Below are 57671 nucleotides of genomic sequence, written 5' to 3' on the forward strand. Positions count from 1 at the left end.
TCCGCCACCTTTACGGCGCCAATCTCTATAATTTCATCCTTCTCCGGCGAAAGCCCGGTCGTCTCCAGATCAAAACATACATAAGAGTTTACCATAATTTCACCTCAACCGTCCGGCTTTTATAGGTCAACGGATCTCTGTTCAGATAATCGAACCAGATAAATACGCCGTTTTCACCGCCAGCTCCTTTCCGGATATCCCGGGTAAAATGCTCGATATGGGTCATCCGCTGAATCTGCTTTGTCGTATATTCCTCATAACCTGAAAAATAACGTTCCCTGTTCTCTTCTCTTTTGAAAAATTCCACATATCGGGCCTTATACGCATCCTGGCCGGATGCCCAGGCCGGCCGGTTTTTTACATTTTCTCTTAAATATAAATCATAAGTCAATATCTGGACAAAAATATCTGTTTCTTCTATTTTAAGATTTTCTTTTACAAAATCCAGTAAAATTTCGTATCTGGCCATCCGTGAATGGCTGACGCCATTGAGCCCCTGCTCCTCATAATATTGAGCCATTTGCTCATACATGGAAAAAGCCGATGGAAAATGCCCTTCCAGCCAGTCTAAGCTGTTCTCAAACTGACGACTGTTGTAATAAACCTCCACCATTTCCTCCACGCCCTTTAAAACAAGGATATCGTCATAGGAAAGCCATCGGGTCGCCATCACCTCATAAGGCGGCTCCGGCTGATAAACCAGCCCGTAATCTTCCGCCTTTTCCCGCATATAGGAGCCCTTCAGCACCTTCAGAAATCCAAGCTGAAACTGCTCCGGCTTTAAAGCATAGACATCGTTAAAAGACTGCTTGAACCGCTCCAGATTTTCATAAGGAAGCCCCGCGATCAGATCCAGATGCTGATGGATATTTTTCCCCGCATGAATCCGCTGAACGATTCCTTTTAACTTCTCAAAAGAGACATTTCGCCGGATTTCCTGAATTGTCTGAGGGTTTGTGGACTGTACGCCAATCTCCAGCTGAATCAAGCCCGGCCGCAATCCGGCCATAAATTCCAGTTCTTCCTCCGTCAGCAGATCCGCCGTGATTTCAAAATGGAAATTTGTTTTGCCCTTATCATGGGCTTTGATAAATTTTAAAATCTCCATGGAATGTTCCCGCCGGCAGTTAAATGTCCTGTCCACAAATTTAACCTGGGGTATTTCCCAGTCAATAAACTGCTGCAGCTCCCGTTTCACTAAATCCAGATTCCGGAAACGTACTTTTTTCTCCACCGAGGAAAGGCAATAACTGCACTGAAACGGACAGCCCCGGCTTGTCTCATAATAGATGATTTTATTTTTAAAGTCTTCGGGGCGGGTATACACAAAGTTTAATCGGCTCATATCGACAAAATCCCTCGGACCGTGCACATGAATCCGGCTGCCGGCCGCGCCCCCGATGCCGCTGTCATCTCTATGGCGGTGCCCGATGCCAAGCACCTTTTCCACATCCATATCTCCGTTCCAGCAGGCCATCATTTCCCGAAATGTGTCCTCCCCCTCGCCGTACATCACGCCGTCAATAAAAGGCCATTTCTCCAGCCGCTCCGCTACGTCAAAGGAAACCTCCGGGCCGCCGAGCCATATTTCTGTCCGGGGTGCCACCTGTTTCAGCCATCCGGCGACCTGTTCCACAAAGCCGATATTCCATATATAACATGAAAAGCAGACAACTTCCGCCTTTTCCCGATACAGGCTTTGAAAAATCTCTTCCGGATATTGATTGATCGAATATTCCATCAGCTTTACCTGGGGCTCATAAGGGCCGCAGTTGGCCTTCAGGCTGTAAACCGCCAGATTGGAATGTATATATTTTGCATTGATTGCCGTTAAAAGTACCTTCATATCTTCACCTTAAAAATCCTTTATTAACTACCTTACTATATTCTTTTAAATAGTCAATAGCCAAATCGGAGAAAGTATGGTATACTAATACGCAAAAAAATGATTTGCATGCAAAATATTTATTGGAAATAGTTTGGAAAGGAGTTTTTATTATGAGATATGAGGGAATTGTTTATCGTCCCCCAAGCGAGGCCCGCAGCCTGATTCTCCAGTTGACGATTGGATGCGCCCGAAACGAATGTACCTTCTGCAATATGTATAAAGATAAGAAATTCCGCATCCGTGATCTGGATGAAGTGGTTGAGGATATGATCACGGCCAAAAGATACTATATGTTTGATATCGAACGGGTATTTCTTGCCGACGGCGATGCTCTGATTGTAAAAACAAAGGATTTACTTTATATTATTGATAAGATTCACGAAATTCTTCCGACAGTCAACCGCATTACCGCCTACGGCGCGCCGAAGGATGTGCTTGTGAAAACGCCGGAAGAATTAAAAACATTGCATGAAGCCGGTTTGGACATGGTTTATATGGGCGCCGAATCCGGCTCCGACAAGGTGCTGCAGGCTGTGAAGAAAAATGCGACTCAAGCCGAGATCATTGAGGCGGGACAGAAATTAAAGACCGCCGGACTGAAATCCTCAATTACTTTGATCTCCGGCCTCGGCGGTATCGAAAATCTGGAAGAACACGCGGTGGAATCCGCCAAAGTCATTTCCGCCATCAAACCGGAATATGCCAGCCTTTTGACCCTCCTCATCGAGCCGGGCACGCCCCTTCATCATGAATGGAAGTCCGGCAAATTTCATCCGCTGGAAGGGCCGGACGCCATTTTTAAGGAAATGACTCTCTTCCTTCAAAATATCGACAGCGAAGGCACCGTATTCCGTGCGAATCATGCCTCCAACTATATTCCTCTCGGCGGCACATTTAACCGGGATATACCGGCTTTGCTGGCCCAGATTGATGCGGCCGTAAAAAACCGGGCTTTCCGCCCCGATACCTTCCGGCAATTGTAAGAACAAAAAACGTTTCCCTCCTGTACCTTGAAACGGTTCCGGAGGGAAACGTTTTTTTATTTATACCCCTCTTATTGAACTCGAATGGCCACATCCTCTGTGAGTGCATCCGTAAGCTCATCGGCAAAAATCTGGATTGCCTGAGGAATATTTGTCTGTTTCCGCAGAGAGACCCAACAAAAACACTGCGGCGGCGGAACAAGAGGAATGATCCGCATAGTCTTTAAATGGGGCCGAACCACCAGATTATCATAAATCATGCAGCGGTTAAAAATGCAGACGCCTTTATTTAAAACCGTATATTCCAGGAGCAGACCGATCTGAGAACTCTGATAGGCCACTTCCGGCTCATATCCGGCCTTTCGGCAATTGCTTATGATCTGATTATAATTATTATGTCCGCTGGTAACGATATTAAAAATCGAATTTCTCAAATCCTCAAATGTCAGCTGTTTTGCATCATAAAATTCATTGCCTTCTCCGACAGCCACCGCCACCTCGTCCTCAAATCCCGAATAAGTGATAATATAGGGTGAAACCAGCATATTTTCTGTCATCCCCACATCCAGTTCCCCAGTGATCAGAAGCTGCTTGATTGTTTCTTCGGGAAGTTCGTGGATATTAATCTTAATGTGAGGATATTTCCTGCGAAAATTATAGATAAAATTTGAGGTAAAAGGTGTCTGATACAATGGAATCACGCCGTAATTCACCGTCGCCCGCTCAAAGGAACCGATACTTTTTAAATTTTCCTCAAAGTAATCATAGGCATTGAGTACCGGCCGGGACAGATTAATGACATCTTTACCCGCCAACGTCAATACATTCCGCCGCCCTACCCTTTCAAACAGTTTAAACCCCAGTTCGGACTCCATTTTTTTCACCGTTTTTGTTAATGACGGCTGAGTAATAAAAAGCCGATTCGCCGCCTGCTCCATCGAACCGCACTGGGAAATCTCATATAAGTATTTTAATTCCCGAATATCCATTATTCACCTTCTATTCATAGCTTTTGGCTATATTATATATGAAATCTCTTCATTTGTAAATTCCTGTAAAATGCTTTAAACTAAAAGCATAAAGGATGAAACGTACGTTAATCGTTTAGTTGCACGAAGTTATTATTTATAGATAGGGGGAATAAATTTATGCCTTATTTTGCAACAAGTGATCATTGCAATATATATTATGAAGAGCGTGGAGAAGGAAAACCGCTCGTACTCATTCATGGTTGGAGCTGCAACCACCATTATTTCAAAAAGCAGGTTCCGGCTTTTGCAGAAAAATATAAAGTAGTTACTCTTGATCTGAGAGGTCACGGAAATTCGGACCGCACGGAATTCGGCCTGACATTGCCGCGTTTTGCTAAGGATGTTAAAGAATTGATTGATTACCTCGGACTGAAAGATGTGACTTTACTCGGCTGGTCCATGGGCGCTCAGATTATTTTTGAATATGTAAAACAGTTTGGCTGTGAAAATCTTGCAAATGTCGTAATCGTGGATATGTCTGCCAAGATTATGGCCGAAGCCGATGAAAACTGGCCGCATGCCGTATTCGGCAAATACACCCGCGCCGATACTTTAGCTCAATTAGATGCCATTGCAACGGACTGGGGAGCTGTTGCCGAAGCTTTTGTACCTGTTATGTTCAGTGACGGCCCATGCCGGGACGAAATTCCTTGGGTTATGAATGAAACACTTCAGAATACGCCGCATGTTATGATTTCCATGTGGGTTGCAATCATGATGAACGACTACAGAAAGGTTGTTGAAACGATTACAGTTCCTACATTAATCACCTATGGAACCCGCCCATCGCTGTACAGCCCAGAAAACAGCCAGTGGTTGGTAGAACATATTAAGAACAGCAAAGCAGTTGGATTTGACGGCGGTCACGCACATCACTTCCAGGATGCAGACAACTTCAACAAAGCTGTTATGGAATTTATTGGATAAACTTTAAAAAATGTTGCCTCGCATTGATCATATTCTCAATGCGAGGTGCTTTTTTTGAATAAAAAACTTTTGACAACCATTTTGAAGGCCAGGGAACCTAGTAAGCTCAACTGCTAAATTCCATAAATACAATTGCCCAGACTGATGATTCAACCTGGGCAATAAAATTGGCAAATACATTATACTTTTTTATCTGATCAAGCTTCTTTGTTTAACGCACCTGCAACACGCATCATGATCGGTAAGCAGATGAAAATAGTGATGGTACCTACACCCAACAGGATTGGAAACTTCTGTGGCCAAAATTGAATGACATTTGCATTTGCCATACACCAAACACTGTTGAGAAAGATTTCAAAGAATGAAAAGATTGCAACCCTTACAACGTATTCAACAGTTTTGTTTGAAATATTTTTAGTAATTGCCGCTGCCCAGTCCATACAAGGGAACAAATAGTTAATAGCCACTGCAATAGCGAAAGCACCGACCCATCCTTGAAGGATCGTAAATGGTGTTAAAGGCGCGCCAAGAAGAAACATCGCAGATGAATTTAAAACAAAGGACATAACTGTGCCCATACCTGTTTCAAGAGTTCTGCCAAAATCGAATGGAACAAAAATTTTCATAATTTCAACTCCTTGTTTGCATCTATGTATCTGTGTAACCTGATTTTTCTTATGTATGTGTAACTTATTTAAGATTTTCTTTCATTTCATTAAGGATGAAATCGCTGACAACATCAAAAATTTTGCGTCCGACTTCTGCTGTAGCAACTGCAGGACTGCCAAAATATGTGTTTGGTGCACCGGCTTCTGCAAAACTCTGGGCACCGGCTTCTAATTTAGCAAAGAAAAATTCAGCAGCATGGTTTGCAGGAAGTGTTTTTGCCACATCCGCATCAACCCATTCAGGGCAGACATACATAAGCTGGGCTGTCTCAATTTCACCTGCATGAATATCAAATTCAGGATGTTCCCCTTTGCAGATGTCCTTATATGTGAGTGGAAGCGCTTTAGCAAACCAGTCTGAGAACATGAATTCAAACTCCGGAATAACTTTCTTAACATTGTTGGCTCCTTCTTTGATTGCATCCATGCTGGACGGTTCTGCATGGCCACTAAGAAGTACAACTTTTGTGAAGCCTGTCTTAGCCAGGCCTAAACAAACATCTTCGACAATGTTGACCATTGTTTCGTAACGAATGGTAATGGTACCAGGAAACTTACATAAATCAGCGATACAATATGTAATTGGTGTTGCAATGAGAGATTCAACACCCTGATCTTCTAATTTTCTCGCACAGTCCTTGGCCATTGTGAAGGCTGTGATGACATCAGCGCTTACTGGAAGGTGCGGACCATGAGCTTCGCAAGGACTCACTGGGAGAAAGGCCAGATTTGTTCTCTCGGAAAGCGCCTTAACCTGATCTCTATTCATCTGATATAAAATGTTTAACATAATTTAACCCCCTTGTTTCTTTGAACTCAATCAACTTTAACAAATATTTTTCTTAAACTGATATACCGGTATGTAAGTATTATATAACCGGTATACCGGTATGTCAATAGAAAATGTACATTTTTTTACAATGTTCTTGTGTTCTGTCCGGATACGAGTTAGAATAGATAGCAGCGTAGTTTCTCAAGTATTTTACTATTTGATGATAAACTACGCTATTAAACAGAAAGGAATGTAGATGTTTTTATTTCTATGAACATCATATAAGATGAACGATGGCAGACTTATTAAAAGATATCGCTTATGATAAATTGCGCAAAATGATTGCCCAGGGCAAATTCGAATATGGAAAAATATACTCCTTAAATGCATTGGCTGCAGAAATGGAAATGTCCAGAACACCGGTCAGAGATGCGATCCAGAAACTCGGGGAGCAAAGGCGCATTGATATAATGGCCAGCCGGGGATTTCGCCTTCATGTTATGACGCAGGAAGAGATGGAATTTCATCGCCACTTCAGTAATGCTATTGAATGTTATTGTATTCAGGAATTGACGCAGGATTACATGAAAGATCCCGGTAATGTTCATGTGGCACGTATGCAGCACCTTCTGTCCGATATGGAGAAGGCTCTCACCGAAGATACACCATTTGCTGAATATTTCATACTGGATCAGGAATTTCATGCAGCTATTATCGATTCCCTGGATAATGCATATTTTTCGGATCTAAAAAAATCCCCGAATGGTTTCTTTGATCATCCGGAATTGCAGCTGACAGATAAAAAGATTGCAAGAAAGGTCATTTATGATCTACATAAAAAGATTCTTGATGCCGTATGTTCCGGCGATGTTCATGGTGCGGTTCAAGCTATGATTGAACATTCTGATGTAATGATGAGCGCGTTCTAAAAACACTGTACTATAATCCAAACTAATTAAAAAACGTTTCCATCCGAAACCGTTTCAAGGTTCCTGATGGAAACGTTTTTTATATATTTAGTGGCAGCCATGATTTCCGCATCCATGGTCCCCGCCGTGGTGACCGCCGCAGTGATGTCCTTCCCCGTGGCCTTCGCCATGATGACTGCACATCACATCCGGGTCATAATTCAGATTTCCGCTTAAGAACGAAGCGACCTGGGCATCCGCATCACCGCAGGCGCCGCCGAATAACTGAATTCCTGCCGCCGCCAGCGCATTTCTCGCACCGCCGCCGATGCCGCCGCAAATGAGCACATCAACTCCCTGCTCTGCGAGGAAACCGCCGAGAGCGCCATGCCCCTGTCCATTAGTATCAACAACAGCGGAGGCAACCACTCTGCCCTCTTCGACTTCATAAATTTTAAACTGTTCCGTATGGCCAAAATGCTGGAACACCTGGCCATTTTCATAGGTTACCGCAATTTTCATTTTCTTTTCTCCCTTTCCTCCGGCTTTCTGTTCGCACAATATATAATTCCCGCCTTCGATTCTGAGAGATGCGCCTTCCACCAGGAAACGGGCCAGCTTCTTCCGTGCCTCCGTATATAAAGCCTGTATCGTTGCCCGGGAGCCATCCATCTGACGGGCACATTCCTCCTGAGAAAGTCCCATATAATCGATCAAACGAATGGTTTCATATTCTTCCACGGTAAGCATGATGCCCGAACCGCTCCCCCCATTTCCGTAAAAATTCCAACACACCGGGAGCCGGCAGACTTTCCGGGATTTGACTGGTCTGGCCACAGCTGCATCTCCTCTCTTCTTCAGAATACTCCTATTATTGACATATGTCAATAATAATGTCTAACGGGTAATATTTTTCAGCCATTTTTTTGAGCGATACCGCGCATAGGAAAAAGGCAATTTTAACATTTCATCACAGGTCAGGCACAAATATACAACCCACACCGGCTGTTTCAGAAGAAATGCCGCAATGGCCCCCGCCGGAAGGCAGACACCCCAAAGGGAAACAGCGTCCAGCGCCAGGCCGATCCGCGTATCCCCGCCGGCCCGGAACGCTCCGACGATCAACGTCACATCCACTGCCTGGCACAGCACATAGAGAGCCATAATGACCATCATTTGCCCCAGATAACCGTCGGCCTGCGGTGTAAGCGTCATAAACCGCCGGGCAATCGGGCTGACACAAAGCATCACGATACTTCCGCCGACGCCAAGCAGCGCGCTCAGCTTCACAAGCCTCGAAGCATAAATAAGCGCCAGCTCTTCTTTCCGCTCCCCGATGGTCCGCCCCAGAATAATGGCCGTCGCATTGGCCACCCCCATGGTCACGACCATGGCAAGCTGCCGGGTGACCTGAGTAATGGAATTGGCCGCCACAGCAGCGCTCCCCATATGGCCGATGATCGCCGCAATGGCCGAAGTCCCGGTTCCCCAGGCCAGTTCATTCAAAATGACCGGAAGCGCATAGATTCTGAAATCCTTCATCAATTCCTTTTCGCGGACAAATAAAAGTGAGGGACGGAAATGCACCTCCGGATGTACCTTTAAAATGTAAATTAAAACGATCCCGCACTCTGCCACATGGGCGATCACTGTGGCGCAGGCCGCACCGGAAACACCCATTGCCGGCGCCGGGCCGAGTCCGAAAATAAATATCGCATTAAAAATCACGTTGACAACCAGCGACGCTGAATATACCAGCGTCGATATAATAACCCGTTCCACGCTGCGCATAATATTCAAATACACAACAGCCGCAGCCGCTAACGGATAGGACCAGGAAACGATCCGAAGATATTTGACACCCTCTTCAATGATCGCCTGCTCTGATGTGAAAATCCTCATCAACGCCGTCGGCATAAGCTGTGCCGCCGCAAAAAAAAGAATCCCCACACTCAATCCGACACGCATCGATATGCCAAGGACCTTTTCTATTGTCTCTATATCCTTTTTGCCCCAATATTGAGCCGTAATGACCGCCGCCCCGGAAGTCAGGCCAAAAAGAATTAAAGACATGATGAAATAAATCTGCCCTGCCAAAGAACTGGATGACAGGGCAATTTCTCCAACCTTTCCAAGCATGATCACATCCGCCGATGTAATCCCCACGTTGATGAGATTCTGCAGCGCCATAGGCAGCACCAAAGCAAAGACATTCCTGTAAAACAGGGCTTTGTCATCGCAAAATCTCTGTTCTCTCATCGAAATTTTAACCTCCCGCGAGTAAAACTACTCCCACACATTTCCCGAATCCGACTGTCCCTTGAAGGTCAGCTCCGGACTCTTCACAATAACTTTTGTCCTCGGCGGCACGGAACTCGTGATAAAGGAGCCGCCGGCAATGACCGATTCCTCGCCGATGACCGTCTCCCCGCCAAGAATCGTTGCGCCGGAGTATATAGTCACATTATCCTTAATCGTTGGATGACGCTTTACCCCGGCCAGCTGCTGACCGCTTCGCGTGGAAAGCGCGCCAAGAGTAACGCCCTGATACAACTTCACATGGTCGCCAATACTGGTCGTCTCACCAATAACAACACCTGTACCGTGGTCGATAAAGAAATATTCGCCGATTGTCGCGCCGGAATTGATATCTATTCCTGTCCGACTGTGAGCATGCTCCGTCATAATTCTCGGTATAAAAGGAACATTCTTTATATAAAGTTCATGGGCAATACGATAAATGAAAATTGCATAAAGCCCCGGATACGAGAAAATAATTTCTTCTTTACTTTTCGCCGCCGGGTCGCCATCATAACCGGCCTGCACATCCTTTAAAAGCAATTTTTGAATATGCGGCAGGCGCGCAAAGAAATAGCTGCAGATATCTTCTGCCTCAGCCGCAATCTCTTCCTCACTTTTATTTTCTTCATTCTGATAATTCAATGCAATCTCGATCTGCTGCTTTAAAACTACATAAACCTCCGTCAATGTATTTCCGATAAAATATTCCGGAGCCGTGTCCGTAATATTCTCGGATCCAAAATATCCCGGGAACATCACGCGCCGCAGATCCTTGATCATTCCGATGATCGCGCCCCTGTTAGGCAGATGTTTTCCGGTTTTTATAGCAAATGACTCTTCCGACATATAATATTGAGCGATCTCACGGACAGCCCGGCCGATCGTCATTTTAAATTCTCCGCTCATAAATCTCTCCTCCCCATTCCGGATTATTGTTTATTTTATATATTATACAAGAAAAAAGGGTTGTTTCCAACCCTTTAAATATCTACGCCGGCTAATAATCTTAAATGTGATTTCAATGTCTCAGCTTCTTCTTCAGAAAATATCGACATGACTTCATCATTAACTTTCTCAATCGCATTTAAAACGTCTTCTTCAAGGCTCGCACCCTTTTTTGTCAAGAGCACCTGAATAAAACGCCGGTCCTCTTTACTGATGCTTCTCTCAATAAGACCTTTCTTCTCCATCCGCTCCAGAATACCGGATATTGTGGAATTTTCCAATTTGAGACGCTCGGCAATCTCTTTTGGACTCCTTCTGTCATTTTCCCATAAACAATATAAAACCGAATACTGAACCGGAGTAATATCAAATGCTGAAAGTTTTTCTGTCGTTTTCAAGAAGACCGAATGCTGTGCTGTTGTCAACAGGTAATTCACGCAATCCTCCAGCTGCACCCTTTTCACTCCCTTTCCCTTACTAAATAAAATAAAGGTTTTTCGGCGCATTGTCAATCTTTTTTACTTTTTTTAACATTTATTTTGCCCGTTGAATTCCTTTGAATTCAAGAAAGTTGTAAAAATGTCCAAAAATTTCCTGTTTTTTTCTATATGTGAAAATTGAATTTTGCCATTTTTTTAACGAGAAAATCATTGACATTAGTATACAACAGAGTTATAATTTTTGTATAGTAATTAGCATGCAAATCTTTTTATGGCAAGCGTTTTGCATGAAACTATTAACTAAATATTTTTAGGAGGCGACATTATGAACAATTTATTAATGGAAGTCGAAAACGAAATCGCAGTGGTAACTATCAATCGTCCAAAGGCATTAAATGCTTTGAACACAGAAACAATCGTTGAACTCAACGAATGCCTGAAAGAAATCGAAGCAAGAGATGACATCAAAGTTGTTATTTTAACAGGTGCTGGACAGAAATCCTTCGTAGCAGGTGCTGATATCTCCGAAATGGTTAATCAGAATCCGGTTGAAGGCCGTGCTTTTGGTCTTAAAGCTAAAGAAGCTTTCGGAAGACTTGAAAACATGCGTCAGGTTACGATCGCTGCTGTTAACGGATTCGCTTTAGGCGGCGGATGCGAAATCTCCATGTCCTGTGATTTCCGTGTAGCTGCTGAAAACGCTAAATTCGCTCAGCCTGAAACAGGCCTTGGTATCATCCCAGGTTTCGGCGGAACACAGAGACTTCCTCGTTTAGTAAACAAGGGTATTGCTAAAGAAATGATCTACACATGTGATATGATCAACGCTCAGAGAGCATATGAGATCGGCCTTGTTAACCATGTTGTAGCTCAGGAAGAACTGATCGACTTCTGTAAGAAGATCGCAGCTAAGATCATCGACAAAGGCAGCTACGCTGTTTCTATCGCTAAACAGGCTATCAATATGGGCCTTGATATGGACCTTAACAACGGTTTATCCCTTGAAGCTAACTTATTCGGTCTTACAATGTCCACAAATGATAAGAAAGAGGGCATGACAGCTTTCCTTGAAAAACGTGGCAGAACATTAACAGATTTCTAATATTTTCACTGATTTTACTGACATCTAAAGAAAACGTTAATTTATACATAATTTAGGGAGGCTTATCTAAAATGGCAAAAGTAAAAATTATCACAGCGGCTGAGGCTGCTGCTCAGGTTCCAGACGGTGCAGTAATTAATACTGAAGGTTTCGTTCAGGCGGGACTTTCCGAAACCTTAAACCGGGCTTTGGAACAGAGATTCCTTGAAACAGGGCATCCAAAGGATTTGACAATTTTCACCGTTGCCGGACAGGGCGCAGGTGTCGGCACAGGTTCCGACCATTTCGCCCATGAAGGCATGGTTAAACGTTTGATCGCCGGTCATTACAATTTGGCTCCAACACTCCGCACGATGGCTATCGAGGGCAAGATCGAAGCATACAATCTGCCACAGGGTACTATGGCTCAGATGATTCGTGATGCTGCGGGCAAACGTGTTGGTACGATTACACATGTCGGTTTGAACACATATGTTGATCCGCGTATCGAAGGTGCTAAGGTTAACTCCAAAACCACCGAAGATATCGTTAAACTGATTGAGATCGAAGGAGAAGAAAAACTTCTCTTCAAATCTCAGCCATTGGATGTAACCTTTATCCGTGGCACATACGCTGATGAATCCGGTAACATTTCTCTTGAAAAAGAGGCTTGTACGCTTGACGCCACTTCTCTTGCACAGTGTGCAAAAAACAATGGCGGCAAAGTATTTGTCCAGGTTGAAAAAATCGTTGCTGACGGCAGCCTTGACCCGAGAGTTGTCAAAATTCCTGGTATCTATGTAGACGCTGTAATTATCGCCGAGGGCGACGATAATGCTCAGATCTACAAACAGGAATATGACGGTTCTATGACAGGCGATTTTCGTGTTCCTCTTGGTTCTCTTGAAGCTCCAAAGCTGGATGCCAAGAAGATCATTGCACGCCGTGCAGCTATGGAATTACAGAAGGGCGCTGTTGTCAACCTCGGTATTGGTGTTCCGGAATTCGTATCTGCTGTTGCAAACGAAGAAGGCATCGGCGATTGGATGACATTAACTGTAGAGGCAGGTCCTGTGGGTGGTGTTCCGCAGGGTGGCTCTCGGTTTGCGGGCTCTGTTAACGTTGACTGTATCCTTGATCAGCCATACCAGTTCGACTTCTATGATGGCGGCGGTATTGACCAGGCATTCCTTGGTCTTGCACAGGTTGATGAAAAGGGTAACCTCAATGTAAGTAAATTTGGCGGCCGTATCGCCGGCTGCGGCGGATTTATCAATATTTCCCAGAATGCCAAGAAAGTTTACTATCTTGGTACATTCACCACCGGCGGTCTTAAGATTGCCACAGGTGATGGAAAACTTGAGATCACCCAGGAAGGCAAGGCCAAAAAATTCGTTAAAGAAGTCGAACAGATTACATTCTCCGGTACATACGCTGCCAAAATCGGACAGCCGGTTATCTACATTACTGAGAGAGCTGTATTCGAACTTCGTCCGGATGGCGTTTACTTAACAGAAATCGCACCTGGTATCGATCTTCAGACTCAGGTCCTCGACCTTATGGATTTCGTACCAAAAATGGATGGCGAACCAAAATTAATGGACGCTCGTCTCTTTAAAGACGAGATAATGGGGCTCGCTGAATAATCAAACAATAGACACATAAGTGCCATCAAAGGGGATGGGTTTTTTATCCATTCCCTTTTTTTGGCCAAAAAACACGTAAAAATAAGATAATATAACCTTAAGGGGGCCAATTTTGTTATGAATTTAGGTATTTTAGTATTGGTTGCCGCTTTAATCTTATTCGGTTTATTAGCATTTAAACAGATTAATGCATTAATCCTGGCACCGTTGGTAACCATTTTTGTAATCGTTTGCTCAGGTCTGCCGATTCTCGAAAGCTTAAAAACAGCTTTCATGCCGGCCGCTTCCGATTACGTAACAAGCTACTTTTTAACTTTCTTTGTTGGTGCATTGTTCGGAGCTGTTTACCAGCATACCGGCGCTGCTGAGTCTATTTCCCGTACTCTGGCCGGCCTGTGTAAAGGTAAATTTGTTGCACCAATCGTTATGACTATTACAGGTATTCTTACCTACGGTGGTGTCAGTGGTTTCGTAGTATTCTTCGTAATCTACCCAATCGCTTTGAACCTGTTCAAAGAAGCAAACCTTACTCGCCGTCTGATTCCGGCCGCTATTTCCGCCGGTTGCTGGACATGGTCGATGTATGGACCGGGTTCCCCATCCATTCAGAACGTTATCGGTATGAACAGCCTGGGAACTCCTTCCACGGCAGCTCTTGTTCCATCCGTTATCGCTACTATTGCTTCTTATGTTATGATTTTCCTGTGGCTGGAAATGAGAGGCCGCAGCTTTACAAAGAAGGGCCTTGTATTTGATGACCCAACTTTGAAATTCCAGTTGTCACCGGAAGAAATGTCTATGGATGAGGATAAAGACCTTCCAAACTTCTGGATTTCCATGATTCCGATCGCAGCTATCCTGATTGCCTTCAACGGATTCAGACTTCCGGTTGAAACCGCCGTATTTATCGGTGTCGCTTTAGCCACAATCCTTATGTGGAACCGTGTTAAAGGTCTTAACGCCTGGATCGCAGTATTCAACGAGGGCGCTGCAAACTCCGGTGTATCCATCCTGAATACCGCTATCGTAGTTGGTTTCGGCGGCGTTGTTAAAAACACTCAGGGATTTGCTGATCTGGTTGAACTGCTCAAGACATTCAACATGCCTGCACTTGTATTCGTTATGATCACCGTTGCGATCTGTGCCGGCGCTTGCGGTTCTGCTTCCGGCGGTATGGGTGTTGCGTTCAATGCTTTGACAGATACATATCTGGAATTAGGTGCAAGCCTTGAACATGTTCACCGTATCGCAACGATCGCTGCAGGTACTCTGGACAGCTTGCCGCACCAGGGTGCTCAGATCACATTGCTTGGCATCTGCAAGATGACACATAAAGAAGCTTACTTTGATATCTTTATTACACAGATTGCTATTCCGTTTATCGCTTGCTTTATCTTCATTATCTTTGCAACGATGGGATTATAGGATCAGACAATCAAATACATGTATGCAAAAAGGCCATCCCCTAACGGGATGGCCTCATTTATGTCTAACTGAACAGTTTCTTTTTATAGTAGGATTCGGCATTATAAATAGCCGCCACCGGATTATGCCCGGTTACCCGGTCCTTTACGACCATTGTGGTTGTCAGCCCTTCCGCATATTTATAGAACAGGCTGTCATGGCCCACGCAAAGGCCCATAACAATGTTCAAGTCCGTTTTCGCCGCATTTAACAGCTTGGCCTGAAGAATCGGATTGCACATGTTTGCTCCGACCGCGCAACATTCCTCCCGGATACCCACCGATGTCTTCGGCTGGGCTCCAACCTTACAGCCAATGCCGTAAACCTCAAAGCCATGATGCCGCAGAATTTTTGTCAGCATCCGCGTCTCGCGGATCAGGCCGACACAGGTGGCTATACCAATCTTCTTAAATCCCATTCGCTTTGCAAACTCAATGGTTTCCTCAACCCTTGTCAGACGCCCGTAGCCCTCGTATTCCACATCGGCCGCCTGAACCATGATATTATGGTTTTCCGGCTCATTATAGGCCGCCATGGCCTCTTCCTTTACCTTTTCATCCATATGGGTTGTCGGGCAAAAACCCGGATAGGTTTTATCTCCCGCATCACAATTTGTCACGCCGCAGTCGCCGCAGCTGAATTTCACATCACTCATCTTTCGTCCTCCCAATTGACTTCCTGCATTTTCTTTTATCCATATTGTACTATTTTCCCCCTGCCCTGTCTATTTCCTGAAATTCCAAAAATCTTTTCTGAAATTCAACCATTTCAACTGTTAAAGTGATATAATGATTCACGTAAGAAAGCGGCCTGCATTATATGTCCGTCTAGCGTCCGACAGCCTTATACCGCTGCTGTCTTGCCCGGCGGCGCCGCCGCCGTTCTGCGGCCCTGGACGGCGCCAGCAATGTCCAGCAGACAATCCGGACAAGCATGATCCCAAAGAAAGCGCCCACGCTGTCGATACACACATCCCGCATGGACGGTCCCCGGCCGGCAACGAAGGATTGATGGTACTCATCGGTGCAGGCAAAGCCCACACAGATCACCCCGGCCACCAACAGAAGCGGAAATCCCCGAAGTCCATAAACATAAAACGGGAGAGCTACCGTGATGGCAAGAACAAAATATTCGGTCATATGCGCCGCCTTGCGCACCAGATGTTCAATCTTATCCGCATAGGCTTCGATCTGCCAGTCTTCCAGCGGCTTATCGAGTATCCGGCCGCCGACTTCAACAATCTTACAGCTCACCTTATGGCTGAGCTGTCCCGAATCCACGCCGGATTGGGATGAAAAAGAAAAAATAAGCACCATCATGGCCAGCATAGGCACAAATGACAGTGGCTTTAATATACATAAAATCAAACGTTTCAGCATAAATCATCAGTCCTTTACCAAGTAGTATAAAATATTTTCTTCTTATCATACGCTCATAAGAATAAAAAATCAACAAAAGAAGGGGAAAACTTGAAAACAGATTCAACATCAAACAACACACTGATCAAAAAATTCTGCCTCGGATCAGGGCTTTTTCTGCTGGCCGCCTCGGTGGCTTCCGCTCCATTCAGCGGCGGTCTCACAGGTCTGATCGAGGGATGGAAAACCATACTTATTACTCCCTGCCCTCTGATCACCGATTATTTCGGCGTCGGCGGCGTTGCCGGTACTTTTTTCAATGCCGCCGTCTGCAGCCTGAGCTGTCTGCTGTTCACTCACCTATGCCATGGGCGGACAAACGCATCCTTTCTGGCCGCCTATATGCTTCTGATCGCCCATTGCTTTTATGGAATGAATTTCATAAATATCTGGCCCTGTTATATCGGCGTTATCATTTATTACTGCTATAAGAAAAAAGATTTTCGGGAACACCTGCACATTGCCATGTTTTCTATGGCTTTCGGGCCGCTGGTGAGCGAAATGCTGTTTCGATACACCTTAGGCAGCGCCTATGTTCAGGGCGAAGTCCATATTACTCCGGCAGGAATTTTGCTGACTCTCGCTGTCGGCCTGGCAGCGGGCCTCGCTCTTCCCGGAATGCTGGAAGGCGCTTTATGGATGCACAAAGGTTATAACCTTTATAACGGAGGTCTTGCATTTGGCCTCGTAGGCGGGCTTTTATATGCTTTCCTGTATAAATCCCTTGGCCGCCAATCTGAAGGCCCTACAGCGCCAAATTTTCCGTTTTACGATGGAATCGGCGAATCCAACTGGCTTTTTGCCAACGTTTTTTTCATATTATTATTCGGGGGCACCCTGCTATGCGGCTGGGTATTAAACGGGAAGAGTTTTAAAGGCTATAAAAAGTTGACGGAAGAAACCGGACACTGGTCAAACTTTTCAGAGAAATACGGCATGCCCCTATGCCTGATCAATTTTGGCGTCTATGGATTTATGGTTCTTGCCTATATGAACCTCATCATGCTTTTGAGTGACGGCGTCGCTTTCACCGGGCCGACCGTCGGTGCAATATTCGCAGCCATGACCTTTGCCGCTATCGGCCAGCATCCGAAAAATACCTGGTCGATTTTTGCCGGATACGGTGCATTATCGTTGTTTGTCACCATTTTCTGCAGCCTGAGAGGCGAAGCCGTCCCGTGGACTCTGTCTACCCAGGGATATATCAACGGCGTCGCTTTCGCCACCGGATTGGCTCCGATGGCCGGCCGCTACAGTTGGAAAGTCGGAATCGCCGCAGGCATTATCAGCGCTTCTCTATGCACCTCGACCGCAGCCGTCCACGGCGGCTTTATGCTGTTTAACGGCGGTTTCACAGCCGGGATCACCGCGCTCATCCTTGTGCCGATCCTGGAGCATCATTTTCCTCATATGAAGGTAAAAGGCGAATAAATGCCGCATACACAAAGAAAAAAGACGGACCTTTCGGATACCGTCTTTTTTCCTGTAATTATATTGCATTATAAGTTTAAGCTTAAGGGTATTTTTGATATTAAAAGATATTTCAGGGGATGGGTGCAGTCCCCTGAAATACTCAAAACATTTAATTAGTCAACTTTCTTTAAAGCTTCTGTCAGCTTCGGAACGATCTTATTCAGATCGCCAACGATACCTAAATCACAAATGCTGAAGATCGGCGCGGTTTCTTCTTTGTTGATAGCAACAATAAATTCGGATTCTTCCATACCGGCTGCATGCTGAATAGCACCGGAAATACCGCAGGCAACATAGAGGTCAGGACGAACGGTTTTACCTGTCTGGCCAACCTGACGGTCTTTCTCGATCCATCCGTTATCAACCGCTGCTCTGGAAGCTGCCACTTCACCGCCAAGAACATCCGCAAGGTCTTTCAGCTGAGCAAATCCGTCTGCGGAACCAAGTCCACGTCCGCCGGATACAAGAATCTTAGCTTCCGTGATATCAACCGCTTTCTTATCTGTTTTAACAACTTCACAGATTTCAACATTCATATCCGCTGCCGTAAATTCTACAGCAAATTTTTCAACTGTGCCGACTTTGTCGCAGGATTCCAGCGCCTGCATAACGCCCGGACGTACGGTTGCCATCTGAGGTCTATGATCCGCGCAGAGAATGGTAGCCATGATGTTTCCGCCGAAAGCAGGACGTGTCATGTTTAATAATTTTGTTTCAGGGTCAATTTCAAGTTTTGTACAGTCTGCTGTCAAACCTGTATGGATTCTTGCGGAAACACGCGGAGCTAAATCTCTTCCGATGGAAGAAGCGCCAAATAATACGATTTCAGGGTCATTTGCTTTGATCACTGCTGTAACTGCTTTCGCATACGGCTCAGTTACATATTCTGCAAGCATAGGGTCGTCAACAACGATCACTTTATCCGCACCGGCTTTCGCTAAATCACCGGCAACAGCTTCAATTCCGGAACCCATAAGAACCGCGACAACATCCTGTCCCAAGTCATTGGCGAGTTCTCTGGCTTTTCCGATCAATTCATAACTTACTTTCATAATTTTGCCGTCTCTCTGTTCGGCAATAACAAATACGTTCTTACTCATTTCATTGAACCTCCTGACTTAGATTAGATGATATATTTCTCTTTCAGTTTAGCTACGATCGCGTCAACAGCTTCGTCCGGCGTTAAGTCTTTTAATACGGTGCCGGCAGCCTTCGGCTGTTTTGTGAAGGACTGTTTAACCCTTGTAGGAGATCCTTTAAGACCGATGTTTGCTTCATCAATTGTATCTTTAAGGTCCTCAAGACCCCAAACCTTAACTTCTTTAACATCGTAAGCATCAACGATACCTGCAACGGTCATATATCTAGGCTGAGCAAGTTCCGACAAAGCTGTGATAACGCAAGGCATTTTAACCTTGATGATATGATAACGGTCTTCAAACTGACGCTGTACTTTGAGGCAGTCTCCATCGATTTCAATATTCTCAGCGTAGCTTACCTGCGGAAGTCCAAGATGCTCTGCGATCTGCGGCCCAACCTGAGCTGTATCACCATCGATCGCCTGACGGCCTGTGAGGATCACATCATACTCAAGTTTCTTTAACGCAGCGGCAATTGTGGAAGATGTAGCCCATGTATCGGCTCCGCCAAATGCTCTGTCTGTAACAAGGATTGCTTCGTCGCATCCCATAGCCAACGCTTCTCTTAAAGCAGTATCTGCCTGAGGCGGTCCCATGGAAACAACAGTCACTGTGCTTCCCGGGCATTTTTCTTTCAACTGTAAAGCAGCTTCGATACCCGCTTTATCATCTGGGTTAATAATACTTGGCACACCATCACGGATCAATGTACCAGTCTTTGGATCTAATTTAACTTCGGTTGTATCCGGTACCTGTTTTGCACAAACAACAATCTTCATGATTTCTTCCTCCTATTTCTTATTTCACTGCGTTCATTACTGCGCCGCCGGCAACCATCTTCATAGCTTCGGATGTACCTTCGTAGATTTCAGTAATCTTAGCATCTCTATACATACGTTCTACTGGATATTCTCTGGAGTATCCATATCCGCCCATCAATTGAACCGCAAAACGTGTAACGTCAACAGCAACCTGGGAAGCATATAATTTTGCCATAGCGGATAATGGTGTATAATTTTCATGGTCATCCTTAGCCTTCGCCGCACGCCATGTTAAGAGGCGAGCCGCGTCAATTCTTGTCTGCATTTCAACACACTGGAACTGTGTATGCTGGAAAGAAGAAAGCGGTTTTCCAAACTGTTTTCTTTCTTTGGAGTATTTGATCGCTTCATTTAAAGCTCCCTGAGCAATACCTGTAGCCTGAGCAGCGATACCGATACGTCCTCCGGCCAGAGCTCCCATAGCGATTCCATAACCTTTGCCCTCTTTGCCTAACAGGTTTTCTGCAGGAATCTTGCAGTCTACAAATGCAAGCTCAACATTGGAAGCCGCACGGATACCCATACGCTGAATGTTCTCGCCAACAATCACGCCCGGTGTTCCTTTTTCTACGATAAATGCGGACATTCCTTTTGGTCCTTTAGTTTTATCTGTCAAAGCAAATACCACATAAACATCAGCGAATCCGCCGTTTGTAGCGAATACCTTCTGGCCGTTTAAGATGTAGTATTTGCCGTCCTCTGTTTTTTCGGCGATCGTCTTAGCGCCGGAAGCATCTGTACCGGCACCCGGCTCTGTTAAGCTGAAGCAGCCGGACCATGTTCCGTTAACCAATGGTCTCAAATATTTTTCTTTCTGCTCTTCGGTACCGAAATCAGCAATACACGGGCAGCAAAGAGAGTTATGTACAGACATTGTGATACCACAGCTGGCATCTACTTTGGAGATTTCTTCCATAGCGATGGCATACGTCATGATATCAGCGCCGCCGCCGCCGTATTTTTTGTCATACGGGATACCCATTAAACCGATTTTTTTCATTTTTTCAAGTAATTCAAGGTTGAATACTTCTGTCTCGTCCATTTCCTTAGAGAGTGGCTTAATTTCTTTTTCTGCAAACTCTGCAAAAAGTTTCTTTGCCAATAACTGTTTGTTGGTCAGCTTAAAATCCACCATAATTATACCTCCTGTTTAAGCTCTCAATTTAATAGTTTGTTCAGACATTTTTGCCTGTACGAATACTTTGTATACCAATTATATAGCGCGCGAATAGCTTTGTCAAGTATTTATCAATCATATTTTACGTATATTTGATATTTTTTTGTCTAAAAAAGCCTTATGCAGGCAGATTTATCATCTGACTTTACATAAGACTTTTTTATTGGATATTACTGGAAATATTTTTATTTCTGTTTTTCTCTGAAGATCACACCGGTTACCGTAGGTCCGGCGTTGATCGCAATGGCTGCTCCTATCTGGTAAAAATCCACCGGCGGATAACCGAGCTGACGCGTCATCTCATCGGCCATCTGATCTCTTACTTCTGTATTATCGCCGTAAACAATCATGTATGGGGTCCCTTTTTCGATATCTCCGATGGTCTTCTCTGCGATTTTTTTCACAACCCTCTTTTCACCGCGAACAGTAAGGGCTGTAGAAATTACATGGTCATAAATCCGCATGATCGGTTTAATTCCAAGTTTATCGCCGACGAAAGCCGCCGCACTCGGAATCCGTCCGCTCTTGCTGGCATATTTTAATGTATAGGGCACAAAATAGATGACGCAGCGGTTGACCCAGTCTCTGGCAAAGGCAACGATTTCTTCCGCCGTCTTCCCCTCTCCGATCATCTTTGCCGCTTCGATCACCGCATAACCATAAGCCCCCGTGTAGCTTCGGGAATCAATACTGTAAACCTTAAACTTCCCTTCGGCTTCCGGATGATCCTCCATAAAAAGCTTATAGGCCATAAGCGAGTTTTCATAAGTCGCCGAGCCTTCGCTGTTAATTAAAATGCCGATCAGATCCGTATATCCTTCTTTATATAATTTTTCATACATTTCCTGAAAATCAAAAGCTGTCACCTGAGATGTCGTCGGAATACCGTCATACCCCGCCATCAGTTTATAAAATTCTTCATTATTAAAATCCACCCTGCTGACATATGATTTATCGCCCATTGCAATATTAAAATTAAGCATTTCTATGTCCAGCTTCTGTTCATTCTCATAAGTAATATCACTGGCGGAATCCGTAAATATCTTTATTTTTTCCATTTGTTATTGTCCTCCTGTCTGCAAGTTCACTCAATCCACATAGAGTATAACATACTTTTTTATTAAAATACAGAATATTAAAATTTACTTTATCACCTTTTTTATTTTTATGATAATATAATCTCAGACAATGAATAAATCAAAGGAAGTCAGATCACGATGAATCAGGAAGAAATAATTATACAGGAAAAAAAATATTTTGAACTGGTGACGCGCCTCGGCAGTGAAATGCTGGAAAACGGCGGCGAGATTTTCCGAACCGGCGATGTCATGACTTATGCGGCCCACGCCCTTGGTCTTAAGGATTTTAATACCTTTGTCATCGCCAATGGGATTTTTGCTTCCATGCTGACCGGCGGTCAGACCTACTCCTGCCGTGTCCGCTATATTTCACTCTCGCCAATAAATATCTGTCGTTTAGAGGCCCTGAACCGTTTATCCCGCCAAATCGTCGCCGGTTTGAATGATCCTTCGGAAATCGAAGCTGAGCTGGACAGAATCCAGTCCCTCGAGTCCTCCGGGCGCCTGATGAAAATTATTGCTTCCGGGTTTGGCAGCGGCGGTTTCTGCTATCTTTTCGGCGGCAGCTTTTTTGATGCTCTGACCGCATTCCTGGCCGGATGTATTCTCTATATTTTTGTATTATATCTGCTCCCGAAGCTGTCTCTGCCGAAAATCATGTACAACATCGCGGCAAGCATTATCGCCGTCTGCGCCTGTATCCTTTTACACTCACTGGGATTCGGCAGTCAGCTGGACCGGATTACGATCGGCGCCCTTTTTCCTCTCGTCCCCGGAATCGCGCTGACAAATTCTTTCCGCAATTTTCTGGAAAACGACTATCTGGCCGGAATCGTCCGGCTTGTTGATGCACTGGTAACCGCCGGAGGAATTGCCATCGGCGTCGGAATCGCCACAGTTTTGTTTTTATAAGGAGGTCCCTATGCTGAATATTTTATTTCAATTAATCGCAGCTTTTATAGGAACAATTTCATTTTCCGTACTTTTCAGCACGCCGAATAAATATCTGCCCCAGTGCGGGCTGATCGGGGCTATGGGGTGGGGCGTCTACCTTTTGACACTTCATCTTGCCGGTTCCTCTGTGGCCGCCATTTTCGCCGCAAGCACTATTTTGACGATCTGCTCCAGATATCTGGCCCGCTTTTACAAGGTCACCACCACCCTTTTTCTGATTTCCGGAATTTTCACCCTTGTTCCGGGCGCAGGTATCTATTATACGGCTTATTACACCATCATCGGTCCGGCTCAGACAGCTCTTTATTACGGCATGCTCAGCTTAAAAACAGCCCTTGCCATCGGTCTCGGAATCGGTGTTGCCTATTCTCTGCCGCCGAAGCTTTTTGGCTGGAAAAGCCGAAATTAAAATATCTGAAAAAATAAAGGCTACCCCGCATTTCCCCTACGCTTCCAACAATCTTCGGATATCCGGAAACGGTTCCAGACTTCGTCTTAAAATCCCCTGGGTCTGAGCAATAAGGATTCCATAATTAGTCATCGGGATTCCCTGCTCTCCCGCATATTTCTGCCGGTATTTCATTTCCCGCTCATTCAGCATACAGCCGCCGCAATGAACAATCAGTCCATAGTCCTTTAAATTCTCCGGGAACTCCGTCCCTGAACTCCATTCATATTGAAAATCTTTCCCTGTGTATTCCTTGATCCAGCGCGGTATTTTTACCGTCCCTATATCATCGCACTGACGATGATGGGTACAGCCCTCAGATATAAGTATTTTATTTCCCGCCTCTAATTGGTTCAAAGCGCTGACGCCCCGTACCGCCGATTCAAGATTCCCTTTATAACGGGCAAAAAGAATGGAAAAGGAAGTTAATAAAATATCCTCCGGAGTATCCTCCGCCACCCGCTTAAATGCCTGACTGTCCGTAATGACCATTTTCGGCTTCTTTCCCAGCATCTTCAGCGTCTGCTTCAATTCCGTATCTTTAACGACAATGGAAACGGCATCTGCTTCCAGTATATCGCGGATGGTCTGCTGCTGAGGCAGAATAAGCCGTCCCTTCGGCGCCGCCGAATCGATCGGCACAACCAAAACAACAAAGTCATCCGGCTTGAGCAAATCCGCTGCAATCCGTTGTTCTGGCACCTCTTTCACAGCCAGATGAGCAATTTTTTCCTTCAGGTTATATACCCCTGCCCCATCTTTTGCGCTGACCCAAATACGCGGGTCATCCGCTCCAAAAGAACATACTGCGCACAGATCACTTTTATTCAGAGCGATCACATAGGGAATCTCTTTTTCTTCAAACAAATGAATCATCTCTTCATCCACATCGCTCATACCCGCCTGCGCATCAACGACAAGCACGGCTACATCTGTTTTATTTAAGACCTGCCGCGTCTTTTTTACCCGTTCCCGGCCCAATTGACCTTCATCATCAATCCCCGGCGTATCAATGATCATTACCGGGCCGATCGGCAGCAATTCCATTGTTTTATATACCGGATCCGTTGTCGTCCCTTTTACCGGCGAAACAATGGCCAGCGACTGGCCTGTTACCGCATTGACAAGGCTGGATTTTCCAGCGTTTCTCTTTCCAAAAAAACCTATATGCACCCGGTTTGCCGCCGGAGTCTGATTCAATCCCATAGTTTTCCTCCCTTTCATACCATTACAGGTTTTATATATATAATAAATAAAAGGCGCCTTCTCCGAAAGAACCGCGACGGAGGTCTATGCCCGATTCTTCTTTGAAAACACCTTTTTATTCTACCTTTATTTTGGATTTTCTTCAAGCTCATTCATCGAAAGAAGCATATAACGGTCCACATCAAAATGACGCTTCCCGACTTTCTTGACAGCTTTCACATCCCGGCGTTTAATCGCCTCAATAATCCCTAAATGATCCCGATGAATCGATTTCATGGATTCAGGGAACAGATCTTCCATCAACATGATCCTCTGGCCGCTGGATTCATACAGCGTGTGTACGAGAATCGGAAAAATTTCATTATGCGTTGCCTTTGCAATCTGCATATGAAGTTTCAAATCCAGGTTTCCATACCCGGTCTTTTCATTGAGATTTTTCTCCATCTGCTCATAGATTTTCTCCATGGCTTCAATATCGTCCTCATCCGCATTCAGCGCAGCCTTTTCAAACATCGCCAGTTCCAGAATCTCCCGAACCTCAAGTACCTGCATCTGACTGTGACGGTCCTCATCCAGGATACTCTCAAAATGCTTTGCAAAGCGGGCCTTCTGTTTATCCGTTACATAGGAACCCTTGCCCGGTCGAATCTCGATCAGCCCTCTGTCTCCCAGCAGTACCAGGGCTTCTCTCAGAACATTTCGGCTGACGCCATATTCCTGAACCATCGTCCGCTCCGACGGAAGCTTTTCTCCCACCGACATGCCCTTAATTCTCTCTTCCAGCTTTTTATATATATCTGTATACAGGTAATCCACCCGGTTTCCCCTCCTTCCTCAAGATTTATACCTTACCCCGCGCAGCATCTGGCATACGGGATATAAACTAAGCCCATTTTTTATTTCTATTTGAAATGGCACCAGTATGTACCACACACTGATGCCATTTCTAACATGTATGCTTTATATGCTCTTAATAGCTTTTTTATTTAAAGAACAACACCAACATAGCAGCATACGCAAAGGATAAGCAGATACAGAACACACCATTTAAGTGTTGCGCTCATGATCTTACCATCGGAACCGGCCACACTGATAGCGGCAGCGGCCATTGCGATACTCTGTGGGGAAATCATCTTACCTGCGGTTGCACCTGCGGAGTTTGCAGCTACCAGCCATGCAGGGTCAATGTTCAACTGTCCGGCAATCTCTGTCTGCAGTTTTGCGAACATAACACAAGCAGATGTTGCACTACCTGTAACGAAGCATCCGATACCACCGATGATCGGAGCGATGAATGGATAGAAGCCGCCTGTCAGAGCTACCAAACCATTAGCAAGTTTTGTAACCATGCCGGCATAACCCATCAATTTAGCGATTGCTACGATAAATACTACCGTTGCTACAGCTTTCCAGTATTTCTTAATTGTTGCAACAAATTCAGCGCCAATGTCGCCAATGCTTGCGCCCTGAATCAAACCACCGATAATACCGGCGATGAACATCCACACACCCGGTGTATTGATCCATGCGAAGGATAATGCTCCAGGATTCTCACCTGAATAAATAGTAACTGTTGATTTAATTCCGCCTAAAGCCTGGTTGATCGGAGGAACCAGCTTGGAAGAACCAAGGATGAAGATAACGATCAAAACATAAGGAATCCATGCTTTTGCTACGCTCATCTGAGGCTTGTCAGAAGCTCCGCTTGTCATATCTTCCTTCTTCTCCAGCAGATACTCTTCCGGAATATCACCATTGGACTTACGTCCCATAATAACAACGGCTACTAAGGAAATGATAGCGCCGATCGTAACGGAAAGTTCAGGACCGACAAATGCGGAAATCGCATAAAATGGTACATAGAAGGATACTACGGATACGATCGTAATAGGCATAACACCCTTCAATGCTTTTGGTGATCCGCCAACCAACCATACAATGATGAATGGAGACAGAATACACAAACCTGCAAGCAACAGAGAAGTGTTCGCAGATAAAGGAATCATATCAATTCCCATAGCCTCAAAACCTGCTGTGTTGTAAGCACTGATTGTCGGTGTACCGATAGCACCGAATGCAGGAGATGCTGCATTACCGATCAAACAGATAACAGCGGAAGCGATCGGATCAAATCCAAGACCTACCATCATGGCTGCCGGAATAGCAACGGCTGTACCAAAACCTGCAATACCTTCCATGAAGTTACCGAAACACCATCCAAGGATCAACGCTGCAACACGTTTATCATTGGAAACAGATGCCAGCATGTTCTTGATAACATCCATACCGCCTGTACGTATACTCAGATTGTATACGAACATAGCACCAAACATAATGATACCGATTGGCCAGATAGCAGCCAAAGCGCCTTCTAATGCGCCTGTGCCAACCTCACCGATTGACATACCATATACAGCCAGACATTCAACTGCTGTAATGATGAGACCTATACCACAGGCATTGAAACCTGACATTTTAAAAGCTGTCATAGAGATGATCAGCCATGCAATAGGTATAAGTGCGAGAATAACTTGTAATAACATAACCCTCTCCCTTTCTTTGGTTAAATTTGGTTTTCCCCGGTTCTACCGGTTCTACCAGCGTTATGCTGATATTATAGCACCCTTTATTCAAATTGTCTATAAATTTTTCTTGTTAATTAAATAACTTTTGACAACTTGTACAATAGCGTAAAAAAACAATGGAGACAATGGAAATTATTCCTTTGTCTCCAAAAAATATCTGCTATTCTGTTATCTTTCTCATCTCTTCTTCTGTAAGCTTCGTGATACGCATAATCATTTCATCTGAAAGACCTTCTTTCCGCATATTCAGGGCATCTTCCAGTTTTCCTTCCAGCTTTCCCTCGCTGCGCCCCTTTTCCCTGTCATAATACCTCTCTTCCCATGCCTGCATGTAACGCACACCTACTTCCTCACTGGCTTTCACCTTACACACTCGCTGATGAAGCCGCCGGACTCTTTCACTTTGAGATTTTGCCGCCACTTCATCTGTTGAATTCTTTACATAATGCAGGAACTCTACTAACTCTTCGGATACCTCATCCCCATTCTTCCCCTCCGTACTCAGAAAAATTCGGGTTGCACCGTCTTCCAACTGTAATCCCGGCACTTCCTGGCACTGAGGTAAAAATGTATATTGATATTTTCCATAGCCAAACAGATCAAATGACAGGATGACAATAATGTAAGAGTTATTTAATACGTTGTAATTTGGAATTCCCGGTTCCAATAACGATGTATCCAAAAGAGCCTGATAATATCGGCTGCGCCTCGCCAAATCACTCCTCTGCTCATCCTGCATTTCCGTATTATAAACAGTCTGCTCATCATCCAGGGCAAATACATCCATACGTATAGAACGAATCAAAGGTGACAATCGTGCCTCTTTCTCAGTTTCATTTTGAATAATAGTAGAAATTTTCCGCCCAAAAATGATACTCAGAACATCTTGATGAATTTCTTTGTCCTCCATAACAGCATCAAATAGAAAGCGACTTGTAAGGTTCAATTCTTTTAATGATTTTCTTTTAAATTCGTGTTCCATTCACACCTCTCCTCTATTATAGCGAGTATTTCTCAAAAAAACAATGGGATTTCTAATTAGAAAGATTAAGTGATATATCACAGAAATGTTCTTAAGATAAAATGATTGTAACGCAAAAAATCCCCGGATACAAATACAATGTATCGGGGAACTTCGACATTATCCGACTATTTTTTAACAATATACACCTTTTGCAATAAAAAAAGCGCGAGACGGGATTCGAACCCGCGACCCTCGCCTTGGCAAGGCGATACTCCACCACTGAGCCACTCGCGCATAATATAATATTTGGTTGTACAGCGGGTGATGGGAATCGAACCCACGTATCCAGCTTGGAAGGCTGGTGTTCTACCATTGAACTACACCCGCGTGCCCAGAACCGGAATCGAACCAGTGACACGAGGATTTTCAGTCCTCTGCTCTACCGACTGAGCTATCTGGGCAAATGAAGCTGCAACCAAAGGTTATCCTTTAACAGCAACGAAGATATATTACCATTTTGAAGTATTTTTGTCAAGCATTCTGCTTTATTTTTCCGAATTTTATTTTTCTTTGTTTGTCTTTCATCCATATATACAGAGGGCATCCCTTTTGGGACACCCTCAATACAAATTTTATCTATTTTTCAATCTGAACCTGGAATAAGTCTTCTCCGGCTTTAATCGGGCCGCTGTGAAGCAGCCGCACCTGACTGTTTTCATCAAGCTCAGTGCAAACGATCGGAGAAGCCAGCGACGGCGCGTGCTGTCGGATATAATTCAGATCAACCCGCATCAGTGGTTCGCCCTTTTTAACCAGATCTCCTTCTTTAACCCGCACCTCAAAACCTTCACCGTTCAGAGATACCGTATCAATCCCCACATGGATCAGCAGGGCAATGCCGCTCAAAGTTTTAAATCCCAAAGCATGACGGGTATCAAAAACAAACGATACCGTTCCATCGGCCGGGGCCACAATATCCGGGCCTGTCAATTCAACAAAGGCTCCATCCCCAACCGCACCGCTGGCAAAGCCTTCATCCGGGACTTTGTGAATATCCTCCGCAATTCCCGTATATGGGCTGGCAATAACAATTGTTTCCGATTCTGATTTGGCCGACGGAGATGGCTGTGGGTTTCCCGGCTCCGACATTTTCTCCAGATAATCTTCCAGATGGGATTTAATAACGGTAACTCTCGGCCCATAAATCACCTGCACCCCGTTGCCTTTCTGAATAACGCCGGAAGCCCCTGTTGATTTCAGCACATCTGTTTTAACTTTTGAGGACTGATAGACCGTGCACCTAAGGCGGGTGGCGCAGCAATCCACATCGGAAATATTATCCCGCCCGCCAAGGCCGTCACAGATTCTGGCCGAGATTTCATCATTTTCTGACATACCGCCGGACGCGCTTCCTCCGGATGTATTACCGCTGTTCAGGGCTCCGCCGTCTCTTATACCTTCCCTTTTTCCGCCCCGGCGTTTCTTATCCACATCACTTCGATGGTATAGTTTCACTTCATCGGATATTTCACGCCCCGGCGTTTTCAGATCAAACTTCCGAATCAGGAAAGTAAACAAAAAATAATAAACAATAAAATATACGATGCCGACAATAACAACCCATATCCAATTTGTTTTTGCATTTCCCTGCAGAATTCCAAACAGGAAAAGGTCTATAAAACCGCCGGAAAAGGTCATACCCACGCCGACATTAAAAATGTGCATGAGCATATAGGCTGCACCGGCAAGAACACAGTGAATCGCATACAGGGCCGGAGCCACAAATAAAAAGGTAAACTCGAGAGGCTCTGTGATTCCTGTCAGCATGGAAGTCAAAGCCGCCGACAGTAAAAGTCCTTCAACCGCTTTTCGTTTTTCCGGTCGGGCCGTTTTATACATCGCCAGAGCCGCTCCCGGAAGTCCAAAGATCATCAGCGGGAATTTTCCCGACATAAACCGGGTGGCTGACACGGCAAACTTTTCCACAGAAGGGTCCGCCAACTGGGCAAAGAAAATGTTCTGAGCGCCTTCAACCAGCCGTCCGCCAACTTCCATCGTGCCTCCGACGGCTGTCTGCCAGAATGGCAGATAAAAAACATGATGCAGACCAAAAGGAATCAGGGCCCGTTCCATAATTCCGTAAATCCAGGTGCCGACATAGCCTGAATTGAGTACCACATTGCCCACACTGTAAATGACTCCCTGTATCGGCGGCCAGATATAGTACATCAAAATCCCCACGAGCGTATAGACCAGCGCAGAAATAATCGGTACAAAACGGGTGCCTCCAAAGAAGGATAATACCTGCGGCAGTTCAATCTGATAAAAACGATTATGCAGCGCCGCCACACCCAGGCCGACAATAATTCCGCCAAAAACGCCCATTTGGAGCGACGTAATGCCGACTACCGAAGCAGATGCGCCGGCCAGAAGATTTTCCGTGCCGCCGTTAATCGTAATCATTGCGCTGATCGACGCGTGCATAATAAAAAAAGCAACAGCGGCGGCCAAAGCGGCAACCTCTTTTTCACGCCGGGCCATACCAATTGCCACGCCCATGGCAAATAAAATCGGAAGATTTGCAAAAACAATGTCCCCCGCCTGTTTCATTACTGTAAATACAGCATACAATAAAGTCCCCGGACCCATAATTCCCATAAGGCCGTAGGCATTTAACATAGTTTCATTTGTAAAAGAACCGCCGATACCCAGCAATAAACCGGCGACCGGAAGCAGCGCGATCGGAAGCATGAAGGAACGCCCGACGCGCTGCAAAACACCAAATACTTTATCTTTCATAATATGCCTCCTTGTTACAAGGTATTTTTAACCACAAAGAGACTTTTCATTCATATAAAAGAAAAATGCCGCTTTTTAACGCAGCAACGGCATACTTCCTGTTAATTTATTCACTTTCTTCTTGGCGCCGCAGAGAGCAATTCCCAGATAACTCAGCGACTTCTCCGACGTTTCCGACATCTTCTCTGTAAATTCATCATAGGTTTTACATTTCTGCGCCAAATCCGAAAAATCGACAACCGTTAAATCTTTATATTCGGATTCGTATAACTTTTCCCGGATTTCTTTTATCTTTCCAGATGATGCCCTGAGAATCGGCACCGGAAATTCTATGATCCCCAAATGTTCATACAAACTATCGTCTAATACGTTTTCGCCAACAACCTCCGGCAGAAACTTTCCCAGAGTTATTCCCATTATGGCCGCCGTATTCGCAATCAAGCCTACAGGAAGATTTTCGTCAATCACCATAACACATTTTTCATTTTGAATATCCATTTTCCGCCACTACCTCCAACAAACTTTTTAAAAAGATATTCTTATTGTATTTTCGTTTTTTTCAAAAAGCTTGTAAGATATCTTCATTATATATACCTTATCGTGCGCAGCCTGACGGAGCACGCCCATGCGAAGCATTTGACATACGGGATGCCCGAATGGGTATATCGGCACTTCAGTGACTCAATGATGACTCAACCTTTTTTGTACAAAATTGTACAAAAAAAGAGAAACGCTGTAAATTCAACGTTTCTCTCACTTTTGCAGAGTGCCGGCGACCGGAATCGAACCGGTACGATCGGTTAGGATCGCAGGATTTTAAGTCCTGTGCGTCTGCCAGTTCCGCCACGCCGGCTGAGTGGATGGAGAAGGATTCGAACCTTCGAAGTCGTCGACAACAGATTTACAGTCTGCCCCCTTTGGCCACTCGGGAATCCATCCACAGTTGTCCTGACAGTATATTAATTTAACATATGTCTCTTCAAAATGCAAGTATTTTTTTAGCGTCTTCCCCTGTTTTTTGCCCTGAGAAGCAATCCGCTGTACCTCTCCATGGAAACGCAAAGATAACCCCGCTGAACCGGATACATCATTTCATTTGTATAATAACCGGCTTCATTCGTCCGCATCAAAGTCACCATCTGGGCATCGCTCCGCACGCCCAAAATCCATACCGGAATCCGAATCTCTTTATCCTGTTCATCATTATTTAAAATGGTCACAAACTGCTCATCCCGGCTGAACCGTCCAAACGCCAGCCATTGATAACCGCCGGCAAGGAAACGGTAAGACCCCGTCTTTAACACCTGATTTTCCTTATGAATCCGGATCAGATCCCGATGAAAAGCGATCAGACCTTTATTTTCCGCGCCCCACGGATAAGTCCGGCGGTTATCCGGATCCGTCCATCCGCACAAGCCGGCTTCATCGCCATAATAAATCGTCGGCGCTCCCGGCCATGTCATTTGCAGAAGTACAGCCTCCCGGAAAATACCGTAATTGATATTCTCGCCGGCAGCCGCAGTTCCCACAGTGCCGATCCGCCCTACCCGGTGATTGGTGCGGGTCAAAAATCTCGAATGATCGTGATTTGAAAGTTCATTCATCGCCACATACAGAGATTCGCTGTGAAATGCACTCATATGATAATTCATGGCACTCCGAAAGGCATCCGAATTGCCGTACAGATCCGGGCGATAATCATCACTGTGCTTCTCAACGCCGGTCAGCATCCAAGTCACCGGCTCCATAAAGGCATCATAGTTCATCACCGTATCCCATTCATCCCCCTGAAGCCAGGAGGACGGGTCGCCATAATGCTCCGCCAGAATAAGGGCATCCGGATTGACTTCCTTTACAGCTTTCCGGAAATCTTTCCAGAATCGATGATTAAATTCCTGGCTCAATCCCAAATCCGCAGCCACATCCAAACGCCAGCCGTCAATATTAAATGGCGGCAGCAGCCATTTCCGGGCCACGCCGAGAATATATTCATAAAGCTCCTTTGAACCTTCATAATTTAATTTCGGCAGCGTCTCATGCCCCCACCAGCCGTCATAATCCGCATTATTCGGCCAGTTTTCGCTGTGGAAGGAAAAGAAATTCCGATACGGACTGTCCCCGCTGACATAAGCCCCTTTATCATAATCCGGGTTTTTATCGTAGATGCGTTCCCTGTCCATCCATTTATTAAACGAACCGCAATGATTGAAGACCCCATCCAGAATGATCCGCATACCCCGGCTGTGAATCTCCTGGATCAGCCGCACAAGCAGAGCGTTGCTCGCCTCCAGATTGGCCTTATCTGTTACCCTGGAAATATACCTTGTCGCCTGATCATTATTCATCTCTCCCTCATTCAGACAATCGCCGACGTCATAAACGATTTTTCCATAATGAGGGTCCACATAATCATAATCCTGTATATCATATTTATGATTGGACGGGGAGACAAAAATCGGATTCAAATAGATGACATCAACGCCCAGGCCCTGCAAATAATCCAGCTTATCCATAACGCCCTGCAGATCACCACCGTAAAACCGGCAGACATCATAGGCCTCCGGCAGACTGTTCCAATCCCGGACCTTCCTTGTATATTTCTGAATATAAATATATTCCCTGTCCTCCACATCATTTGTCAGATCGCCATTATAAAAACGGTCCACAAAAATCTGATAAAAAACCGCGCCCTTTGCCCAGTCCGGCGTTTGAAAACCCGGAATAAACTTAAAATCATAATAATCCTGATGCTCACTCTGCACACCATTTTTATTGTAATATAAGACCATCTTGCCCGAAACTATCTCAAAGCAATACGACATACTCTCCTCCGGACAGGGAATTTCAATCTGATAAAAATCAAAGAGCCCCGCCGTCTCCACTTTCCGCATCGGCAGTCTGGCCATACCCATCCGCAAAAAAACCGTGCCTGCATTGTTTTTTCCTGTCCTGAAACGCAAGCGCACCTTGTCATTCAATATCTGTACATAATCCGCAGTCCCATCGGCAAATAAGGCGTCTTTTAAAATTACCGGCTTCACATGTTTTAAATATAAATATCTTTTTTCCGCCTGACTGCATTCCACTTCATTCATCCCAAAAATCATGGCGCCTTCTCCATTCATCACATATTACATATATATAATAAACTCAAGTTAAAATCTCGTCAAGCTTCATACAAAAAGGCATGAAAAAAGGACAGCCTTTCGTTCTGCTGTCCTTTTTCGGAGAAGGTATTTTTTGTTTCTTATGGGGTGTAACAAAAAACTATATAATGTATTGGGGGGGTTTACGTTCTTTATTATAGCGTCACATGTGAAATAAATGTTAACAAACATGATTTTTTTTCAAATGTGTTTTTATGCAATTTGCAAGTATTTTCTATACCTTATCGTCATTTTATTCACTTTAAAGGCAAAAAAGCCTGCTATTTTGTATAATTCGCCTCGCCCGTTTCAAAAAGCGCCTCAAACTCTTCTCTTCCGATCTTTTCTTTTTCAAGAAGCAGCCGGGCACATTTTTCAAGAACATCCCTGTGCTCATTAATAATCTTTCTGGCCTGCTCATGACATTCATCCACAATGCGCTTAACCTCCTGGTCAATCACCGTGGCAATGCCCTCGCCGTAGGCTTTTGTATGGGCCAGATCCCGTCCAATAAATACTTCGTCGTCATCCCCGCCATAATTGATCAAACCAACCTCATCCGACATTCCATACTGGGTAACCATCGCCCGCGCTGTCCGGGTCGCCGACTTAATATCCTGAGCAGCCCCGGTCGTAATATCATCGAAAATCAGTTCCTCGGCCACGCGTCCGCCAAGGGCAACTGTAATATCCTGAATCATGCGGCCTTTTGTATAGAACATTTCATCCTTTTCCGGCAGCGGCATCGTATAACCGGCAGCGCCGACCCCTGTCGGGATAATGGATACGGAATATACCGGTCCCACATCCGGAAGCAGGTGAAATAAAATGGCATGCCCCGCCTCATGATAGGCGGTGATCCGTTTTTCCTTATCGGAAATAATACGGCTCTTTTTCTCAGCCCCGATGCCAACCTTAACAAAAGCCCTCTGAATATCCGATTGAATAATATAAGCACGCCGCTCCTTTGCGGCCATAATGGCTGCTTCATTCATAAGATTTTCCAGATCAGCGCCGGTAAATCCGGCCGTTGTCTGAGCAATCTGATCCAAATCCACGTCATCGCCCAAAGGCTTTCCTTTTGTATGAACCTCCAGAATCTCCCGGCGGCCGCCCACATCCGGCCGGCCAATGCCGACTTTTCTGTCGAATCGTCCCGGACGCAAAATCGCCGGATCCAGAATATCTACACGGTTTGTCGCCGCCATAACGATAATTCCCTGGTTGACACCAAAACCATCCATCTCCACGAGAAGCTGATTCAATGTCTGCTCTCTCTCATCATGGCCGCCGCCCATGCCCGTACCCCGGCGCCGGGCTACCGCATCAATCTCATCTATAAAAACAATACATGGCGCATGCTTCTTGGCGTCCTCAAACAGATCACGGACACGGGAAGCACCCACACCGACAAACATTTCCACAAAGTCAGAGCCGGAAATACTGAAAAACGGCACACCCGCTTCCCCGGCCACCGCTTTTGCCAGCAATGTCTTACCTGTTCCCGGAGGGCCCACAAGAATAACTCCCTTCGGAATACGCGCGCCCAACTCGGTGTAACGCTTCGGATTTTTGAGGAAATCCACAACTTCCTGAAGTTCCTCTTTTTCCTCTTTCAATCCGGCAACCTTTTTAAAGGTCGTCTCCTTAGCCGTCTCATCCGACATTTTGGCACGGCTCTTGCCAAAATTCATCATCTTCGAATTCGAACCGCCCTGCTGGCTGTTGATGAACGAAAACAAAAATACAAGGAATACAACACCTAATCCAAGAGGCGCCGCATTCTTCTCAAGCCAGTTCTCACGCTTTGCATCCGTGACAAACCAGTTCTCCAGATCATGTTCCAATAATATAGCCTTTACTTCATTAACATCAGTGACATAACACCGGGTTGTACCGCCCTCTTTCCATGCAACCTCCAGCGACCCCGTCGGCACTTCGTTATTCGGAATGATCGCAATTCTTTCGATGTCATCCGACCGGTTTTCAATATCCTGCAGAAATTGCGGATACGTATAATTTCCGGCCGTGTCCAGCAGCAGATCGCCATAAAAAACGACAGCCAGAACGACAACAAGCAGAACGATCGGCCAGATTCCCAATCCTCTTTTTCTATTCAACTGACAACCTCCTATTCATCAAATACGACAGATCCGATAAAAGGCAGATTACGGTATTTCTGATCATAATCCAGACCATAACCTACAACAAATTCGTCTGGAATCACGAAGCCGGTATAGTCCACATGGACATCTGCCACACGGCGTTCCGGTTTGTCAAGAAGCGTACAGATACGAATGTTTTTCGGCTGTCTCTTATATAAAATTTCCACCAGATAGTGGAGTGTATTTCCCGAGTCGATAATATCTTCCACAATTAATACATTTTTGCCCTCCAGAGGCTCGTCCAAATCCTTAATAATCTTTACGGCGCCGGATGAAACGGTTCCGCTCCCATAACTTGACACAGAAAGGAAGTCCATAGATACCGGCACAGAAATCCGTTTTGCCAGTTCACACATGAAAAATACGCCGCCCTTCAGCACACAGATCAAATGTACATCTTCTCCGGCATAATCCTTACTAATCTGCTCACCCAGTTCTTGAATCCGGGTATCGACTTCTTTCTCCGTTAACAATACTTTGATATTGTCTTCCATTGCTCTTTTCTCCTTTTATCTCTGCGACCAGCACTCGCTTTGTCCCGCCGGTCACTTTATAGTTATCACTGATCCGATGCCCCATGATCCAGAGAACATGACTTCCGTCAGCGAGCAGCAGCATCTGTTCCCGCTCATCTCTCGGAATTTTCTCATCGATCATCCACCGTTTCAGAAGCTTTCGGTGGCCTTGCCCATCCAATGTGATGAAGTCCCCATTTTCCCGGGTTCTCACCGCCAGACCATTCTTTATTTTATCATAATCAAACCATTTCGTATACCGATTTATGGGAATTTCTTCATTTTTAAATGTCTCTTTGACAGTCAGTTCAACAACGATCCCCGGTCCGGGAAGCCTGTAACTGCCCGGCGCTTTCACATCGATGCAAATGCTCTCCGGCCGCTTCGCCTCTCCGGCCGTCTCCCTTTTTATGGAAATGCCCTCATAGGTACGAACCGCCTGGAGCTGATAAGGCAAATGGCATCTCCGGCCTACAGGTTTGTCCAAAAGCCCGCGTATCATCTCCACATGTTCTCGCTCCACATCCTTTAGCTTCCCCGCGGCGACGCCGATGGCGCGCCGGATAATTTCCCTTTGTATGACCACATCCAGCCGGCGGAAGGCATCGCTGTGTATGGCGGCGCAGGAGGAATCCTTTCCCACAGTTACACAGGCGTCAAAGCCCTGTTCTCCCTGACGGTCGATATACTCCGATATATCCTTCAAAAGTCCGGCCATCTCCTGTATATGCTGCCCCGCCGCAGGATTTATATTCTCCTGAATATAAGGAAGGACATGATTTCGTATTTTATTCCTTGTATAGACATCCGTCAGGTTCGTTTCATCCGTCCGCCACGCTATTCCCTTTTCCTGAAGATATTTCTCAATTTCTCCCCGGCTGACGCACAGCAGCGGCCTTATGATCACATCCCGTACCGGCGGAATTCCTGTCAGCCCCTTGAGACCGGTCCCCCGGAACAGGTTAAACAGCACCGTTTCACAGGTGTCCTCCTGCTGATGGGCCACCGCGATCCGCTGCGCCCCGACCTCTCTGCGAACTTTTTCAAAGCATTGGTAACGATAATAACGTCCCGCTTCCTCCTGGGACATTCCCTCTTTCCGGGCAAAACGCTTCAGATCCACATGGAAACTATAACACGGAACATCCTTCTCCCTGCAGACGTCTTCCACATAGGACTGGTCCCCATCGGCAGCCTGTCCGCGGACGCCGTGATTCACATGCACAACAACAAGGGATAAATGAAAATATTCAGCCAGCTCATACAGCACCGCAAGCAATCCCATGGAATCCGCGCCTCCGGAAACACCGACAACGATTTTCTGTCCTTCTTCCACCATATGATATTCCTGCATATATTCACTGACTTTCTGCACCAGATTATTCATTCCCAACGCTCCTTTTCTATATCCAATCAATAAACGCATCATAACACAGCCACTGACTTCTTACAAATCGTACAAACAAGAACCGTCATATCATCCTGCTGCACTTCCCCCGGCTGATCCAGGGCTTCATTCAAAATCTCCGATGCCATTGCATTTGGATTTATCAGATCCATCTCCGAAAGCAGATCGCATACGGTTTCATTTCCATGACTGAAACGGTTGATCACTCCATCGGTTACCATAACAATAACATCGCCATCAAATAAATTTCTGCTGAGACCTTCACAGTCCATCTCCGGAAACACGCCCATCGGAAGCGATCCCGACGTCACACATTCCACTTTTTCTCCCCGCTTTATAAATGTGGAGGAGGCGCCAACTTTTATAAATTCACAAATTCCGCTGTAAAGATCTATAACACTCAGATCCATCGAAGAAAACAACTGTCTGTCCCCATGAAACATCATCACAGAATTGATCATCCTCAGCGCCGAACGCCGGGCAAACCCTGTATCCACCATCTGTTCCAGAAGATTTATCATTAATTCACTTTCCTCTTTTGCCTTTTCACCGCTGCCCATGCCATCGGATAAGGACATGAGAACCTGTCCCGAATCCAGATATATGAAAGCGTAACTATCCCCGCTGACCGGTTCGCCCTCCTTTGGCCGTCGGGCTATCCCCTGAATGATTCGATACCGGGTGTCTTCCACCAGCTCATATACACTGAATTTGCGGCTCACCACGCCGGGGCTGTCCTTTTCCGGTATAAACCGCTGTCCCGCCGTCTCACTGACGATCTCTGCCAGCTCTTTGACCGTCATACAGCGTCCCCGGCGGACTCTGGCCAGCAGATAAATTTTCTGCCGCCGCCCATGACTGCCCTCATCTGTCACTGAAATTTTTTTTATCTTCAGCCGCTTTTTTTCCAGCTTATGCACAAGTACATCGGAAAGCTTTTTTGAATTCTCTTTTCTTTCAGACAACTCCAGGGAAAGGTCGTCCATAATTTCAGCAATCTCACCCATCTGACCGGCAAAGGCCAGACGATTTTCATTGATCCGATTCTGCCATCGGAGATTCATACTTGCCATCTGCATGACCCGGTTTGTCTCTTTCAGAAAACCGTCAATATTTATACATCGGCGCCGGAAGCTGGCCGGCACCTGTTTTCGTTCCACCTGCCCGTGTTCCGAAAATATATGGAGCAGATTATAAGCTGAATGACATGTATCATAATATTCTTTTTCCCAGCAGTGCTCCCGCCGGCCGCAGGACGCACACATGTTTTCTGTCACCTCTGAAAACGCCTGTGCCACCTCGCCCTCCGACAAACTTTCCTTTTCGGGTATCTCATTAGTCAGCATATGCGACAGCTTCCGAAAAGATGCCGCCATATCTCCCAACCGGCACCGGATAAAGTTTTCCTCATTTTCCTCCTCCGCCATCGGGACTTCTCTGGCGGTCTCTTTCAGAAAAACTTTCATAATATTGTAAAACAGGGCAAAAGCAGCAGCTCCAAAAACTGCCTCTATGGCCCCGAATCTCAGCTGGCGCACCGCGGCTTCCAAAGTAACTCCCTCCCGGGCCAGCCCGTAGCCTATGTCGGCGGATAAAATTAAAAGACTTAACATCAGTAGCATTTCATGCTGGCTGACCCAAGCCTTTTTCCATTCCAGTATATAAGTTATGAGCATAATGCCGATCAATATGCCCAAATATTTTAGCAGCATGTTCTGCGGTATTCCCGCCGCCATACCTATAAGTGATATCACCGGCAGCAGACTGCGGTGCTCCGGCCACATGTACGCCGCGCCAAAATAGGCTATCCCAAACGGATTCATCATCCCGGATACCGGCTGCTGCAAAAAGCCGCTCAGCAGTATGACCATCCATTGCCGAATATGGACTCGTTTCATTTTTATCCCTCCCACAAGTGCCTGTCTTCAGACATTAACATCCTATGTCGGAAGGACATCCTTATTGCCCACAATCCATCGACATTTGCCGTCCGCTATTCCTGATTCTTCTTAAAGATAATATCATCCGGCCCCGCCAAACCAAGCTTTTCTCTGGCCAGCTCTTTATAATACTCATCCGAGTTCATATAAGTTTCCTTATTCTCCAGAGCAGCTTTCAATTCGGTCTGCTCCTCAATCTGTGTCTGAAGCTCATCCACAGACGTTCTATATCCATCCAATTTATCCTTCAGTTTAAAACTGTTATACATAAGAACAACGCATAATATAAGAACAACGCAGGCAATAACTGCCATCCCGCCGTGATTACGCCGCCGAACTCTTCGTCTTACTGTTTTATTTGCCATATCTCTCCACCTGAAATTTTCATAATAAATGAATAGTCATTTATGTTTAACATTGTACCTTTTTCCTCAAAATATTTCAATGGTTATTCTCCGAATTCTTTCGAAATTTTCTTAAAAGAGACAAAATCCCGGAAAACAACCGAAAAAAAGGCTTCAATATCCAACAAATTATCGCCCTGTACACAGGGCTTATGGTTTTCAGATAAAAAATACTCCCAACAAGCAGCCCGGCGATCGTAAAGCTTCGGATCTCCCCCCGATTATATGTGAACAAAAGATAAAACAAAAGAATGGTCATCGCCGCCCAATAAAATATATCCTCCGTGTTTATCCAGAACAGGGAATGGCGGATAAGCTCTCTCAGGATTCGAAATCCATCATAAATCAGGCACATGCCTATCCCCCAGAAAACGGCCATAAAAAACAGATAAAACTGGCTTTGAACCTCCGCACTCATCGGCTAACGGAACAGACGTCCAAAACCCTTTTCAGGATTTTTAGGAAGCTTCTGACTATTTGAATAGATCAGACTGTCCACATGGCCGTCGATATGCACCTCGCCTTTCTCCAGGGTCAGATGATTTACATGCAGGTCTTCACCCCGGATCATTAACAGGCCCTCCTCCGTATCCATAACAATCTCGTTCGTATCAAAGGAAAGGACATCCAGCACCCCTGTCATCTGGGCATTGCTTCGATTGAACAGCGACAGCTTATGATTTTTCCCCCCAAGCCTTTCATCCATAAAAAAGCCTCCCCACATACTCAGATTACGTTAAGTTAATCTAAATATATGGAAAGGCCCGATATAATATTCTTATAAATACCTGAACATTTCTTTTGCTTCTTCCTTACGCACCGTCTCCGCAACATTAAGCACTTCGACTTTGACGTTTCGGGTTCCAAAGCTGATTTCAATGATGTCTCCCGCTTTCACTCCGACTCCGGCCTTGGCCACCTTGCCGTTCACAGATACCCTTCCCGCATCACAGGCTTCATTGGCCACCGTCCGGCGCTTAATCAACCGGGAAACCTTTAAAAACTTATCTAAACGCATCGGATTATTTGTTGTTTACAAGGTCTTTTAAAGCTTTACCGGCTTTGAATTTCGGAGCTTTGGATGCTTCGATCGTCATGGATTCACCAGTCTGAGGATTTCTTCCTTCTCTGGCAGGTCTTTCGCTGACTTCAAATGTTCCAAAACCAACCATCTGAACCTTCTCACCTTTTTTAAGTTCTTCACCAACAATATCTACAAAAGCCTTTACTGCCTTTTCTGCGTCTTTCTTGGATAATTCTGCCTGTTCCGCAATTGCTGCAATTAATTCTGTTTTGTTCATTCTTAATACTCCTCCTTAAAATTCCCTTTCTTTAAACATCAACATCTTTCCGATGTTTAACTTCATTCCAAAGTTCGTCCATCTCATCGATGGTCATATGTTTGAGTCTCAACCCACGCTTTTCAGCAGTTCCCTCAATATATTCAAATCTATTTATAAACTTTTCCGTTGCATTTGTCAAGGCATTTTCAGCATTTACGTTTAAAAAGCGGGACAAATTAAGGACTGAAAACATTAAATCTCCAAATTCCTCAAAGACATCCTCCGGCCGCCCTTTTTCCGCAGCCTCCATAACCTCCTGAAGTTCTTCGGTCACCTTTCCGGCCGCCTGACGGTAATCTTCAAAATCGAAACCCACTTTGGCCGCCTTCTTCTGAACCTTCGCCGCCCGCATATTTGCAGGGAGGGATTTGGCCACCCGTTTCATTCCCTGGGTGATCGTTTCTTCATGCTTCTCCTCCTGCTTAATCGCCTCCCAGTTGTCCAACACCTGTTCCGGCGTATCCGCCTTCACCGTGCCGAAAACATGAGGATGCCGATGGATCATTTTCTCTGAAATGCCCTGAATAACGTCATCCATCGTAAATCGTCCCTCTTCTTCGGCAATCCGGGCATGCAGAACAATATGCATCAGCACATCTCCCAATTCCTCACAGAGATTGCTGTCATCCCCGGTCTCCTGATAAATGTCAATGCCCTCCACAACCTCATAGGCTTCCTCAAGCATGCCGTCTCTCAGACTTTGATGGGTCTGCACCCGGTCCCACGGACAGCCGTCCTCCGCCCGGAGCCGTGCCATGATATGTTTAAAATCTTCAAATGAATATATTGTTTTTTTATCTTCCATGTTTTCTACTCCCTTCGCCGGAATATCCCATACTTTGTCGCGCGGAGCTTGACGTAGCGCGCCCATGCGTAGCATCTGACATCCGGGATGCCCGAATGGGTATACCTTATCGCGCGGAGCTTGACGTAGCGCGCCCATGCGTAGCATCTGACATCCGGGATGCCCGAATGGGTATACAAAGTGCTTCTGCAATATTCCTACAGCATCCTATTCAGTTTTTTATCAAAACTTATGACTTCATCCCCCAATATCCTGTGTCTGGCTATCAGAATGCAGTCCACAAAATCAAGAGACGTTTCTGAGAATAATGACAGTGCTTCGCACATAGTTTCCTGATTATCAATACTGATTTCATCCAGAAATTCAATCAGCGTTTTTGCTATTTCTGTGCGTTCCACCTGATATACACCTTTCAGAACATATACCACTTCTGCAAGAACTTCGGGCAGCGTAAATGCTCCGTCTTCAATTACCTTTTTTGCCTCTTCCGACATTTTGGGATGATCTCCAAGAAGATATCGCAGGATCACATTTGTATCAATCAACTTTTTCATACTTTTCTACCATTGCCCTCTCATATGCGCCTTCCTCCTGCTCCCTTTTTACCGGATCTGCATATTTAGAAAGCCTGCCATATGTGTTTCTGTGGTTTGCAGATATCACGAATGGCATCCCATTTTCCAACACGCTTTGTTTCGCAAAAATCCGTACTGCCTCCGCAAAAGAAGTCCCCAATTCCCGGTATAAAGCTTCTGCCTTTTCTTTCAGATCCGCATCCATTCGAACCTGTAATGTCGCTTCTTTAGCCATAGTGCCACCTCCCATTTGTAATACAAACGTACTACAAACTTTTCTTTTTGTCAATAGTATATTCTGTACCTTTAATATTATCAAAATTCCTGCAAAGTGACTTTCCGTCTCCACAATTTCCCTCTGGAGCACATCATGCTGGTTCTGACTATTCTCCTCTCTCGTCAGTGCGTTATTTGCATGCTGACCTGCCAGCTTCAAGGCATCTAGTTTCTCTTTTGTTTCACTAATAACATGGGCCAGAAGTTTCTGCTTCTAGACCATCAAATCCGTGTTGCCGAAGTCCAGCTTCAGGAGCCTGTTCCCATCCTTAAGCTGACTCTGCATATCCCGGATTCCTTGTTTATTATCACAACAGAATCTGTAGATATCGCATAATCCACAATCAAATCTAAATTTTTTGTAGTTTTTCTTTTGTTGGTAGTTTTACTTTTTTTCATTATCTCTATCTGGTGTCTCCATATCTTTTCTCCCAGTTGACCTTTTCACTACCAATCATAGTAGAAAAAGGCTGTTTTAGCAATCAGAACCGCTCCACATCTACCTGCACTTTTCTGGCAGCCACCGGCATTGGCTGTTAAGTTGCCCTCCGCCGGTTTTTATGTTAATATTTATCCATGCACTTAAAAAGTACACTGGCAGGAAAGGGGTAATTATTATGCGAAATAAAACGTTATATCTTGAATGTTTCTCAGGTATCAGCGGCGATATGGCCGTTGCTTCTCTGATCGACCTGGGCGTTGAGCACGACCGCCTTTTAAAGGCCTTAGACAGCCTCCATTTAGACGGTTATAAAGTAAAAATATCACGGGTAAATAAATCCGGCATCGATGCCTGCGACTTTGATGTCATTCTGGATGATGCCCATGCAAACCATGATCATGACATGGAATATCTCCACGGAAATCCTCACCATGAGCACGTTCATGAACATCATCATGAGCATGAACATTCCCATGAACATCCCCATGAGCATGGACATTCCCACGAGCATGAACATTCCCATGAGCATGGACATACACATCGGAATCTGGAGAGTATTCAGGCCATTATCAACAGCAGCGGCCTTACCCGCCAGGCGAAAGTCACCGCTTTAAAAATTTTCCAGATTATTGCCGAAGCCGAGGCAAAGGCTCACAATAAACCGCTGAATGAAGTTCATTTTCATGAGGTCGGCGCGGTGGATTCCATTGTCGATATTGCGGCGCTGGCTGTTTGCCTGGATGCTTTAGACATTAAAGATGTGATTGTCTCCGAACTGTATGAAGGACAGGGAACGGTTCGCTGCCAGCACGGTATCCTGCCGATTCCGGTTCCGGCGGTTGCCAATATTGTATCGACTTATCAGCTTCCGATACACCTTATGAATATTCAGGGAGAATTTGTCACGCCGACAGGGGCTGCCATCGCCGCCGCACTGGGCTGCGGCCGAAAACTTCCGGAACATTTCCGCATTATTAAAACCGGTATCGGGGCCGGCAAGCGGGAATATGAAAAAGCAAGTATCCTCCGGGCAATGCTCATCGAGGATTTGGACGCGGCGCCGGACAATGCCATATCGGATGACGCCGCCTCGCCGGTAGGCTTTGAAATCGCCTTGAACACAGAAAAACGTCCGGCCACTGTCAAACCGAAGGATCGCGAGCTTGGTTCCGCCAAACGTGAGGTGGATCTGGAACCTATCTGGAAGATAGAAGCCAACCTGGATGATTGTTCCGGAGAGGCTGTCGCCTTTGCCTTCAACCAGCTTTTTGAAGCCGGAGCCCAGGACGTTTACACCGTCCCGATATATATGAAGAAAAACCGCCCGGGAATAATTCTCACCGTTCTCTGCCGGGAGTCTCTGATCGCAAGGATGGAAGATGTTCTCTTTACTCACACAACAACGATCGGCCTGCGGAAATATCCTGTAGAACGAACAATTCTCCCGAGGGAGATCCGGGCTATCGACACCCCTTGGGGCAAAGCCCATGTAAAATATTCCACCTGGAAAGGGCATATCTACGCTTATCCGGAAAATGACGATGTGGCAGCTATCGCCGAAAAGAATCATCTGAGTTTCCCGGAGGTCTACACTATCATTAAAACGATTGCCTACGATATGTACGGCAGCCGCTCCGGCACAATGGCTGAACACAAAGCGATCGACTGCAAAAAGGCCCTGCCGGAAGGGGAAAACAAATGAAAACTTTAATCGACTATTTTATTCCCCATGTGGATGAGGGAATCTGCATGGCTTTTTCCGGCGGTGTAGACAGCAGCGTGCTCCTCGCTGCTGCCTGCCGGGCCGCCAGGGCCGCCGATTCCGGCAAACCGATTCTGGCTGTGACCTTTGCGACCCGGCTTCACCCGCAGGGTGACACCGCCGAGGCTGAGGCCCTCGCCCGCTCACTGGGCGCCCTGCATCGTATTATTGAAATCGACGAATTCTCCGACAGCCGCATTGTGGCAAACCCGAAAAACCGCTGCTACCTGTGCAAATCGCTGCTTTTCCGGTCACTGCTGCAGACCGGGCAGGAGGCCGGATATACCTTTTTCTGCGAAGGCTCGAATGTGGATGACACAAAGGTTTACCGCCCGGGCCTCCGGGCCATCCGTGAAGCCGGCGTCCACAGTCCGCTCATCGACTGCGGGCTGACAAAGGCCGACATTCGAAAGCTTGCCGCCGAGGCGGGACTTTCCACCGCCGGCAAGCCATCGACCCCCTGTATGGCCACCCGGCTTCCCTATGACACGCCTTTTGATTATGAATTACTCGACAGGCTTCACCGGGGAGAAGCATGGCTGAGGGACCTCGGCTTTTATAATGTCCGCCTTCGCTTCCACGACCCTGTGCTGAGAATAGAAATTGATAAAAAAGATTTTAACCGGTTTATGGAACAACATGAAGGGATCGTAAAAGCTATGAAGGATCTCGGCTTCAGATACATCACGCTGGACTTAGAAGGCTTCCGTTCCGGGAGCATGGATTAAATTAAGACATATCCATTCAGGCCTCGCACGATAAGGTATTTTTTTTATTTAAATGCATATACTATCGGAAGATTATAAAACAGGAGGCTTTTAATATGAAACAAACGTATCCCTTTGATCTGATGCCGCTGCCATATGATTATGATGCCCTGGAGCCTTACATGGATGCAGAGACGCTTCATTATCATCATGACAAGCATTTAAAAACCTATGTCGATAATTTAAACAATATCTTAAAAGATTATCCTCAGTATCAGAATTGGACACTGGAAGATCTGCTCACAAATCTGGATGATCTGCCGGAAGATATCCGCCAGGCAGTGATGAATAATGCCGGCGGCGTTTACAATCATCAAATGTTCTTCCGCCTGCTTCATCCTCCGGTAAATGAAAACCCGATGGAGCCTTATCTGACCGAGGCTTTCGGTTCCTATGAAAAATTTGTGGAAATTATGACTGAAAATGCCATGAATCAGTTCGGCTCCGGCTATGCCTGGCTGACGGTCAACCCGGATAAAAAACTGGAAGTAGTTAAAACGCCAAACCAGAACAACCCGATTTCCAACGGTTATATGCCGATCCTCAACGTGGATGTCTGGGAACATGCCTACTATCTGAAATACAAAAATCTCAGAAAGGATTATGTTGCCAACTGGTTTCATTTGATCAACTGGGAAGAAGTGTATAAGGAAGCCCAAAAATATCTTGAGATTTAAAAAGAACCGCGGCAGATGTCCTTCATCTGCCGCGATATTTTTATCTTATATTCTGTTTCATCTTTTTAATACTGAAAAATTTTCTCAATTTGCCAGATCTTTAAGACTCTGAAGCAGCTCCAGATCGGACTCCTGAACCCGAATATTTGAGGTCACCGGTCCTTCTCCCGGATGTGTCACCGTAATTTCAATCACAGTTCCCGCTTCAAATCCTCTTGAATACATAGCGCTTAAAAATGCCGTAAACTTCGGATGGTTATCTACGAATTTATTCTTAGCATTCACAAGCTTCATTAATGCCGCCGGATTCATACCTGTATTCCTTTCTTAACCCCAAAGATCTGCCGGATATACGCCGTCGGCAATCAGTTTTTTAAATGCTGCCACAACGCTGTCTTTATCCTCTTTATAAGTTACGCCAAACCATTTATCCTGAGTTTCCAGTACCTTCACGGAAGCCTTTCCGCCTTTGATCATATTATCCACGATGGTAGGCAGCAAATATTCTTTCTTAACCTCACCCTCCGGAATCTCAGATAAAAATGCGGAAAATCCGGTTTCCAGTTCCTTCAAAAAGCCCGGTGTAAAGCCCCACATATTCATGGACACATGCTGCTCCGGCGTGATCACCATATCAGAGCCGTTGTCCTCATGGACGATCGTGCCCTCCGCCGTCATTCTGAGACCGCCGGTCTCCACAACTTCTGCCAGATAGTCGTTTTCATCCACAACACAAACGCCGCGGGTCACCGCACCGTTATCGCTTAATGTATTTTTCAGGATAAATCCGGCCATACACATATCATATTCTTTATCCGTCGTGCCGCCGCTGACCAGATAATCATGAACCTTTTTGAAAGCTTCCTTGCCGTAATAATCGTCCGCATTGATCACTGCAAAAGGCTCATTTACAACGCCCTTGCAGCAGAGAACCGCCTGACCCGTTCCCCACGGTTTCTTCCGGTCTGCCGGTGCCTTAAAGCCTTCCGGAAGATCATCCAGAGACTGGAAGACATATTCCACATCGATCACCTTTTCAATTCTCCGGCCGATGATCTGGCGGAAATCTTCTTCAATATCCTTTCGCAGTATAAACACTACTTTGTTAAAGCCTGCCGCTTTCGCATCATAGATTGAGTAATCCATAATGATTTCCCCATTTGGCCCCATCGGCTCCAGCTGTTTAATGCCGCCGCCGAAACGACTTCCGATACCGGCCGCCATAATCACTAATGTTGTGTTCTTCATTATAAAATCCTCCTATAACACTGAAAATCCCTTTTCAGAAATACACATTTCCACTTCCATCACATCATCCGCCGAGATAACCATGATCGGTTTCCCCGATTCCCGGTTGAAGGACAGGTAAATATAATCCACATTGATATTGCTGTCTTCCAAAGCCTGCAGAAGATGATTCAGATTACCCACTTCATCTTCCACCTCAACGCCGAGAACTGCCGTCAGCCGACACAGATAACCCGCTGCTTCCAACGCTTCCACTGTTCTCTCCGGCTCAGATACGATCATACGGATAATTCCGTATTCCGCACTGTCATTTGTCACGGAACCCAGTATATTAATATTCTCTTTAAGAAGCACCGCCGTAATTTTCTGCATTGTGCCCTTTCTGTTTTCAGCATATATTGAAACCTGTTTCAGCATCTGCATTTCCTCCTGATCATTTTGTCTGTTCTTTTTATTTTAGCTTTTTTCCTGTACAATGTCAACATTTGCCCGGCAAAAGAACCCTTTCGGCCCCGAAAGTCCGGGGTCAAAAGGGTTCCTTTTATGTTTCTCTTATTCTGCAGCCATCGCTGCCTGTTTTTCTTTATAATGATGGGCTTCTTCCAGCATCATGTCTTTGACTTTCATCAAACGGATCTGAGTAGAACGTTCATTTTCATCCAGCTTCATGGAGATATATTTTATATTCGCCTGGGCCTGCGGAATGATCACATGTTCCAGCGCGTTGACACGCCGGCGGGTCTTTTCAATTTCCGCCGCCATAAGCTGGCAGGCTTTCTCTGTCTCCGCCAGTTTCAACATATCCGGCAATATATCTGCCAGGGACTTCACCGCGTCATCCAGATCACTGGAGGTAAAAGCAAAGCCATAAGAATAAATGTCATTTTCATCTGCTGTCCGTGTTTTATAGCTGAACACCGGAATATCCACGCTCATAACATTCTTCTTATCCGTTTCCAGATATACGCCCTGTTTCGGCGCCATCAGCGCCGTATGAAGCGTCTCCTCCGACATGCCGGCCTTTGCGACAACAAAGTTTTTATTTGCCGCCTGAATACCCGCTTCCACCTTCTGGCGCAAAGCCATATTCTCCCGAACCAGATCCAGGAACTGCCGCATCAATTCATCCCGTTTATCCTTTAAGAGCTTGTGCCCCTTTGTGGCCGTAACCAGCTTCTTTTTCTGGCGGCTCAGCTCCATTCGGGTCGGATTTACCTGCGTAGATGCCAAGTAGTATCACCTCTCCTTTTGTTCAGGTTCTAAAATTTACCGTAGTACATATCCAGATATTCATCATCGATACGTTTCAGCTCGCCTCGCGGCAGGATCGACAAAAGCTTCCAGCCGATATTCAGCGTTTCCTCGATATCACGGTCCGCATTAAAGCCCTGGGATACGTATTCCTTCTCGAATTCATCCGCGAATTTCGCGTAGATCAGATCAATATCCGAGAGGGCTGCCTCACCGAGGATCGTCATCAATTCCTTCGCGTCCTTGCCTCGCGCATAGGCCGCAAACAGCTGATTCAGCGTATTTGAATGATCCGCACGGGTTTTTCCTTCGCCGATACCCTTATCCTTCAGACGGGACAGGGACGGAAGTACATCGATCGGCGGATTGATGCCCTTTCTGAAAAGCTCACGGCTCAGAATGATCTGACCCTCAGTAATATAACCGGTCAAATCCGGAATCGGATGGGTCTTATCATCCTCCGGCATCGTAAGGATCGGAATCATTGTAATTGAACCGATTTTTCCGTTCTGACGGCCCGCGCGTTCATACAGCGTAGCCAAATCCGTGTACATATAGCCCGGGTAACCGCGGCGGCCCGGAACCTCTTTACGGGCGGCGGAAATTTCCCGCAGCGCATCCGCATAGTTTGTGATATCCGTCAGGATAACAAGGACATGCATGTCCTTCTCAAAGGCCAGATACTCGGCGGCTGTCAGAGCCATACGCGGTGTGGCGATACGCTCTACTGCCGGGTCATTTGCCAGATTCATAAACAGCACCGTTCGATCGATAGCGCCGGTTTCTTTAAAGCTGTCCACAAAGAAATTGGATTCCTCGAAAGTAATACCCATAGCCGCAAATACAACGGCAAACTTTTCATCTTTTCCGCGAACCTTCGCCTGACGCGCGATCTGAGCGGCCAACTGGGCATGCGGAAGACCGGAAGCCGAGAAAATCGGCAGCTTCTGGCCTCGAACCAGGGTATTCAGACCGTCGATCGCGGAAACTCCGGTCTGAATAAACTCATTCGGATAGCTCCTGGCCGCCGGATTCATCGGCAGGCCGTTGATATCCAATCGTTTTTCCGGAAGAATCTCCGGGCCGTCATCAATCGGACGTCCCATACCGTCGAATACTCGTCCCAGCATGTCGCCGGAAGCGCCAAGCTCCATACTTCTTCCAAGAAAACGTACTTTACTGTTTGAAAGATTGATACCTGTAGAGCTCTCAAAAAGCTGTACCAGCGCATCGGTTCCATTCACCTCAAGAACTTTACAGCGGCGGGTCTCACCGCTCGCCAGTTCAATTTCACCAAGCTCGTCATAGGTTACGCCCTCGACGCCTTTTACAAGCATCAGCGGTCCGGCTACTTCTTGTATCGTTCTATATTCTTTTGGCATTTAGAAGTCCTCCCTTCCGCATACTTCTTTAATCTGTTCCGCCAGAGTATTCATGACATTTTCATACTCCTTATCCAGATTTTCCTCAACGATATATTTATATCGGCCAATCTGTTCACGCACCGGCATTTTGATCAGGCCCTGAACATTGGCGCCGTTTTTCAATGCTTCCATAGACTGCTCATAATAAGCAAGCACCAGTTTCATCATCAGAAGCTGTTTCTTCAGAGATGTATATGTGTCCACATCATGGAAGGAGTTCTGATGCAGGAAGTCCTCACGAATGGAGCGGGCAGCTTCCATCTTCAGACGGTCCGGCGCGGACAAAGCGTCCATACCAACCATCTGCACGATCTCATTTAATTCCGCCTCTTCCTGAAGCAGAGACATCATCTTCTGACGATCGATCATCCATTCTTCGGATACATTTTTATCAAACCATCCGGAAATATTATCCAGATAGAGGGAATAACTGGTCAGCCAGTTAATGGCCGGGAAATGACGCTTATAAGCCAGCGCCGAATCCAGTCCCCAGAACACCTTAACGATACGCAGTGTTGCCTGAGATACCGGCTCAGAAATATCACCGCCCGGCGGAGATACGGCGCCGATAACAGACAATGCGCCTTCTCTTCCGTCTTTACCGAGATTGATCACATGCCCCGCACGCTCATAAAACTGAGCCAGTCGGGAACCCAGATAAGCCGGATAACCTTCTTCACCCGGCATTTCCTCCAGACGACCCGACATTTCACGAAGGGCCTCCGCCCATCGGGATGTGGAATCAGCCATCAATGCTACCGAATAGCCCATATCACGGAAATACTCGGCAATAGTAATACCTGTATAAATAGACGCCTCACGGGCAGCTACCGGCATATCGGAGGTGTTGGCGATCAAAACCGTACGTTCCATCAACGATTTTCCTGTTTTCGGGTCCTTCAGCTCAGGGAACTCATTCAAAACATCCGTCATCTCATTGCCGCGCTCGCCGCAGCCGATATATACAACGATATCCGCCTCAGCCCATTTTGCCAGCTGATGCTGGATAACGGTCTTACCGCTTCCGAATGGTCCCGGAACGGCAGCCACACCGCCCTTGGCAATAGGGAAGAAGGTATCGACAACCCGCTGGCCTGTGATCAAAGGCATGGTCGGCGGCAGTTTTCTCTTATACGGACGGCCTTTTCGCACCGGCCACTTCTGCATCAAAGAAACCTCTTTATCGCCATCAGCTGTCTCAATAACGGCAACCGTTTCTTCAACCGTAAATTCACCGGCTTTAATATCTTTAATTTTTCCCTCAACACCGTAAGGAACCATGATCCGCTGTTCAACAACGCTTGTTTCCTGAACAGTTCCAATGATATCTCCGGCTTCCACTTCGTCTCCAACCTGCACTGTCGGAACAAAGTTCCATTTTAAATGCCGTTTCAGAGACGGAACTTCAACGCCTCGCTTTAAGTTATTGCCGGATACCTTCATGATGTCATCCAGAGGTCTCTGGATACCATCATAAATACTGGTGATAAGTCCCGGCCCGAGTTCTACGGACAACGGCATCTCCGTGGACTCTACCGGTTCGCCCGGCCCAAGGCCCGAAGTTTCCTCATATACCTGAATGGATGCCTCATCACCGTGCATTTCAATAATTTCTCCGATCAGTCGCTGGCTGCTTACACGCACCACGTCAAACATGTTGGCATCGCGCATCCCCTCAGCGATAACCAGCGGTCCTGCTACTTTTTTAATCGTACCTATACTCATTAAATGGATTCACCCACTTTCTAATTATTGCCGAAGATAATATCGGAACCGACCGCCTGTTCCACAGACTTCTTTACGCCTTCGACTCCGGCGCCCGTGTTCCCGGATACGCCCGGAATCTGAATGATCGCCGGAAGAACCTGTTCCCGATATTTACTTATCTCGTGTGCCAATTCTGCTGCCAGCGCCTCCGTGATATAAATCACCGCATATTCACCGGATGCCAGCGTCTTCAGCGTTTCCTCACCTTCCCGGGCACCGGACACAGGAAACGTATCCAGCCCAAGCGCCGCAAAACCATAAATACTGTCATACGCGCCGATCACTGCAATCTTATACATACATTTCCCTTACCCTTTCCCGGATCGAATCATCGGACAAACCATTCTGTTTACATGTAAGAATGATTCTCACCGTTTTAATTTCATTTTCCCTAGCAATTACATAAGCCACCAGAGGGCCAATGGAAAACGGATTGGTCTTCTGCGGTTTGATCGTCTGAATGATCCGGTTATCGCACCAACGTTCAAAGGCCGAAGGGGACTCCTTCAGTGCCAGAGCGCCTTCCAGATATCCATTTCCACTCAAATATTCAATAATCGAATCCATACCTGCCAACGCCGCCCGGGCCAGCCCATCCACATTCAGGCTGTCGCAGGGTGCCATGGCACGTTTCATAAAATCCAGTGACTTCGCGGTTTTTGAAGACCGCACTGCGATTTTGATATTGGCCACCGCCACCGTAGATTCGGCATAATCCCGGATAATATCATCCTGGGACTGACGCCCGGCCTCTTTGATGGCTTCCATTGTGGCACGGTCAATAATAATATCACAAAGCTGTCCGTCTCCTGAATGAAGCAATGTCTCCACTGCTTCCTCAGCCGCTGCCTGCATGTTTTCCGGCAAAGCCTTATAATCCTTTTCCCGGATAATACGAAGCATCTCTTCTTTAGGAATCGGCGTTCCTTCATAGAAGATATTGGCGCCGCTCTTCCCGGTGCAGACTTCTTTCACTGCAGCTTTCAGGTTATGGAACCAGTTTGTATAGGATAAAACATTGAACACATCCATGTCCACATGCATTTCTCCGACGGTTTCCCATATTTTTTCCCGTTCCCGCGTCAAAATCGCATCGGCATCCATCGGCACATCATTGCCGCCCCATCCTTTGTCCTGCAGAAAACGAAGACAACTCTCCAAATCCTTGCAGGCGATCAACTGTTCAATCGTGGACGCCGAAAACAGAGACACTTCCAAAGCACGGATTCGCGCAACTGCATAGGTATACTGTGTTTTAGACATTATAACCCTCCTTTTATGGCGAACCGGCCTCTATAAAAATAAAATCTCATTCACTTTATCCTGAAGCTCATCTTTCTTTGCATCAAGTAACGCCTTTAAGGTACAATTTTCTTCAATGCCCCCATAGACAAGAATAAATCCGTCCTCAATGGCTTTCGGTTCTTTGGAAAGAACCAGGCTTCCGCCCTTTTCTTCTGCCGCCGCCGAAATTCTCTTTTCAAAATCGGCCGGCATCCTGGCAAGATCCTGAGCAGAAAAATAAATCTCTCCCGGCTCTGCCAGCACATAAGTTTTTAATATTTTTTCCATTGTCCGGAAATAGCTTTCCGTATCCTCCTGCTTTAACGTCACATAAGCTTCCTCTATGACTTCCGCGATCATATCCTGCTTTGCCCGCAGAAGCGCTGTTCTCCGCTGCTGCTCCGCCGAAGATTTTATGCGGCCTTCATAATTTTCTTTCAAGATGACATTCTTCTCCGCCGCCTCAGCCTCCATGGCCGCGCAGGCTTCTTTGGCTTTCGAAAGAATATCATCCGCTTCTTTACGCGCCGTTTCAAGCTTCATTGCTGCAGAGGTTTTCGCTTCTTCCAGAATCTGGCTTGTAATCTTTTCCAATCCACTCATTCCAAAGCTCTCCTTTCCTTTCTTACAGCATCCTCCTCACCCTCAGGTTCATTAAATAGAGAAGATAGCAAGAATAGAAACAAGCAGAGCCAGAATGGCATAAGTTTCTACCATGGCCGGGAACAGCATAGATTTTGCAAACTGTTCCGGTTTCTTAGCCACGATACCGATGGAAGCTACCGAAGTTCTTCCCTGATGTCTGGCGGAAACAAGTCCGACAATACCGATTGGCAGACAAGCTGCAAATGTCAGAAGACCATGTACCAAATCCGGCGCAGCACCGCCTAAGATACCGATTCTTGACAATGTAACGAAAGCAACCAGCAGACCATAAATACCCTGTGTACCCGGTAAAAGCTGTAAGATCAAAACCTTTGCGAATTTGCTCGGATCTTCTGTGACAACTCCCGCTGCCGCCTGACCGGCAACACCAACACCGTAGGCAGAACCGCATCCGGATAAAATAACTGCAAGTGCTACTCCTAAAAGAGCCCATACTTGTCCATTTGTAAATAATTCACTCATACTCTTGTTTCCTCCTTAATATCAACATATTTCGTATTTGACCGGAAAGGATTGAATTCCCTTCCGCCGCCTTCATAAAATTTTCCAAAAAACTCTACATATTGGAGACGACATGTATGCACATAAGCGCCCAACAAATTGATCGCAATATTAAACACGTGTCCGATAACAAATACAACAGCAAACAGAATCGCACCTATAATTCCGCTGCCAAACATACTTCCCATCTGATTAAATACGGAAGCGATAACACCGGTTGCAAGACCCAGGGCCAGCAAACGGGAATAAGATAAAATATCGCTGAGCCAGCTTGTAATGCCGTACAGATCATATGCGCCCAAAGCAATACGAAGTCCCCATTTATTCTTTTTATCCCGGCCGGACATCAGCAGAATACCCACGGCCCCGACGATCGCCATACCCTTCGCCAGCATATTTAACGGTTCAGGGAATACAAATGTCATCTGGGAAATGGATGCAAAAATCTCCGTCGGCATTAAGATCAATACCAAACCGGTAAGAAGAAGCAGCCAAAATCCCACGTCGCAAACCGCATCCAGAATCTTGCCGTCCCGAATATACATATAGGCTTTCACAAATAAGCCTGTATATAAATGGATCAGGCCAAAAAACAGTGACCATACAAGCATTCGCATCGGCTCATCCAGCGGTGCAAACCATAACGGCGGTATACTTACTTCTTTGCCGAAAAATGTTCGGGAAATGACATTTACCGCATCGCCAAAATAACCGCCGAACATAACGCCCCAGAACAGGGTGGACAAACCGCACCAGAAGAATAATCGGATCGATTTCTTCATATTCAGGGACATCCGCGGGAACTTCATCAGAAGCACGCCGCAGGCCACAGCCACGATCAGGCCGTAAGCCGCATCCGACAGCATAAGACCAAACAGAAATACATAAAAGACAGTCATGATCATTGTCGGATCCACTTCGCCTTTTCCCGGCAGACCGAAGGATGCTAAAACGCCTTCCCCGGATTCGGCGAAATGATTATTTTTCAAAAGTACCGGCGCTTCCTCGTCCTCATGAATCTGCTCCAGCTCAACCGCCGCGTCGAAATCTTCCGACAACTGCCGAACGATCTGATCCGCGTCCTTTGCCGGCACGTAACCGCTCATCGCAAAGGTATTTGCCGTCTGAGGCAGTCGGCCGAGCACTTCATATTTTTCGGCGCGGATCCGATAGTAATCCGATACAAACCGAAGGTTCTGACGTTCTCCGGCAAGACCGATAATTTCTTCCTGAAGCTGTCTCGCCTTCTCTAAAGAAGCTTCCATCTCCGACTGGAGTTCTTCCCGATACCGGGCCGGAATTTTATCCACCGCCTGAGCCGGTTTCGCAAAACCGCCTGCCCGCAGGGCATCCTCAACCGCCTGAACTTCCTCAGCCAGACAGACTACGGCCAGATAAGTAAAATCCTTGTCCGCAGAAATAATTTCCACGTCCACTGCTTCCACATCCGGAGCAAATTTCCCAATCAGTTCATAAATACTTTCCAGGTTCATCGCCCCGGCAATCGTCCCAATTAAAACCGCAGTTCTGCGGGTTCCCGAATAACTTACCGGCACAGTCAGCCCCATCCATGGAACTAATGCTTCCATCTGGTCTCTATACTTTTGTGCCCGGGCCTTTTCCTCCGCAACCTGTTTATCCAGGGTGACGATCCTTTCTGCCGTATTGATGTAACTCTCCTGATTTTGCGCAGCATTATCAAATAATGACTTATCGATCAGCGGCTTCCCGGCCAGAGACGCCAACATTCCCGCTTTCTCCGGGGCATACTTTTGAAGAATCTCCAATGCTCTGTCCGCTGTCTGCGCTTTTTTCTCAAATGTGGCTTTGGAATTGCTGACATCCATGGTCGTATATCCGCTGTCATCTTCCAGCCGGATATCTATTTCCATAGCTCCAAGCTCCTGCAGACGCTCCAGGATGGCTTTCCTGTTTTTCTTCAGCGCACATAGATTAATCCGCTGCATCTGCAATACTGCCATATCCACATCCCTCCTTTTCCCTTGATTCCCTTATTTCATTCATACCAGCGAAGAAATCACCGCCTCCACTGCCTCTGCTCTCTTCGGGGCAATGAATTCCCGGAGTGCCTCCGTTTCTTTTTCGGCCTCCGCTGCGGCGGCAGCCAATTGGCCCTGACCATCAGACTGCATTTTCTCGGTCATCTCCTGATTCATTGATCTGATTT

General features: G+C 46.0%; 58 protein-coding genes and 5 tRNA genes (2 of these 63 cut by a window edge). 12 read left to right on the forward strand and 51 right to left on the reverse strand.

Annotated features, from left to right (window positions below):
• Together ACMN7X_RS07285 and ACMN7X_RS07290 are read right to left on the reverse strand one after the other, a co-directional pair.
• Window positions 1-95, reverse strand: partial view of an exonuclease domain-containing protein gene (locus tag ACMN7X_RS07285; protein WP_418746807.1) — the beginning only. The gene continues 619 nt to the left of window position 1, outside the view; only the first 95 of its 714 coding nucleotides appear in the window; its start codon is at window positions 93-95; its stop codon lies off the left edge, out of view.
• Entirely contained in the window at window positions 89-1846 is a 1758-nt protein-coding gene (locus ACMN7X_RS07290) for a B12-binding domain-containing radical SAM protein (protein WP_418746808.1), read from the reverse strand. The genes ACMN7X_RS07285 and ACMN7X_RS07290 overlap by 7 nt, the downstream gene beginning before the upstream one ends.
• 152 nt (window positions 1847-1998) lie before the next feature.
• Between ACMN7X_RS07290 and ACMN7X_RS07295 the strand changes: the two genes are divergently transcribed.
• Entirely contained in the window at window positions 1999-2871 is an 873-nt protein-coding gene (locus tag ACMN7X_RS07295; protein WP_418746809.1) for a radical SAM protein, read from the forward strand.
• 71 nt (window positions 2872-2942) lie between these two features.
• Here the strand turns inward: ACMN7X_RS07295 and ACMN7X_RS07300 are convergent, their stop codons facing one another.
• Window positions 2943-3860: a LysR substrate-binding domain-containing protein gene (locus tag ACMN7X_RS07300; protein ID WP_418746810.1), complete on the reverse strand. Its 918-nt coding sequence runs from the start codon at window positions 3858-3860 to the stop codon at window positions 2943-2945.
• A gap of 159 nt (window positions 3861-4019) precedes the next feature.
• On the opposite strand from ACMN7X_RS07300, the gene ACMN7X_RS07305 reads away from it, so the two are divergent.
• Window positions 4020-4829: an alpha/beta fold hydrolase gene (locus tag ACMN7X_RS07305; RefSeq protein WP_418746811.1), complete on the forward strand. Its 810-nt coding sequence runs from the start codon at window positions 4020-4022 to the stop codon at window positions 4827-4829.
• A 197-nt stretch (window positions 4830-5026) separates the two neighbouring features.
• Here the strand turns inward: ACMN7X_RS07305 and ACMN7X_RS07310 are convergent, their stop codons facing one another.
• Window positions 5027-5455 carry a hypothetical protein gene (locus ACMN7X_RS07310; RefSeq protein ID WP_418746812.1) on the reverse strand — a complete coding sequence of 143 codons (429 nt, stop codon included), beginning with the start codon at window positions 5453-5455 and terminating at the stop codon, window positions 5027-5029.
• 64 nt (window positions 5456-5519) lie between these two features.
• Complete coding sequence (locus ACMN7X_RS07315; RefSeq protein WP_418746813.1) at window positions 5520-6287, reverse strand: creatininase family protein; 768 nt, start codon at window positions 6285-6287, stop codon at window positions 5520-5522.
• Window positions 6288-6562: 275 nt separating this feature from the next.
• Between ACMN7X_RS07315 and ACMN7X_RS07320 the strand changes: the two genes are divergently transcribed.
• A complete protein-coding gene (locus ACMN7X_RS07320) occupies window positions 6563-7198 on the forward strand; it encodes a GntR family transcriptional regulator (protein WP_418746814.1) in 636 nt (211 codons plus the stop codon).
• A gap of 87 nt (window positions 7199-7285) precedes the next feature.
• Here ACMN7X_RS07320 and ACMN7X_RS07325 read toward each other — a convergent pair whose 3' ends face one another.
• From ACMN7X_RS07325 to ACMN7X_RS07340, 4 genes are all read right to left on the reverse strand, one after another.
• A complete protein-coding gene (locus tag ACMN7X_RS07325) occupies window positions 7286-8014 on the reverse strand; it encodes a NifB/NifX family molybdenum-iron cluster-binding protein (protein ID WP_418746815.1) in 729 nt (242 codons plus the stop codon).
• A 60-nt stretch (window positions 8015-8074) separates the two neighbouring features.
• Complete coding sequence (locus tag ACMN7X_RS07330) at window positions 8075-9436, reverse strand: MATE family efflux transporter (RefSeq protein ID WP_418746816.1); 1362 nt, start codon at window positions 9434-9436, stop codon at window positions 8075-8077.
• A gap of 27 nt (window positions 9437-9463) precedes the next feature.
• On the reverse strand, window positions 9464-10384 hold the full coding sequence (gene epsC, locus ACMN7X_RS07335) for a serine O-acetyltransferase EpsC (RefSeq protein WP_418746817.1): 921 nt from the start codon (window positions 10382-10384) through the stop codon (window positions 9464-9466).
• 74 nt (window positions 10385-10458) lie between these two features.
• Window positions 10459-10878, reverse strand: a complete 420-nt coding sequence (locus ACMN7X_RS07340) for a MarR family winged helix-turn-helix transcriptional regulator (protein ID WP_418746818.1) — start codon at window positions 10876-10878, stop codon at window positions 10459-10461.
• 310 nt (window positions 10879-11188) lie between these two features.
• Here ACMN7X_RS07340 and ACMN7X_RS07345 point away from each other — a divergent pair, with 310 nt between their 5' ends.
• The 3 genes from ACMN7X_RS07345 (at window position 11189) to ACMN7X_RS07355 (ending at window position 15015) form a co-directional block, all read left to right on the forward strand.
• On the forward strand, window positions 11189-11965 hold the full coding sequence (locus tag ACMN7X_RS07345; RefSeq protein ID WP_418746819.1) for an enoyl-CoA hydratase-related protein: 777 nt from the start codon (window positions 11189-11191) through the stop codon (window positions 11963-11965).
• Window positions 11966-12036: 71 nt separating this feature from the next.
• Window positions 12037-13590: an acyl CoA:acetate/3-ketoacid CoA transferase gene (locus tag ACMN7X_RS07350; protein WP_418746820.1), complete on the forward strand. Its 1554-nt coding sequence runs from the start codon at window positions 12037-12039 to the stop codon at window positions 13588-13590.
• A gap of 117 nt (window positions 13591-13707) precedes the next feature.
• Complete coding sequence (locus ACMN7X_RS07355; RefSeq protein WP_418746821.1) at window positions 13708-15015, forward strand: GntP family permease; 1308 nt, start codon at window positions 13708-13710, stop codon at window positions 15013-15015.
• A 64-nt stretch (window positions 15016-15079) separates the two neighbouring features.
• Here the strand turns inward: ACMN7X_RS07355 and ACMN7X_RS07360 are convergent, their stop codons facing one another.
• Both ACMN7X_RS07360 and ACMN7X_RS07365 read right to left on the reverse strand, forming a co-directional pair.
• Window positions 15080-15709, reverse strand: coding sequence for a DUF1847 domain-containing protein (locus ACMN7X_RS07360; RefSeq protein WP_418746822.1), 630 nt, complete (start codon window positions 15707-15709; stop codon window positions 15080-15082).
• A gap of 172 nt (window positions 15710-15881) precedes the next feature.
• Complete coding sequence (locus ACMN7X_RS07365; RefSeq protein ID WP_418746823.1) at window positions 15882-16433, reverse strand: VanZ family protein; 552 nt, start codon at window positions 16431-16433, stop codon at window positions 15882-15884.
• 90 nt (window positions 16434-16523) lie between these two features.
• Here ACMN7X_RS07365 and ACMN7X_RS07370 point away from each other — a divergent pair, with 90 nt between their 5' ends.
• Entirely contained in the window at window positions 16524-17903 is a 1380-nt protein-coding gene (locus ACMN7X_RS07370) for a DUF1576 domain-containing protein (RefSeq protein ID WP_418746824.1), read from the forward strand.
• A gap of 155 nt (window positions 17904-18058) precedes the next feature.
• Here the strand turns inward: ACMN7X_RS07370 and ACMN7X_RS07375 are convergent, their stop codons facing one another.
• The 4 genes from ACMN7X_RS07375 to ACMN7X_RS07390 all read right to left on the reverse strand — a co-directional run bounded on the left by ACMN7X_RS07375 (window position 18059) and on the right by ACMN7X_RS07390 (window position 22140).
• On the reverse strand, window positions 18059-19045 hold the full coding sequence (locus tag ACMN7X_RS07375; RefSeq protein WP_418746825.1) for an electron transfer flavoprotein subunit alpha/FixB family protein: 987 nt from the start codon (window positions 19043-19045) through the stop codon (window positions 18059-18061).
• Window positions 19046-19068: 23 nt separating this feature from the next.
• Window positions 19069-19863, reverse strand: coding sequence for an electron transfer flavoprotein subunit beta (locus ACMN7X_RS07380; protein ID WP_418746826.1), 795 nt, complete (start codon window positions 19861-19863; stop codon window positions 19069-19071).
• Window positions 19864-19882: 19 nt separating this feature from the next.
• The gene (locus tag ACMN7X_RS07385; protein ID WP_418746827.1) at window positions 19883-21040 is read right to left on the reverse strand and encodes an acyl-CoA dehydrogenase family protein; all 1158 of its coding nucleotides are present in this window, start codon (window positions 21038-21040) and stop codon (window positions 19883-19885) included.
• Window positions 21041-21267: 227 nt separating this feature from the next.
• Entirely contained in the window at window positions 21268-22140 is an 873-nt protein-coding gene (locus ACMN7X_RS07390) for a DegV family protein (RefSeq protein WP_418746828.1), read from the reverse strand.
• Between the two features lie 159 nt (window positions 22141-22299).
• Here ACMN7X_RS07390 and ACMN7X_RS07395 point away from each other — a divergent pair, with 159 nt between their 5' ends.
• Both ACMN7X_RS07395 and ACMN7X_RS07400 read left to right on the forward strand, forming a co-directional pair.
• Complete coding sequence (locus ACMN7X_RS07395) at window positions 22300-23073, forward strand: threonine/serine exporter family protein (RefSeq protein ID WP_418746829.1); 774 nt, start codon at window positions 22300-22302, stop codon at window positions 23071-23073.
• A 10-nt stretch (window positions 23074-23083) separates the two neighbouring features.
• Entirely contained in the window at window positions 23084-23524 is a 441-nt protein-coding gene (locus ACMN7X_RS07400) for a threonine/serine exporter family protein (RefSeq protein ID WP_418746830.1), read from the forward strand.
• 36 nt (window positions 23525-23560) lie between these two features.
• On the opposite strand, the gene hydF is transcribed toward ACMN7X_RS07400, so the two are convergent.
• The 24 genes from hydF to ACMN7X_RS07520 form a co-directional block, all read right to left on the reverse strand.
• Window positions 23561-24769: a [FeFe] hydrogenase H-cluster maturation GTPase HydF gene (gene hydF / locus ACMN7X_RS07405; protein ID WP_418746831.1), complete on the reverse strand. Its 1209-nt coding sequence runs from the start codon at window positions 24767-24769 to the stop codon at window positions 23561-23563.
• A gap of 126 nt (window positions 24770-24895) precedes the next feature.
• Complete coding sequence (locus ACMN7X_RS07410; RefSeq protein ID WP_418746832.1) at window positions 24896-25585, reverse strand: FadR/GntR family transcriptional regulator; 690 nt, start codon at window positions 25583-25585, stop codon at window positions 24896-24898.
• Window positions 25586-25755: 170 nt separating this feature from the next.
• On the reverse strand, window positions 25756-27312 hold the full coding sequence (locus tag ACMN7X_RS07415; RefSeq protein WP_418746833.1) for an L-lactate permease: 1557 nt from the start codon (window positions 27310-27312) through the stop codon (window positions 25756-25758).
• A gap of 202 nt (window positions 27313-27514) precedes the next feature.
• The gene (locus tag ACMN7X_RS07420) at window positions 27515-28336 is read right to left on the reverse strand and encodes an Rpn family recombination-promoting nuclease/putative transposase (RefSeq protein ID WP_418746834.1); all 822 of its coding nucleotides are present in this window, start codon (window positions 28334-28336) and stop codon (window positions 27515-27517) included.
• Between the two features lie 204 nt (window positions 28337-28540).
• Window positions 28541-28612: transfer RNA gene (locus tag ACMN7X_RS07425), tRNA-Gly, on the reverse strand.
• A gap of 22 nt (window positions 28613-28634) precedes the next feature.
• Window positions 28635-28705, reverse strand: a tRNA-Gly gene (locus tag ACMN7X_RS07430).
• A 1-nt stretch (window position 28706) separates the two neighbouring features.
• Window positions 28707-28779, reverse strand: a tRNA-Phe gene (locus ACMN7X_RS07435).
• 175 nt (window positions 28780-28954) lie between these two features.
• The gene (locus tag ACMN7X_RS07440; RefSeq protein WP_418746835.1) at window positions 28955-31117 is read right to left on the reverse strand and encodes a glucose PTS transporter subunit IIA; all 2163 of its coding nucleotides are present in this window, start codon (window positions 31115-31117) and stop codon (window positions 28955-28957) included.
• A gap of 75 nt (window positions 31118-31192) precedes the next feature.
• Entirely contained in the window at window positions 31193-31615 is a 423-nt protein-coding gene (locus tag ACMN7X_RS07445; protein WP_418746836.1) for a DUF2000 domain-containing protein, read from the reverse strand.
• 269 nt (window positions 31616-31884) lie between these two features.
• Window positions 31885-31970, reverse strand: a tRNA-Leu gene (locus ACMN7X_RS07450).
• Between the two features lie 4 nt (window positions 31971-31974).
• Window positions 31975-32056 (reverse strand) — tRNA-Tyr (locus tag ACMN7X_RS07455).
• Between the two features lie 59 nt (window positions 32057-32115).
• Window positions 32116-34224: a glycoside hydrolase family 13 protein gene (locus tag ACMN7X_RS07460; protein ID WP_418746837.1), complete on the reverse strand. Its 2109-nt coding sequence runs from the start codon at window positions 34222-34224 to the stop codon at window positions 32116-32118.
• A 320-nt stretch (window positions 34225-34544) separates the two neighbouring features.
• Window positions 34545-36383, reverse strand: a complete 1839-nt coding sequence (ftsH, locus tag ACMN7X_RS07465; protein ID WP_418746838.1) for an ATP-dependent zinc metalloprotease FtsH — start codon at window positions 36381-36383, stop codon at window positions 34545-34547.
• 11 nt (window positions 36384-36394) lie between these two features.
• A complete protein-coding gene (gene hpt, locus ACMN7X_RS07470; protein WP_418746839.1) occupies window positions 36395-36922 on the reverse strand; it encodes a hypoxanthine phosphoribosyltransferase in 528 nt (175 codons plus the stop codon).
• Window positions 36855-38330: a tRNA lysidine(34) synthetase TilS gene (tilS, locus tag ACMN7X_RS07475; protein WP_418746840.1), complete on the reverse strand. Its 1476-nt coding sequence runs from the start codon at window positions 38328-38330 to the stop codon at window positions 36855-36857. Before tilS ends, hpt begins: the two co-directional genes overlap by 68 nt.
• Window positions 38331-38368: 38 nt before the next feature.
• Entirely contained in the window at window positions 38369-40249 is a 1881-nt protein-coding gene (locus tag ACMN7X_RS07480; RefSeq protein ID WP_418746841.1) for a SpoIIE family protein phosphatase, read from the reverse strand.
• A 95-nt stretch (window positions 40250-40344) separates the two neighbouring features.
• Window positions 40345-40656, reverse strand: coding sequence for an FtsB family cell division protein (locus ACMN7X_RS07485; RefSeq protein WP_418746842.1), 312 nt, complete (start codon window positions 40654-40656; stop codon window positions 40345-40347).
• A 76-nt stretch (window positions 40657-40732) separates the two neighbouring features.
• A complete protein-coding gene (gene yabQ / locus ACMN7X_RS07490) occupies window positions 40733-41113 on the reverse strand; it encodes a spore cortex biosynthesis protein YabQ (RefSeq protein WP_418746843.1) in 381 nt (126 codons plus the stop codon).
• 3 nt (window positions 41114-41116) lie between these two features.
• A complete protein-coding gene (gene yabP / locus ACMN7X_RS07495) occupies window positions 41117-41401 on the reverse strand; it encodes a sporulation protein YabP (protein ID WP_132090222.1) in 285 nt (94 codons plus the stop codon).
• A 72-nt stretch (window positions 41402-41473) separates the two neighbouring features.
• The gene (locus ACMN7X_RS07500) at window positions 41474-41713 is read right to left on the reverse strand and encodes an RNA-binding S4 domain-containing protein (protein WP_418746844.1); all 240 of its coding nucleotides are present in this window, start codon (window positions 41711-41713) and stop codon (window positions 41474-41476) included.
• Window positions 41714-41717: 4 nt separating this feature from the next.
• On the reverse strand, window positions 41718-41996 hold the full coding sequence (locus tag ACMN7X_RS07505) for an HU family DNA-binding protein (RefSeq protein ID WP_418746845.1): 279 nt from the start codon (window positions 41994-41996) through the stop codon (window positions 41718-41720).
• Window positions 41997-42027: 31 nt separating this feature from the next.
• Window positions 42028-42843: a nucleoside triphosphate pyrophosphohydrolase gene (gene mazG, locus ACMN7X_RS07510; protein WP_418746846.1), complete on the reverse strand. Its 816-nt coding sequence runs from the start codon at window positions 42841-42843 to the stop codon at window positions 42028-42030.
• A 197-nt stretch (window positions 42844-43040) separates the two neighbouring features.
• Entirely contained in the window at window positions 43041-43397 is a 357-nt protein-coding gene (locus ACMN7X_RS07515; RefSeq protein ID WP_418746847.1) for a PIN domain-containing protein, read from the reverse strand.
• Window positions 43381-43653 carry a type II toxin-antitoxin system RelB/DinJ family antitoxin gene (locus ACMN7X_RS07520; RefSeq protein ID WP_418746848.1) on the reverse strand — a complete coding sequence of 91 codons (273 nt, stop codon included), beginning with the start codon at window positions 43651-43653 and terminating at the stop codon, window positions 43381-43383. The genes ACMN7X_RS07515 and ACMN7X_RS07520 overlap by 17 nt, the downstream gene beginning before the upstream one ends.
• A gap of 658 nt (window positions 43654-44311) precedes the next feature.
• On the opposite strand from ACMN7X_RS07520, the gene larC reads away from it, so the two are divergent.
• The 3 genes from larC (at window position 44312) to ACMN7X_RS07535 (ending at window position 47342) form a co-directional block, all read left to right on the forward strand.
• Complete coding sequence (gene larC / locus ACMN7X_RS07525; protein WP_418746849.1) at window positions 44312-45838, forward strand: nickel pincer cofactor biosynthesis protein LarC; 1527 nt, start codon at window positions 44312-44314, stop codon at window positions 45836-45838.
• Window positions 45835-46626 carry an ATP-dependent sacrificial sulfur transferase LarE gene (larE, locus tag ACMN7X_RS07530; RefSeq protein ID WP_418746850.1) on the forward strand — a complete coding sequence of 264 codons (792 nt, stop codon included), beginning with the start codon at window positions 45835-45837 and terminating at the stop codon, window positions 46624-46626. Before larC ends, larE begins: the two co-directional genes overlap by 4 nt.
• Before the next feature lie 95 nt (window positions 46627-46721).
• On the forward strand, window positions 46722-47342 hold the full coding sequence (locus ACMN7X_RS07535; protein ID WP_418746851.1) for a superoxide dismutase: 621 nt from the start codon (window positions 46722-46724) through the stop codon (window positions 47340-47342).
• Between the two features lie 84 nt (window positions 47343-47426).
• Here ACMN7X_RS07535 and ACMN7X_RS07540 read toward each other — a convergent pair whose 3' ends face one another.
• The 12 genes from ACMN7X_RS07540 to ACMN7X_RS07595 form a co-directional block, all read right to left on the reverse strand.
• Entirely contained in the window at window positions 47427-47654 is a 228-nt protein-coding gene (locus tag ACMN7X_RS07540) for a hypothetical protein (RefSeq protein WP_418746852.1), read from the reverse strand.
• A gap of 15 nt (window positions 47655-47669) precedes the next feature.
• Window positions 47670-48590 (reverse strand): nucleotidyltransferase, encoded by a 921-nt coding sequence (locus tag ACMN7X_RS07545; protein WP_418746853.1) that lies wholly within the window; start codon window positions 48588-48590, stop codon window positions 47670-47672.
• Between the two features lie 12 nt (window positions 48591-48602).
• Complete coding sequence (locus tag ACMN7X_RS07550) at window positions 48603-49007, reverse strand: ACT domain-containing protein (protein WP_418746854.1); 405 nt, start codon at window positions 49005-49007, stop codon at window positions 48603-48605.
• Window positions 49008-49142: 135 nt separating this feature from the next.
• Complete coding sequence (locus ACMN7X_RS07555; RefSeq protein WP_418463310.1) at window positions 49143-49820, reverse strand: V-type ATP synthase subunit D; 678 nt, start codon at window positions 49818-49820, stop codon at window positions 49143-49145.
• A gap of 29 nt (window positions 49821-49849) precedes the next feature.
• Window positions 49850-51223 (reverse strand): V-type ATP synthase subunit B, encoded by a 1374-nt coding sequence (locus ACMN7X_RS07560; RefSeq protein WP_418746855.1) that lies wholly within the window; start codon window positions 51221-51223, stop codon window positions 49850-49852.
• Complete coding sequence (locus tag ACMN7X_RS07565) at window positions 51224-52990, reverse strand: V-type ATP synthase subunit A (RefSeq protein WP_418746856.1); 1767 nt, start codon at window positions 52988-52990, stop codon at window positions 51224-51226. It lies immediately after the preceding gene.
• A 20-nt stretch (window positions 52991-53010) separates the two neighbouring features.
• Window positions 53011-53331: a V-type ATP synthase subunit F gene (locus tag ACMN7X_RS07570; RefSeq protein WP_418746857.1), complete on the reverse strand. Its 321-nt coding sequence runs from the start codon at window positions 53329-53331 to the stop codon at window positions 53011-53013.
• Entirely contained in the window at window positions 53324-54295 is a 972-nt protein-coding gene (locus tag ACMN7X_RS07575; protein WP_418746858.1) for a V0D/AC39 family V-type ATPase subunit, read from the reverse strand. The genes ACMN7X_RS07570 and ACMN7X_RS07575 overlap by 8 nt, the downstream gene beginning before the upstream one ends.
• 30 nt (window positions 54296-54325) lie before the next feature.
• Entirely contained in the window at window positions 54326-54919 is a 594-nt protein-coding gene (locus ACMN7X_RS07580; RefSeq protein ID WP_418746859.1) for a V-type ATP synthase subunit E, read from the reverse strand.
• A 51-nt stretch (window positions 54920-54970) separates the two neighbouring features.
• Complete coding sequence (locus tag ACMN7X_RS07585) at window positions 54971-55444, reverse strand: V-type ATP synthase subunit K (RefSeq protein WP_178040926.1); 474 nt, start codon at window positions 55442-55444, stop codon at window positions 54971-54973.
• Window positions 55441-57465: a V-type ATP synthase subunit I gene (locus tag ACMN7X_RS07590; protein WP_418746860.1), complete on the reverse strand. Its 2025-nt coding sequence runs from the start codon at window positions 57463-57465 to the stop codon at window positions 55441-55443. The genes ACMN7X_RS07585 and ACMN7X_RS07590 overlap by 4 nt, the downstream gene beginning before the upstream one ends.
• A 39-nt stretch (window positions 57466-57504) precedes the next feature.
• Window positions 57505-57671 carry the 3' portion of a hypothetical protein gene (locus ACMN7X_RS07595; RefSeq protein ID WP_418746861.1) on the reverse strand. The gene runs 142 nt beyond the window's last position, so the window shows 167 of its 309 coding nt (coding positions 143-309); the start codon falls outside the window, past its right edge; it ends in the stop codon at window positions 57505-57507.

This window comes from Frisingicoccus sp. (assembly GCF_048388605.1).
In the GTDB taxonomy this organism is placed as follows: domain Bacteria; phylum Bacillota; class Clostridia; order Lachnospirales; family Lachnospiraceae; genus Frisingicoccus.

Coding starts and splice junctions, on each gene's coding strand:
- ACMN7X_RS07290 (WP_418746808.1), bottom strand. CDS start 1,846: ATGAAGGTACTTTTAACGGCAATCAATGCAAAATATATACATTCCAAT.
- ACMN7X_RS07295 (WP_418746809.1), top strand. CDS start 1,999: ATGAGATATGAGGGAATTGTTTATCGTCCCCCAAGCGAGGCCCGCAGC.
- ACMN7X_RS07300 (WP_418746810.1), bottom strand. CDS start 3,860: ATGGATATTCGGGAATTAAAATACTTATATGAGATTTCCCAGTGCGGT.
- ACMN7X_RS07305 (WP_418746811.1), top strand. CDS start 4,020: ATGCCTTATTTTGCAACAAGTGATCATTGCAATATATATTATGAAGAG.
- ACMN7X_RS07310 (WP_418746812.1), bottom strand. CDS start 5,455: ATGAAAATTTTTGTTCCATTCGATTTTGGCAGAACTCTTGAAACAGGT.
- ACMN7X_RS07315 (WP_418746813.1), bottom strand. CDS start 6,287: ATGTTAAACATTTTATATCAGATGAATAGAGATCAGGTTAAGGCGCTT.
- ACMN7X_RS07320 (WP_418746814.1), top strand. CDS start 6,563: ATGGCAGACTTATTAAAAGATATCGCTTATGATAAATTGCGCAAAATG.
- ACMN7X_RS07330 (WP_418746816.1), bottom strand. CDS start 9,436: ATGAGAGAACAGAGATTTTGCGATGACAAAGCCCTGTTTTACAGGAAT.
- epsC (WP_418746817.1), bottom strand. CDS start 10,384: ATGAGCGGAGAATTTAAAATGACGATCGGCCGGGCTGTCCGTGAGATC.
- ACMN7X_RS07345 (WP_418746819.1), top strand. CDS start 11,189: ATGAACAATTTATTAATGGAAGTCGAAAACGAAATCGCAGTGGTAACT.
- ACMN7X_RS07350 (WP_418746820.1), top strand. CDS start 12,037: ATGGCAAAAGTAAAAATTATCACAGCGGCTGAGGCTGCTGCTCAGGTT.
- ACMN7X_RS07355 (WP_418746821.1), top strand. CDS start 13,708: ATGAATTTAGGTATTTTAGTATTGGTTGCCGCTTTAATCTTATTCGGT.
- ACMN7X_RS07360 (WP_418746822.1), bottom strand. CDS start 15,709: ATGAGTGATGTGAAATTCAGCTGCGGCGACTGCGGCGTGACAAATTGT.
- ACMN7X_RS07365 (WP_418746823.1), bottom strand. CDS start 16,433: ATGCTGAAACGTTTGATTTTATGTATATTAAAGCCACTGTCATTTGTG.
- ACMN7X_RS07375 (WP_418746825.1), bottom strand. CDS start 19,045: ATGAGTAAGAACGTATTTGTTATTGCCGAACAGAGAGACGGCAAAATT.
- ACMN7X_RS07380 (WP_418746826.1), bottom strand. CDS start 19,863: ATGAAGATTGTTGTTTGTGCAAAACAGGTACCGGATACAACCGAAGTT.
- ACMN7X_RS07385 (WP_418746827.1), bottom strand. CDS start 21,040: ATGGTGGATTTTAAGCTGACCAACAAACAGTTATTGGCAAAGAAACTT.
- ACMN7X_RS07390 (WP_418746828.1), bottom strand. CDS start 22,140: ATGGAAAAAATAAAGATATTTACGGATTCCGCCAGTGATATTACTTAT.
- ACMN7X_RS07395 (WP_418746829.1), top strand. CDS start 22,300: ATGAATCAGGAAGAAATAATTATACAGGAAAAAAAATATTTTGAACTG.
- ACMN7X_RS07400 (WP_418746830.1), top strand. CDS start 23,084: ATGCTGAATATTTTATTTCAATTAATCGCAGCTTTTATAGGAACAATT.
- hydF (WP_418746831.1), bottom strand. CDS start 24,769: ATGGGATTGAATCAGACTCCGGCGGCAAACCGGGTGCATATAGGTTTT.
- ACMN7X_RS07415 (WP_418746833.1), bottom strand. CDS start 27,312: ATGTTATTACAAGTTATTCTCGCACTTATACCTATTGCATGGCTGATC.
- ACMN7X_RS07420 (WP_418746834.1), bottom strand. CDS start 28,336: ATGGAACACGAATTTAAAAGAAAATCATTAAAAGAATTGAACCTTACA.
- ACMN7X_RS07440 (WP_418746835.1), bottom strand. CDS start 31,117: ATGAAAGATAAAGTATTTGGTGTTTTGCAGCGCGTCGGGCGTTCCTTC.
- ACMN7X_RS07445 (WP_418746836.1), bottom strand. CDS start 31,615: ATGGATATTCAAAATGAAAAATGTGTTATGGTGATTGACGAAAATCTT.
- ACMN7X_RS07460 (WP_418746837.1), bottom strand. CDS start 34,224: ATGATTTTTGGGATGAATGAAGTGGAATGCAGTCAGGCGGAAAAAAGA.
- hpt (WP_418746839.1), bottom strand. CDS start 36,922: ATGGAAGACAATATCAAAGTATTGTTAACGGAGAAAGAAGTCGATACC.
- tilS (WP_418746840.1), bottom strand. CDS start 38,330: ATGAATAATCTGGTGCAGAAAGTCAGTGAATATATGCAGGAATATCAT.
- ACMN7X_RS07480 (WP_418746841.1), bottom strand. CDS start 40,249: ATGAAACGAGTCCATATTCGGCAATGGATGGTCATACTGCTGAGCGGC.
- ACMN7X_RS07485 (WP_418746842.1), bottom strand. CDS start 40,656: ATGGCAAATAAAACAGTAAGACGAAGAGTTCGGCGGCGTAATCACGGC.
- yabQ (WP_418746843.1), bottom strand. CDS start 41,113: ATGAGTGCGGAGGTTCAAAGCCAGTTTTATCTGTTTTTTATGGCCGTT.
- yabP (WP_132090222.1), bottom strand. CDS start 41,401: ATGGATGAAAGGCTTGGGGGGAAAAATCATAAGCTGTCGCTGTTCAAT.
- ACMN7X_RS07500 (WP_418746844.1), bottom strand. CDS start 41,713: ATGCGTTTAGATAAGTTTTTAAAGGTTTCCCGGTTGATTAAGCGCCGG.
- ACMN7X_RS07505 (WP_418746845.1), bottom strand. CDS start 41,996: ATGAACAAAACAGAATTAATTGCAGCAATTGCGGAACAGGCAGAATTA.
- mazG (WP_418746846.1), bottom strand. CDS start 42,843: ATGGAAGATAAAAAAACAATATATTCATTTGAAGATTTTAAACATATC.
- ACMN7X_RS07515 (WP_418746847.1), bottom strand. CDS start 43,397: ATGAAAAAGTTGATTGATACAAATGTGATCCTGCGATATCTTCTTGGA.
- ACMN7X_RS07520 (WP_418746848.1), bottom strand. CDS start 43,653: ATGGCTAAAGAAGCGACATTACAGGTTCGAATGGATGCGGATCTGAAA.
- larC (WP_418746849.1), top strand. CDS start 44,312: ATGCGAAATAAAACGTTATATCTTGAATGTTTCTCAGGTATCAGCGGC.
- larE (WP_418746850.1), top strand. CDS start 45,835: ATGAAAACTTTAATCGACTATTTTATTCCCCATGTGGATGAGGGAATC.
- ACMN7X_RS07535 (WP_418746851.1), top strand. CDS start 46,722: ATGAAACAAACGTATCCCTTTGATCTGATGCCGCTGCCATATGATTAT.
- ACMN7X_RS07540 (WP_418746852.1), bottom strand. CDS start 47,654: ATGAATCCGGCGGCATTAATGAAGCTTGTGAATGCTAAGAATAAATTC.
- ACMN7X_RS07545 (WP_418746853.1), bottom strand. CDS start 48,590: ATGAAGAACACAACATTAGTGATTATGGCGGCCGGTATCGGAAGTCGT.
- ACMN7X_RS07550 (WP_418746854.1), bottom strand. CDS start 49,007: ATGCTGAAACAGGTTTCAATATATGCTGAAAACAGAAAGGGCACAATG.
- ACMN7X_RS07560 (WP_418746855.1), bottom strand. CDS start 51,223: ATGCCAAAAGAATATAGAACGATACAAGAAGTAGCCGGACCGCTGATG.
- ACMN7X_RS07565 (WP_418746856.1), bottom strand. CDS start 52,990: ATGAGTATAGGTACGATTAAAAAAGTAGCAGGACCGCTGGTTATCGCT.
- ACMN7X_RS07570 (WP_418746857.1), bottom strand. CDS start 53,331: ATGTATAAGATTGCAGTGATCGGCGCGTATGACAGTATTTATGGTTTT.
- ACMN7X_RS07575 (WP_418746858.1), bottom strand. CDS start 54,295: ATGTCTAAAACACAGTATACCTATGCAGTTGCGCGAATCCGTGCTTTG.
- ACMN7X_RS07580 (WP_418746859.1), bottom strand. CDS start 54,919: ATGAGTGGATTGGAAAAGATTACAAGCCAGATTCTGGAAGAAGCGAAA.
- ACMN7X_RS07585 (WP_178040926.1), bottom strand. CDS start 55,444: ATGAGTGAATTATTTACAAATGGACAAGTATGGGCTCTTTTAGGAGTA.
- ACMN7X_RS07590 (WP_418746860.1), bottom strand. CDS start 57,465: ATGGCAGTATTGCAGATGCAGCGGATTAATCTATGTGCGCTGAAGAAA.